Origin of the sequence: Hoeflea sp. CAU 1731, from assembly GCF_039888615.1 — a bacterium.
GTDB lineage: Bacteria > Pseudomonadota > Alphaproteobacteria > Rhizobiales > Rhizobiaceae > Flavimaribacter.
On the sequence record NZ_JBDQQS010000013.1, the window covers coordinates 56,078 to 113,748 of the forward strand.

47 protein-coding genes and 2 pseudogenes (2 of these 49 running past the window's edge) are annotated in these 57,671 nt (G+C 58.7%); 29 read left to right on the forward strand and 20 right to left on the reverse strand.

Annotated features, from left to right (window positions below; all coding sequences use genetic code 11):
• The 3 genes from rsmG to AAFN47_RS19870 form a co-directional block, all read left to right on the forward strand.
• Positions 1–399, forward strand: partial view of a 16S rRNA (guanine(527)-N(7))-methyltransferase RsmG gene (gene rsmG, locus AAFN47_RS19860; RefSeq protein WP_499810994.1) — the 3' portion only. Its footprint begins 231 nt before the window's first position; only the last 399 of its 630 coding nucleotides appear in the window; its start codon lies off the left edge, out of view; the stop codon is at positions 397–399.
• A 59-nt stretch (positions 400–458) separates the two neighbouring features.
• A complete protein-coding gene (locus AAFN47_RS19865; RefSeq protein WP_499811082.1) occupies positions 459–1,253 on the forward strand; it encodes a ParA family protein in 795 nt (264 codons plus the stop codon).
• A gap of 77 nt (positions 1,254–1,330) precedes the next feature.
• Positions 1,331–2,215, forward strand: coding sequence for a ParB/RepB/Spo0J family partition protein (locus AAFN47_RS19870; RefSeq protein WP_499810995.1), 885 nt, complete (start codon positions 1,331–1,333; stop codon positions 2,213–2,215).
• Positions 2,216–2,252: 37 nt separating this feature from the next.
• Here AAFN47_RS19870 and holA read toward each other — a convergent pair whose 3' ends face one another.
• From holA to leuS, 3 genes are read right to left on the reverse strand one after another with little or no spacing between them, the layout of a single operon-like run.
• Positions 2,253–3,296: a DNA polymerase III subunit delta gene (gene holA, locus AAFN47_RS19875; protein WP_499810996.1), complete on the reverse strand. Its 1,044-nt coding sequence runs from the start codon at positions 3,294–3,296 to the stop codon at positions 2,253–2,255.
• Positions 3,297–3,298: 2 nt separating this feature from the next.
• Positions 3,299–3,859, reverse strand: coding sequence for an LPS assembly lipoprotein LptE (locus tag AAFN47_RS19880; RefSeq protein WP_499810997.1), 561 nt, complete (start codon positions 3,857–3,859; stop codon positions 3,299–3,301).
• Entirely contained in the window at positions 3,846–6,464 is a 2,619-nt protein-coding gene (gene leuS / locus AAFN47_RS19885; RefSeq protein WP_499810998.1) for a leucine--tRNA ligase, read from the reverse strand. Before leuS ends, AAFN47_RS19880 begins: the two co-directional genes overlap by 14 nt.
• A 225-nt stretch (positions 6,465–6,689) precedes the next feature.
• On the opposite strand from leuS, the gene AAFN47_RS19890 reads away from it, so the two are divergent.
• From AAFN47_RS19890 to AAFN47_RS19905, 4 genes are all read left to right on the forward strand, one after another.
• Entirely contained in the window at positions 6,690–7,358 is a 669-nt protein-coding gene (locus AAFN47_RS19890; RefSeq protein WP_499810999.1) for a YggS family pyridoxal phosphate-dependent enzyme, read from the forward strand.
• A 75-nt stretch (positions 7,359–7,433) separates the two neighbouring features.
• Positions 7,434–9,353, forward strand: coding sequence for a propionyl-CoA synthetase (locus AAFN47_RS19895; protein WP_499811000.1), 1,920 nt, complete (start codon positions 7,434–7,436; stop codon positions 9,351–9,353).
• A gap of 156 nt (positions 9,354–9,509) precedes the next feature.
• Positions 9,510–9,884, forward strand: coding sequence for a VOC family protein (locus AAFN47_RS19900; RefSeq protein ID WP_499811001.1), 375 nt, complete (start codon positions 9,510–9,512; stop codon positions 9,882–9,884).
• A 67-nt stretch (positions 9,885–9,951) separates the two neighbouring features.
• Complete coding sequence (locus tag AAFN47_RS19905) at positions 9,952–10,662, forward strand: helix-turn-helix transcriptional regulator (RefSeq protein WP_499811002.1); 711 nt, start codon at positions 9,952–9,954, stop codon at positions 10,660–10,662.
• An 11-nt stretch (positions 10,663–10,673) separates the two neighbouring features.
• Here the strand turns inward: AAFN47_RS19905 and AAFN47_RS19910 are convergent, their stop codons facing one another.
• Both AAFN47_RS19910 and AAFN47_RS19915 read right to left on the reverse strand, forming a co-directional pair.
• The gene (locus AAFN47_RS19910) at positions 10,674–10,880 is read right to left on the reverse strand and encodes a DUF1737 domain-containing protein (RefSeq protein WP_499811003.1); all 207 of its coding nucleotides are present in this window, start codon (positions 10,878–10,880) and stop codon (positions 10,674–10,676) included.
• A 2-nt stretch (positions 10,881–10,882) separates the two neighbouring features.
• Positions 10,883–11,782 carry an HpcH/HpaI aldolase/citrate lyase family protein gene (locus AAFN47_RS19915; protein WP_499811004.1) on the reverse strand — a complete coding sequence of 300 codons (900 nt, stop codon included), beginning with the start codon at positions 11,780–11,782 and terminating at the stop codon, positions 10,883–10,885.
• Between the two features lie 159 nt (positions 11,783–11,941).
• Between AAFN47_RS19915 and AAFN47_RS19920 the strand changes: the two genes are divergently transcribed.
• The 7 genes from AAFN47_RS19920 (at position 11,942) to AAFN47_RS19950 (ending at position 17,803) form a co-directional block, all read left to right on the forward strand.
• The gene (locus AAFN47_RS19920; RefSeq protein ID WP_499811005.1) at positions 11,942–12,169 is read left to right on the forward strand and encodes a hypothetical protein; all 228 of its coding nucleotides are present in this window, start codon (positions 11,942–11,944) and stop codon (positions 12,167–12,169) included.
• A gap of 140 nt (positions 12,170–12,309) precedes the next feature.
• Positions 12,310–12,915 (forward strand): 3-isopropylmalate dehydratase small subunit, encoded by a 606-nt coding sequence (leuD, locus tag AAFN47_RS19925; RefSeq protein ID WP_499811006.1) that lies wholly within the window; start codon positions 12,310–12,312, stop codon positions 12,913–12,915.
• Between the two features lie 75 nt (positions 12,916–12,990).
• A complete protein-coding gene (locus tag AAFN47_RS19930; RefSeq protein ID WP_499811007.1) occupies positions 12,991–13,392 on the forward strand; it encodes a RidA family protein in 402 nt (133 codons plus the stop codon).
• Positions 13,393–13,431: 39 nt separating this feature from the next.
• Positions 13,432–14,544 carry a 3-isopropylmalate dehydrogenase gene (gene leuB, locus AAFN47_RS19935; RefSeq protein ID WP_499811008.1) on the forward strand — a complete coding sequence of 371 codons (1,113 nt, stop codon included), beginning with the start codon at positions 13,432–13,434 and terminating at the stop codon, positions 14,542–14,544.
• Between the two features lie 57 nt (positions 14,545–14,601).
• A complete protein-coding gene (locus AAFN47_RS19940) occupies positions 14,602–15,357 on the forward strand; it encodes a phosphatase PAP2 family protein (RefSeq protein ID WP_499811009.1) in 756 nt (251 codons plus the stop codon).
• 350 nt (positions 15,358–15,707) lie between these two features.
• Positions 15,708–16,742, forward strand: coding sequence for an aspartate-semialdehyde dehydrogenase (locus AAFN47_RS19945; RefSeq protein WP_499811010.1), 1,035 nt, complete (start codon positions 15,708–15,710; stop codon positions 16,740–16,742).
• Positions 16,743–16,975: 233 nt separating this feature from the next.
• The gene (locus tag AAFN47_RS19950; protein ID WP_499811011.1) at positions 16,976–17,803 is read left to right on the forward strand and encodes a lytic murein transglycosylase; all 828 of its coding nucleotides are present in this window, start codon (positions 16,976–16,978) and stop codon (positions 17,801–17,803) included.
• A gap of 18 nt (positions 17,804–17,821) precedes the next feature.
• On the opposite strand, the gene AAFN47_RS19955 is transcribed toward AAFN47_RS19950, so the two are convergent.
• The 4 genes from AAFN47_RS19955 to AAFN47_RS19970 are packed head-to-tail and all read right to left on the reverse strand — an operon-like array spanning position 17,822 to position 20,233.
• Positions 17,822–18,481 (reverse strand): carbonic anhydrase, encoded by a 660-nt coding sequence (locus tag AAFN47_RS19955; protein WP_499811012.1) that lies wholly within the window; start codon positions 18,479–18,481, stop codon positions 17,822–17,824.
• A gap of 26 nt (positions 18,482–18,507) precedes the next feature.
• Entirely contained in the window at positions 18,508–19,395 is an 888-nt protein-coding gene (gene pdxY, locus AAFN47_RS19960; protein WP_499811013.1) for a pyridoxal kinase PdxY, read from the reverse strand.
• Positions 19,392–19,643: a hypothetical protein gene (locus tag AAFN47_RS19965; RefSeq protein WP_499811014.1), complete on the reverse strand. Its 252-nt coding sequence runs from the start codon at positions 19,641–19,643 to the stop codon at positions 19,392–19,394. Before AAFN47_RS19965 ends, pdxY begins: the two co-directional genes overlap by 4 nt.
• 20 nt (positions 19,644–19,663) lie before the next feature.
• Positions 19,664–20,233, reverse strand: a complete 570-nt coding sequence (locus tag AAFN47_RS19970) for a peroxidase-related enzyme (RefSeq protein ID WP_499811015.1) — start codon at positions 20,231–20,233, stop codon at positions 19,664–19,666.
• A gap of 138 nt (positions 20,234–20,371) precedes the next feature.
• Between AAFN47_RS19970 and AAFN47_RS19975 the strand changes: the two genes are divergently transcribed.
• Both AAFN47_RS19975 and AAFN47_RS19980 read left to right on the forward strand, forming a co-directional pair.
• On the forward strand, positions 20,372–25,159 hold the full coding sequence (locus tag AAFN47_RS19975; RefSeq protein ID WP_499811016.1) for an NAD-glutamate dehydrogenase: 4,788 nt from the start codon (positions 20,372–20,374) through the stop codon (positions 25,157–25,159).
• Positions 25,160–25,219: 60 nt separating this feature from the next.
• Positions 25,220–26,578 (forward strand): MFS transporter, encoded by a 1,359-nt coding sequence (locus tag AAFN47_RS19980; RefSeq protein WP_499811017.1) that lies wholly within the window; start codon positions 25,220–25,222, stop codon positions 26,576–26,578.
• A gap of 6 nt (positions 26,579–26,584) precedes the next feature.
• Here the strand turns inward: AAFN47_RS19980 and purH are convergent, their stop codons facing one another.
• From purH to htpX, 4 genes are all read right to left on the reverse strand, one after another.
• Complete coding sequence (purH, locus tag AAFN47_RS19985; protein ID WP_499811018.1) at positions 26,585–28,201, reverse strand: bifunctional phosphoribosylaminoimidazolecarboxamide formyltransferase/IMP cyclohydrolase; 1,617 nt, start codon at positions 28,199–28,201, stop codon at positions 26,585–26,587.
• A 90-nt stretch (positions 28,202–28,291) separates the two neighbouring features.
• The gene (locus tag AAFN47_RS19990) at positions 28,292–29,995 is read right to left on the reverse strand and encodes a heparinase II/III family protein (protein ID WP_499811019.1); all 1,704 of its coding nucleotides are present in this window, start codon (positions 29,993–29,995) and stop codon (positions 28,292–28,294) included.
• Positions 29,996–30,093: 98 nt separating this feature from the next.
• A complete protein-coding gene (locus AAFN47_RS19995) occupies positions 30,094–31,464 on the reverse strand; it encodes an RsmB/NOP family class I SAM-dependent RNA methyltransferase (protein ID WP_499811020.1) in 1,371 nt (456 codons plus the stop codon).
• Positions 31,461–32,408: a zinc metalloprotease HtpX gene (gene htpX / locus AAFN47_RS20000; RefSeq protein ID WP_499811021.1), complete on the reverse strand. Its 948-nt coding sequence runs from the start codon at positions 32,406–32,408 to the stop codon at positions 31,461–31,463. Before htpX ends, AAFN47_RS19995 begins: the two co-directional genes overlap by 4 nt.
• 84 nt (positions 32,409–32,492) lie before the next feature.
• Here htpX and AAFN47_RS20005 point away from each other — a divergent pair, with 84 nt between their 5' ends.
• The 3 genes from AAFN47_RS20005 (at position 32,493) to AAFN47_RS20015 (ending at position 35,803) form a co-directional block, all read left to right on the forward strand.
• On the forward strand, positions 32,493–32,753 hold the full coding sequence (locus AAFN47_RS20005; RefSeq protein WP_499811022.1) for a DUF1674 domain-containing protein: 261 nt from the start codon (positions 32,493–32,495) through the stop codon (positions 32,751–32,753).
• A 174-nt stretch (positions 32,754–32,927) separates the two neighbouring features.
• Complete coding sequence (locus AAFN47_RS20010; protein WP_499811023.1) at positions 32,928–34,421, forward strand: pilus assembly protein TadG-related protein; 1,494 nt, start codon at positions 32,928–32,930, stop codon at positions 34,419–34,421.
• Between the two features lie 107 nt (positions 34,422–34,528).
• Positions 34,529–35,803 carry a class I SAM-dependent methyltransferase gene (locus tag AAFN47_RS20015; RefSeq protein ID WP_499811024.1) on the forward strand — a complete coding sequence of 425 codons (1,275 nt, stop codon included), beginning with the start codon at positions 34,529–34,531 and terminating at the stop codon, positions 35,801–35,803.
• A 10-nt stretch (positions 35,804–35,813) separates the two neighbouring features.
• On the opposite strand, the gene acs is transcribed toward AAFN47_RS20015, so the two are convergent.
• On the reverse strand, positions 35,814–37,766 hold the full coding sequence (gene acs / locus AAFN47_RS20020; RefSeq protein WP_499811025.1) for an acetate--CoA ligase: 1,953 nt from the start codon (positions 37,764–37,766) through the stop codon (positions 35,814–35,816).
• A gap of 236 nt (positions 37,767–38,002) precedes the next feature.
• Here acs and AAFN47_RS20025 point away from each other — a divergent pair, with 236 nt between their 5' ends.
• From AAFN47_RS20025 to AAFN47_RS20040, 4 genes are all read left to right on the forward strand, one after another.
• Positions 38,003–38,707, forward strand: a complete 705-nt coding sequence (locus tag AAFN47_RS20025) for a DUF1013 domain-containing protein (RefSeq protein WP_499811026.1) — start codon at positions 38,003–38,005, stop codon at positions 38,705–38,707.
• A 161-nt stretch (positions 38,708–38,868) separates the two neighbouring features.
• Complete coding sequence (locus AAFN47_RS20030; RefSeq protein ID WP_499811027.1) at positions 38,869–39,714, forward strand: ImuA family protein; 846 nt, start codon at positions 38,869–38,871, stop codon at positions 39,712–39,714.
• Positions 39,608–41,197: a Y-family DNA polymerase gene (locus AAFN47_RS20035; RefSeq protein WP_499811028.1), complete on the forward strand. Its 1,590-nt coding sequence runs from the start codon at positions 39,608–39,610 to the stop codon at positions 41,195–41,197. The genes AAFN47_RS20030 and AAFN47_RS20035 overlap by 107 nt, the downstream gene beginning before the upstream one ends.
• On the forward strand, positions 41,194–44,535 hold the full coding sequence (locus AAFN47_RS20040) for an error-prone DNA polymerase (protein WP_499811029.1): 3,342 nt from the start codon (positions 41,194–41,196) through the stop codon (positions 44,533–44,535). Before AAFN47_RS20035 ends, AAFN47_RS20040 begins: the two co-directional genes overlap by 4 nt.
• Here the strand turns inward: AAFN47_RS20040 and AAFN47_RS20045 are convergent.
• Positions 44,529–44,924, reverse strand: a complete 396-nt coding sequence (locus AAFN47_RS20045) for a YbaN family protein (RefSeq protein ID WP_499811030.1) — start codon at positions 44,922–44,924, stop codon at positions 44,529–44,531. The two genes, AAFN47_RS20040 and AAFN47_RS20045, sit on opposite strands and share 7 nt — an antisense overlap.
• Entirely contained in the window at positions 44,921–46,336 is a 1,416-nt protein-coding gene (locus tag AAFN47_RS20050) for a pyridoxal phosphate-dependent decarboxylase family protein (RefSeq protein WP_499811031.1), read from the reverse strand. Before AAFN47_RS20050 ends, AAFN47_RS20045 begins: the two co-directional genes overlap by 4 nt.
• A gap of 185 nt (positions 46,337–46,521) precedes the next feature.
• On the opposite strand from AAFN47_RS20050, the gene AAFN47_RS20055 reads away from it, so the two are divergent.
• From AAFN47_RS20055 to AAFN47_RS20075, 5 genes are all read left to right on the forward strand, one after another.
• A complete protein-coding gene (locus AAFN47_RS20055) occupies positions 46,522–48,327 on the forward strand; it encodes a sugar phosphorylase (RefSeq protein WP_499811032.1) in 1,806 nt (601 codons plus the stop codon).
• Positions 48,327–49,124 (forward strand): HAD-IIB family hydrolase, encoded by a 798-nt coding sequence (locus AAFN47_RS20060; protein ID WP_499811033.1) that lies wholly within the window; start codon positions 48,327–48,329, stop codon positions 49,122–49,124. The genes AAFN47_RS20055 and AAFN47_RS20060 overlap by 1 nt, the downstream gene beginning before the upstream one ends.
• Positions 49,125–49,127: 3 nt before the next feature.
• The gene (locus AAFN47_RS20065; protein WP_499811034.1) at positions 49,128–50,339 is read left to right on the forward strand and encodes a glycosyltransferase family protein; all 1,212 of its coding nucleotides are present in this window, start codon (positions 49,128–49,130) and stop codon (positions 50,337–50,339) included.
• A gap of 88 nt (positions 50,340–50,427) precedes the next feature.
• The gene (locus AAFN47_RS20070) at positions 50,428–51,432 is read left to right on the forward strand and encodes a cyclodeaminase (RefSeq protein WP_499811035.1); all 1,005 of its coding nucleotides are present in this window, start codon (positions 50,428–50,430) and stop codon (positions 51,430–51,432) included.
• Complete coding sequence (locus AAFN47_RS20075) at positions 51,426–51,908, forward strand: Lrp/AsnC family transcriptional regulator (RefSeq protein ID WP_499811036.1); 483 nt, start codon at positions 51,426–51,428, stop codon at positions 51,906–51,908. The genes AAFN47_RS20070 and AAFN47_RS20075 overlap by 7 nt, the downstream gene beginning before the upstream one ends.
• A 3-nt stretch (positions 51,909–51,911) precedes the next feature.
• Here AAFN47_RS20075 and AAFN47_RS20080 read toward each other — a convergent pair whose 3' ends face one another.
• The 3 genes and pseudogenes from AAFN47_RS20080 to AAFN47_RS20090 form a co-directional block, all read right to left on the reverse strand.
• Complete coding sequence (locus AAFN47_RS20080) at positions 51,912–53,291, reverse strand: aspartate aminotransferase family protein (RefSeq protein ID WP_499811037.1); 1,380 nt, start codon at positions 53,289–53,291, stop codon at positions 51,912–51,914.
• An 85-nt stretch (positions 53,292–53,376) separates the two neighbouring features.
• Positions 53,377–54,693, reverse strand: coding sequence for a cation:proton antiporter (locus AAFN47_RS20085; protein ID WP_499811038.1), 1,317 nt, complete (start codon positions 54,691–54,693; stop codon positions 53,377–53,379).
• A gap of 227 nt (positions 54,694–54,920) precedes the next feature.
• Positions 54,921–55,600 (reverse strand): annotated as a pseudogene (locus tag AAFN47_RS20090) (enoyl-CoA hydratase-related protein); the annotation flags it as partial.
• Between the two features lie 180 nt (positions 55,601–55,780).
• Between AAFN47_RS20090 and AAFN47_RS20095 the strand changes: the two are divergent.
• Positions 55,781–56,372: pseudogene (locus AAFN47_RS20095) on the forward strand (TetR/AcrR family transcriptional regulator).
• Positions 56,373–56,488: 116 nt separating this feature from the next.
• Here the strand turns inward: AAFN47_RS20095 and AAFN47_RS20100 are convergent.
• On the reverse strand, positions 56,489–57,671 hold the 3' portion of the coding sequence (locus tag AAFN47_RS20100; RefSeq protein WP_499811039.1) for a class I adenylate-forming enzyme family protein. It continues 305 nt past the right edge of the window; 1,183 of the gene's 1,488 nt are visible here — the last part of the coding sequence; its start codon lies off the right edge, out of view; it ends in the stop codon at positions 56,489–56,491.

Below are 57,671 nucleotides of genomic sequence, written 5' to 3' on the forward strand. Positions count from 1 at the left end.
GGGATTATTACTGCAATTCTCTTGAGAGAAGCAGGCGGCGGCTCGGTCGATCTGGTTGAAAGCAATCATAAGAAGGCGGCCTTTCTGCGTCAGGCGCTTGCCCGGACAGATTCTCCCGGCAAAGTGCATGCTTCAAGGATAGAGGCCTTTACCGGACAAATCTCTGAATATGACGCAATTTCCGCCCGCGCTCTGGCTAATCTGAACGATTTGTTGCGCCATACGGCGCCTTGGTTGACGAAAAAAACCGTCGGATGGTTTCATAAAGGCCGGGATTACCGTCGCGAGATTGACGAAGCCCGTAGAAGCTGGACCTTCGATCTGGTAGAACATCAAAGTCAGATCGATGCGGATTCTGTGATATTGCAGGTGAGCAACGTTCGCCCGATCAAGCTGTAGAACCAGTCATCAGGGTAACACAAATGAGTTCTATGACAGATTACCACGGGATCATGTCGATGTTGGGTGAACGCAATAGAATCATCACCGTAGCAAATCAGAAAGGCGGCGTCGGAAAGACGACTACCGCTATAAACCTGGCTACGGCTCTGGCGGCAATTGGCAAGAAGGTTCTCATTGTCGATCTTGATCCGCAGGGCAATGCCAGCACCGGCCTTGGTATCGGAAAACAGGACCGAAACGTGTCTTCTTACGATCTTTTGGTTGGATCTGCGCGGATCGAGAAGGCCTGTATGGAAACTGATGTTCCGAATCTTTATATGGTGCCTTCCACCATGGACCTTCTTGGCGTCGAAATGGAGATTGCTGGTGAACGCAATCGGGCTTTCCGGCTCAAGGAATCTCTGGCTGAATCTTTTGCTCTAAAATTCAACTATGTTCTGATTGACTGCCCTCCGTCACTCAATCTCCTCACGATCAACGCCATGGCGGCCGCCCATTCGGTGCTTGTGCCGCTGCAATGCGAATTCTTTGCGCTGGAAGGGCTTTCCCAATTGTTGGATACGGTTCGACAGGTTCGGGACTCTCTCAACCCGGATCTGGATATCCAGGGCGTTGTCATGACGATGTATGATTCGCGCAATAATCTCGCCAATCAGGTGGTGGATGATGTGCGATCTTACCTGGGCGACAAGGTCTATCGAACCCTGATCCCCCGCAATGTACGGGTCTCGGAGGCGCCCTCCTATGGAAAGCCGGCTATACTTTACGATCTCAACTGTTCGGGAAGTCAGGCCTATCTGAGGCTGGCGTCGGAAGTGATCCAGCGAGAAAGGGAACGGCAAGCCGCATAATTCAGGCCCTTGCCGCGTAACTTGCTGATTCTCAAGAGTTTAATCCATATATTCAGACTATCATGGCAGTCGACCGCATGACCGATGACACATCAAAAAGACGTTTGGGACGAGGCCTCGCTGCTCTGATCGGCGAAATGGATCAACCGGCAGGCAATGGCCATACGCCGAAAGCCAGCGCGGACGACTCGGTGCCGATAGAATTCGTGCAACGCAATCCGCGAAACCCGCGCAGGACATTCGACGAAGCGGAATTGGACGAACTTTCCCGCTCCATTAGTCAGCACGGTATCGTCCAACCAGTCGTTGTTCGGACCATGCCGGAGGGCCGATATGAAATCATTGCTGGCGAAAGGCGCTGGCGCGCCGCCCAACGCGCCGGTCTGGTGCAGATCCCGGTGCTCATCCGGGATGTGGACGATCGCACGGCTCTAGAGCTCGCGATCGTCGAGAATGTCCAGCGTTCCGATCTCAATCCGATCGACGAGGCCGAAGGGTACCGTCAGTTGATATCTGAGCATGGATACACGCAGAACGACCTCGGGGATATTATCGGCAAAAGCCGAAGCCACGTCGCCAATACACTGCGCCTGTTGAAACTGCCGCAAAAAGTTCGCGATATGCTGGGCAGAGGCGATCTGTCAGCCGGCCATGCGCGGGCCATCGCGTCAACCTCCAGTCCGGAAAGGCTGGCCGAGCAGATTGTTCGCAAGGGACTTTCGGTTCGTGAAGCCGAACGCATGGCTCAAAAGGACGGCGAGGCGTCAGTAGACCCGCGACCGAAACAACCGCCGAAGGACCCCGACACCGTAGCGCTGGAAAAAATGCTCGGTGATCATCTGGGATTAAACGTATCAATCAGTCACAAGGAAAATGGCGGTTTCCTGCGCGTCGACTACAAGACGCTCGATCAACTCGATGATCTTTGCCGCGTTCTTCAGAATGCGCATCGGCCGCAATAGGCGGACGAAACACCGAATTCCCGAAACAAAGCCAGATTTATCTCGGCTGTCTGCGCGAAGACCGTATGGCCAGCGCCAGCAAGGCCTGGCGGGATATGCTTTCCTCCAGGGCCGGCTGTCTTCTCATTTCGAGTATCGCGCGATTGATATGGTCGAGTGCTGCGCCCGTCGCCTTGGCGGACCAGGACAAGAGGGCTTTTTCAAAGGCCGGCTTGCGACGAAAATGCATTCTCGGCGCATATTTCTGTAATGCGCCGGATGCAGGCATACGCCCCTTCTCCATTGCAGAACGCACAAGATCGATCAGCTGAAACTGACGCAGACAGGCCTGAAGCACAGGAAAAATCTGGGTTTTTGAGGCTATGATACGCGACAGAGCGTTATCGAGCCCGGGAAGATCCCCTGAAAGCACGCAATCTACCGCGGTGTCGACTGAAAGTGACGAGGCGTCGCCGACAATCTCGATCACATCACTTTCTCCAACGGCGTCGCGACCGTGACAATAGAGCGACAGTTTTTTCAATTCGCCGCGCGAAGCCAGTCTGTCGCCGCCGAGGTGTTCGATCAGGATCTGTCTGGCGGCTGCGTCAATGCGCAATCCGGCAGATCCGAGTTCGTCATCAATCAGCGCGTGAATGCTGCGTCCATCGTCGCCATAGCAAGGCAAGGCCATGCAGGTAGCAGCGGATTCGGCCGCTTTTCTCAGAGATGCGGATTTCTTGAGATCTCCGGCTTCGACAAGAAACACCATGTCGTCGGGCGGATCGGAATCAATCGCGTTGATCGCCTCGACGATTGTCTTGTCGTTCCCGTCCGCCTTGACCCACACCAAACGTTTTCCGCCGAACAGACCTACGGAGTTGATTTCATCGAGGATTTTTAGCGAGTCCGACTGTACTTCGGTGCTGTCGAGCTTGGTGAGATTGAACGGATCCGAAATATCGACGCCGGATTTGCCGGCGAGCAGCGAAGCGCGTTCTGAAACAAGACCGCGATCGGGACCGTAAACAAGAAAACTCGTGAAAGCGGAAACCGAACCCTTCAGAAAGGAGTCGACCTCATGAGCCTTCTTCTGCGCCAAGATCAGCTCCTGGCTTGCCGTCTGTTCATGACGCTCGCCGTATCAGCGCGAATTATCTCGGCCAATTCCTGGGCCGCCCGATCTTCAGCGTCGCGCTTTGCGCGATTATTGGCGAATTCCTGGGTGTTCTGGTCATAGAATGTCGTGACCTTACGCGTGCCCTTGTAAATTTCCTCGCCGGTGGAGGTCAGTGTGATTGTGTAAACGGCGGTCGCAAGGATCCGACGGGAAACGATGCCGTTCAACAGGCCATCGCGCAGCGCCCGACTGGCTTGCGTCTTGACCTTCAGATCCATCGTATATGCCGGATTGGAAGGCTCGCCCGCCCCACCTGAAAACATGAAAATCAGTTCATTGCGCAATTCCAGCGCAACCCGGTCTCCGACCGGCTTGATAGCGATGGATGAGAGTAGGGCGCGGGTCGACGTTTCCGGCGCCAGTGTCGAGGTATTTTGATAGTACAGCGGTTGGACCTGACAGGCCTGCAGGGCGAACGCGGAGCCGGTCAGCGCTGTAGCCGCGAGAGCGATCCTGCTGAAGCGGCGAAGTTCAAATGACGACATTGACGATCCTCTGCGGTACCACAATGATCTTGCGCGGCGCTTTGCCTGACAGGGCAGACTGAACGGCTGGAAGCTCCAGCACGGCGTTTTCTACAGTCTGTTGATCCGCATCACGGGCAATTGCCAATTCAGCCCTCTTCTTGCCGTTGATCTGCACCGGCAAGGTTACGGTACTGTCAATGACCAATGCCGGATCGTATTCCGGCCAGTCCAATTTGGCAACAAGGGACTTGCCGCCAAGCAAGGCGTTGCATTCCTCGGCGAAATGCGGCGTCATCGGCGCCATGACTGCGATGAGGATTTCCACCGCCTCGCGCAAGGCGCCAGACAGAGCGGCGTCCGCTTGACCTTCCGCAACAGAGCGGAGCGGACCCGAGATTTCATTGACCAGCTCATAAATACGCGCGATCGCCTTGTTGAAGGCGAGCCGCTCGATATCCTGGCCGACAGCCTTGAGTGTGCGGTGGGCGGCCCTCGAAACGGAAGCAGCGTCGCCACCGGTCGCCGCGGCAGGCGCGACCTCTCGCAGGGTATCGGCCGCGTCGCCAATCAGCCTCCAACTGCGCTGGAGGAAGCGATAGGCGCCCTCGACGCCAGCTTCGGTCCAGATGACATCGCGGTCCGGCGGAGAATCGGATAGCATGAAGAACCGCGCGGTGTCCGCGCCGAAGGAAGCAATGATGTCATCAGGATCGACCACATTCCGGGTAGATTTCGACATCTTTTCAATTGCGCCAATGGTCAATTCTTCGCCGGAGTCCAGATGGATGGCGCGTCGTACGCCGTCCTGTTCCTCCAGCTTGACCTCCGCGGGCGTAACCCAGCCGTCTTCGCCGCGATAGGTCTCGTGCACCACCATACCCTGGGTGAACAGACCCTTGAACGGCTCTTTGACGTCCAGATGGCCGGCGATCTTCATGGCCCGCGAAAAGAAGCGGGAATAAAGGAGATGCAAGATGGCGTGTTCGATGCCGCCGATATACTGGTCGACGGGCAGCCAGGCGTCCGCCGCCGCAGGATCGGTCGGCTCACTGACGTCAGGCGCGGTGAAGCGTGCGAAATACCAGGACGAGTCGACGAACGTATCCATCGTGTCGGTTTCTCGCTTCGCCGGTGAACCGCATTTGGGACAAGAAACGTTGCGCCAGGTTGGATGTCGGTCGAGCGGGTTGCCCGGCTTGTCGAAATCGATGTCGTCTGGCAGCGATACGGGCAGATCCTCTCTGCGCAGTGGAACCACGCCACAGGCGTTGCAATGGACGACCGGAATAGGGCAGCCCCAGTAGCGCTGGCGTGAAATACCCCAGTCGCGAAGACGGTAGTTGACCTGCCGGAACGCTTGTTGTTTGCCGGCTACCGTATTAGCCGCCAGCTTCTCAGCGACAGCGTCGAAGGCTTCCTGCGGCGTTAAGCCGTCCAGGAACCTGGAATTGATCATGACACCGTCGCCGACATAGGCGTTTTCAGTGATCTGGAAGGCAGCCGGGTCTTCGTCCCTTGGCATGACGACGACGATCACAGGCAGTCCGTATTTGTTGGCGAAGTCCAGGTCGCGCTGGTCGCCGGAGGGGCAGCCGAAGATCGCGCCGGTTCCGTAGTCCATCAGCACGAAATTCGCGACATAGACGGGCAGCGACCAGTTCTCGTCGAAGGGGTGGCGTACACGGATTCCCGTGTCGAAACCGACCTTTTCAGCGGATTCGAGCGCAGCCAGCGATGTCCCGGCCCGGCGACACTCCTGACAGAATGCGGCCAGTTCCGGATTGGAGTTCGCGGCGCTCAGCGCTAGAGGATGATCGGCGGCGATCGCCATGAAGGACGCGCCGAATATGGTGTCCGGACGCGTTGTGTAGACCTCAAGCAGGTCTTCACCTGCAGGCGCCGTGTCGCTGACGATTTCCCAGCTTATATGCAGACCATCGGACCGTCCGATCCAGTTTTTCTGCATCAACCGTACTTTTTCCGGCCACTGATCGAGTTCTTCCAAAGATTCGAGCAGGTCTTCGCTGAAATCCGTTATCCTGAAAAACCACTGGGTCAATTCGCGCTGTTCCACGAGCGCGCCAGAGCGCCAGCCGCGGCCGTCTATGACCTGTTCATTTGCGAGAACCGTCTGGTCGACCGGATCCCAGTTGACCTTGGACTGTTTTCTGTAAACCAGGCCATGATCGAGAAAATCCAGAAACAATTGCTGCTGGTGATGGTAATATTCTACGTCGCAAGTGGCGAATTCGCGCGACCAGTCGAGCGACAGGCCCATCGATTTCAATTGGGCCCGCATTGTGTCGATATTGCCGTAGGTCCATTCCTTCGGATGAACCTTGTTTTGCATGGCGGCGTTTTCCGCCGGCATGCCGAAGGCGTCCCAGCCCATGGGATGCAGCACGTTATGGCCGCGGGCGCGCTTGTAGCGCGCGACAACATCGCCCATGGCGTAGTTGCGCACATGGCCCATGTGAATGCGTCCTGAAGGATAGGGAAACATCTCGAGGACATAGTATTTCGGGCGCGGGTCGTCATTGGCCGTTTCGAACAGCCGTTGTTCCTGCCAAATTTTTTGCCAACGCGGTTCGGCGTCGCGCGGATTGTAACGCTCAATGGCCATAAAAGGTGGGATCCGTAGTCTTCCACAAGTTTTCGTGGACCTTCACCACGAAACCCGGCAAGGGTCAACCGTGAAGTCGAAGCAACGTCCAGTAAAATCGGCGATATTCCATTGTCCCGTGATACCGTCTATGAACCAATGACCAGCGGAGGACGGGCTGACATCGGCAAGGACCTATGGCGTTTTGTCGTACCCAAGTAAGGAAAGGAAACCGAAATCCACGATATGAGCGAGCAACTCAAGGCGGTGAAATCGAATATAGCGGCGGCGGAGCGTTCGGCCGGGCGGAAAGAGGGCTCGGTCACACTGGTCGCCGTGTCGAAGACCTTCGACGCAGACGACATTCGACCCGTCATCGACGCCGGTCAGCGTATTTTCGGTGAAAATCGGGTCCAAGAGGCCCAATCCAAGTGGCCCGGCTTCAGGGAAGAGTATCCCGATATCGAATTGCATCTGATCGGGCCACTGCAGTCCAACAAGACAGCCGATGCCGTCGCCCTGTTTGATGTCATCGAGACCGTAGATCGCGAAAAGATCGCCAAAACGATCGCAGAAGAATCGCGCAGACAGGGTCGTGCGCCAAGGCTTTATATACAGGTCAACACAGGATCGGAACCGCAGAAGGCGGGCGTAGCGTCGGACCAGGCGTTGGATTTCGTCAATCTGTGTCGCAATACCTATGGCCTCGCCATAGATGGATTGATGTGCATCCCGCCTTTTGACGAAAATCCGGGGCCGCATTTCGCTTTGCTGGAAAAACTCGGTCAGGAGGCGGGTCTTGAAAAGCTGTCTATGGGCATGTCCGCGGATTACGAGACCGCAGTCGCATTCGGCGCCACCTCGGTTAGGGTCGGGTCGGCGATATTCGGCGTGCGCGACAAGAAGACCGGATAAGCCGATGGTTTGATTTACGTCATGGCGGCTTTCCGATAACCGAATTCTCATAAAGGTCATGAACGGGAGGAGATAATGACGAGCAGGTATCCGTCAGAGTACCGGCGCTGGAGCGAGGATCCGGAGGCGTTCTGGGCTGAAGCCGCCAAGGCGATCGACTGGTTTGAACCGTGGGACAGCGTTTTCGACGCACAGGCCGGCGTTTATGGACGCTGGTTTAATGGCGCCAAAACAAACACGTGCTACAATTGCGTTGATCGGCACATTCAGAACGGACGCGGCGACCGGACGGCGCTGATCTATGACAGCCCGATAACTGGGGCGAAGAAGGCATTCACCTTTCTAGACCTGCGAGACGAGGTCGCGACACTTGCCGCGGTTATCCGCGATCTGGGCGTTTCCAAAGGGGATCGGGTCATCATCTATATGCCGATGACGCCAGAAGCGGTGTTCGCAATGCTCGCCTGCGCGCGTATCGGGGCAATCCACTCCGTGGTGTTCGGCGGCTTCGCCGGTCCGGAACTGGCGACGCGACTGGACGACGCCAAGCCTGATCTCATCATTGCGGCCTCCTGTGGCATCGAACCGGGGCGGATCGTTCCCTATAAACCCATGCTTGACGAGGCGATCGACCTCGCCTCGCACAAGCCGCGCGCCTGTCTTGTCCATCAGCGCGAAGAGCACGAATGCGATCTCATAGACGGTCGCGACGTGGATTTCACCAGTGCGATGGAAAGCGCGCGCGCTACTGGCCAGAGCGCCGATTGTGAGCCGGTCGAGGCAACCGATCCGCTTTATATTCTCTACACGTCCGGAACCACCGGTCAGCCGAAGGGCGTGGTGCGCGACAATGGCGGCCACATGGTTGCGCTCGCTTGGTCCATGAACGCCATTTATGGAATGCAGCCTGGCGAAGTCTTCTGGGCGGCGTCTGATGTCGGCTGGGTGGTCGGCCATTCCTACATCGTTTACGCGCCGCTGCTGAACGGCAACGCTACGGTGCTGTTCGAGGGCAAGCCGGTTGGAACGCCGGATGCCGGAACTTTCTGGAGAGTCATCGCAGAACACAAGGTTGCGGCGCTGTTTACGGCGCCGACGGCCTTCCGGGCGATCAAGAAGGAGGATCCGGAAGGAAAATTCATCGCCGGGCACGACCTCGATCATTTCCGAACGCTGTTTTTAGCCGGCGAACGCGCCGATCCGGACACGATTGAATGGGCGCGCACCAATTTGGGCGTTCCGGTCATCGATCACTGGTGGCAGACCGAAACGGGATGGACCATTGCGGGCAACCCCGTGGGACTTGGCGCATTGACCGTCAAACCCGGTTCCTCGACGGTTGCAATGCCGGGCTACGATATCAGGATCCTCGATGACGCCGGTCATCCGGTCGAGGACGGAAAACTCGGTAATATCGTCGTGAAACTTCCGTTGCCGCCCGGATGCCTGCCAACCTTGTGGAACGCGGATTCCCGGTTTCAGGACACCTATCTCGCGGAATTTCCAGGTTACTACAAGACCGCCGACGCGGGCTATGTCGACGCCGACGGATACCTGTTCATCATGGCCCGCACGGACGACATCATCAATGTGGCGGGTCACCGGCTGTCGACCGGCGCCATGGAAGAGGTTATCGCCGGCCATCCAGATGTCGCCGAATGCGCGGTGATCGGCATTGAGGATCAATTGAAGGGACAGATTCCTGTCGGCTTCGTGATACTCAACACCGGCGTCACTCGGTCGCCGGAGGAAATCGAGCAGGAGCTGGTCCGCGAAGTCCGCACCCATATCGGCCCGGTCGCGGCCTTCAAGGTCGCCATTGTTGTCAATCGGTTGCCGAAGACCCGATCTGGAAAGATATTGCGTGGAACCATGCAGAAGATCGCCGACGGCCAGGAGTGGAAGACGCCAGCGACGATCGACGATCCTGCTATCCTGACAGAAATAGACGATGCACTCAGTGCGCGCGGCTTTGCCAAGAAGGTTGCGCCTTAGGCGCAATCCGCCCGAAACAGCGGTTTTGCGGCATTGGACTATGGCTCCGCCAAGCGACGGCTTGTCAAAACTATACGATATGGCACGATCCTCCTGACAGGATGCTGTCAGGAGGGGTGTGCGATAGTTCTCCCGTCAAACAGCAAGGAGACAATCATGCCCGATACACTTCCCCAGAACGCCATCGTCTGGTTTGAAATTCCGGTCAGCGATTTCGCAGCCGCCCAGTCTTTCTACAACACCGTTTTCAAAACCAAACTGGTCGTCAACGAAACCGACGCCAATCCTATTGCCGTATTTCCCTGCGAGAACCCGCAGAACGGGATCGGAGGTCACATTTACGTGGGCAAGGCGGCGGACGCCGGCAAGGGGGTCACCGTGCATCTCGCCGCGCCGGATTCCGTAGAGGAAACGATGGATCGGCTAGTCGCCCAGCGTGGCAAGATCGTGTCGGACATTATCTCAATTCCGGCTGGCCGCTTCGTCTATTGTCTCGACCCGGACGGCAACAGCATCAGCGTCTTCAAATGATCTCACAGGGTCCTGTGAGACAGGGCAACCGGACCGGCTCCGGTTGCCTTTGCGGATGAGGTAGGGCATGCGCCGCGCTGACCGTCTTTTTCAAATCGTCCAGCATTTACGCGGCGGACGCCTCGTAACAGCAGCCGATCTGGCGCAACGGCTCGAGGTGTCCGAACGCACCATCTACCGCGATATGGCGGATCTGCAGTCGACGGGCGTGCCCATCGAAGGAGAAGCCGGCGTCGGCTACATCATGCGGGAGGGATTCGACCTCCCGCCGCTCATGTTCACGCGCGACGAAATCGTCGCCCTGGTGACCGGCGCAAGGTTGGCGCGCGCCTGGGGCGGGATTGCGATCGCCAACGCTGCGCAGGAAGCGCTGGTCAAAATCGAGGCCGTGCTGCCGGATAAAGAGCGTCGCCGGATCGCGCACACGCAGATTCATGCGCCGCACTTCATGATGCCAAATACGGTGCGCGAACTGTTTGACCTGCTGGAGCGGGCGGCCGACGAGCGCAAGACGCTCGCGATCGACTATGCGGACGCGGAAGGAAGCCCGACAACGCGGCGTATCCGTCCGCTGGCGCTGCTATTTTGGGGAAAGGTCTGGACGCTCGCGGCCTGGTGCGAAATGCGCAATGATTTCAGGACCTTTCGTATCGATCGCATGGTGCGTGTCGCGCCGACTGGCGAGACATTCCGGCTGGAACGCGGGCAGTTGCTGTCCGACTATTACCGGCGCGTCGAAGATCGCCGAGGCGGCTCCCTGAAAGACTATATCGAATAGCGGTCCGGTGGTTATTGCTCGGACAGTTTCATGTCCGGTTCGTAGACTTTTCCGGCCACTGTTTTTATGACGGCCTGCGCACATCGCATCTGCCCGCCCTTGTCATCAAAGGCATATACTGGAGAGCCGTGCAGTTCCCATCCGTGGTTAAGGGCTTTAGTGACCTTGTGGCAGAAGCTGGAATCATCCGGTCCTGTAAGCAGGCGATAGAGTTGCACAATCAGTTCTCCTGTAAACTGGCCTTGGCGAGCAGCGTCTCGGCTTGCTGCAGATGGAGCCGCTCCACCATTTTGCCATCCAGGCTGATAACGCCCTTGCCGGCATGCTCGGGAGTCGAAAAAGCGTCGACGATGCGACGAGCGGCGGCGATATCCTTCTCGGATACCCCGAATTCCGAATTTGCAGGCCCGATCTGGTTGGGGTGGATCAAGGTCTTCCCGTCAAATCCCATCTGTCGGCCCTGTCGACATTCCTCAGTGATGCGCTCCGCGTCCCTGAATTCATTCGATACGCCATCCAGCGCGTCCAGCCCCGCCAACCGCGCGCACAATACAATTTCCAACAGCCATGGCGTAAGAAAGGCGCGGTCGGGAGTCAGCGCGGTTCCAGTGTCTTTTGCAAGGTCGTTGGTTCCGGCGACGAGACAATCAAGGCGGGTGGGCCTTTTCAGAGCTGCCTCCGATATGTGGCGACAGCGTGCGATTCCTGCCGGCGTTTCGATCATGGCCCAAATGCGGAGGCTGTCCGGGGCGTCAAGGGACGCAAGATTTGCCTCCACATCGAGAATGTCCTCCGGTGAAGAGACTTTAGGCATCAGCACAGCGTCCGGCCGGCATGCGACAGCCACCGCAAGATCCACTTCTCCCCAGGGCGTATCGAGAGCGTTTACGCGAATGACGCGCTCGCCACGGGCCTCCGGGGCGCCAGAAAAATAGTGCGTCAGCGTTTGGCGGGCCGTCTCCTTGTCGTCCGGAGAAACGGAATCTTCCAGATCGATGATGTAGCTGTCAGCGGCGAGGTCGCCGATCTTTGCGAGCGCGCGGACATTGCTGGCCGGAACATAGAGCGCCGAACGTCGTGAACGCGCGGGGCGGTGTGGCATGGCGGTTTTGCTGGTCATGATGATACTGGTTTCATGAGCGAAGCCACAGTGCAACAGCAATCTGACGGAAATGTCATGTGTCGCCGGTTGAAACGGCTCCTCAAAATAGCCAATTGGATGACAGCCCTTCAAACAGATTGTCGGCTTCGCCGGCAACAGCAATTCAGGGGAAGTGTTATGGATCAGGTTCGCTCTATCATCATTGGCGTTGCCGGTTTAGCCGTAGCGGTGGTCGCCGTTTTGGTGTTCGCTACGGTTGGCGTTGCAATGATCGGCCTTGCGTTCACGCTTGCAGGGGTCGGGCTGGTCGCGGCGCGTCTCCGGAACAGATCCGCCATGCGGGACAGTCGGCGTGGTGATCCGCATATTTGGAACGACGGCCGGGGCACCATCATCGACATGTAGGCCTCCGACGGCAAGAATAGCTTCTTGAGCCCTTCTTTTTTCGCGAGAGCTTTGATACATGCTTCGCATGCCTGCTGGCGGCCACTGTCTTTTCAGGCCGCCGCCGCCGCGGGGAAATGGATATTCAAGGATGTCTCGCCATGAAGAAGTTCAGCCGCCTGACCGGCGTCGCCGCTCCGTTGCCGATCATCAATATCGACACGGATATGATCATCCCCAAGGATTATCTGAAGACCATCAAGAGGACTGGTCTTGGCGAAGGCCTTTTCGCAGAAATGCGCTACAATGAAGATCGCTCGCTGAACGAGGACTTCGTCCTCAACAAACAGGCCTACAAGAATGCGAGCATTCTGATCGCTGGCGACAATTTCGGTTGCGGATCGTCGCGTGAGCACGCTCCGTGGGCTCTGATGGACTACGGTGTTCGTTGCATCATCTCAACCAGCTTTGCCGATATCTTCTACAACAACAGTTTCAAGAACGGGTTGCTGCCGATCGTCGTCACGCCGGAAGAGCTGGACGCGCTGATGGATGATGCGTCGCGCGGCGCAAATGCGACGATCACCGTTGATCTGGTTACCCAGGAAATTCACCGGCCCGACGGCGGCGCCATCAAGTTTTCGATTGATCCGTTCAAAAAGCATTGCCTGCTGAACGGCCTCGACGATATCGGGCTTACCATGCAGAAAAGCCAGCATATCGACCGGCACGAGGATCATCTGGCCAATCACAGGCCCTGGCACTAGTCACGACGAACGGTCCGGCCTGTCCGGGAGAGGCGGTTTGCCCGCCGATTCCGCCCCTTCTACTGCGGAGACGAGATGCGCAAGTTGATTTCAACGGGCTCGCCACTGGAGAAGGCCGCCGGCTATTCGCGCGCTGTGGTCCAGGACAACTGGTGTTTTGTCGCCGGCACGACGGGCTATAATTACGACACGATGGTCATGCCCTCGACAGTCGAGGAGCAAACGCGCAATGCGCTCTCAACCATCGAAAAGACGCTCGTTGAAGCCGGATTCGATCTCGCTAGCGTCGTACGGGCGCAATACATTATAACGGATGCGGCAGACGCCGGCCGGGTTTTTCCCATTCTCGGCGAATTTTTCGGAGAAATCCGTCCCGCTGCGACAATGCTGGTCGCGGGCCTTGTCAGACCGGAAATGCGCGTCGAAATCCAGGTTACAGCTTATCGGGGCGAAGGCGACGCCAACTTGCTGCTCTGATAGCGCGCTAAAGACAATTGCAATTGAAAGGGAATATCCATGACCAGCCGTAAACTTCTTCTACTTCCCGGAGACGGCATCGGCCCTGAAGCGGTGACCGAAGTTCGCAAACTCATCGACTTCATGAACGAAGAACTCTACGCCGGCTTCGAGATCGAGGAAGGCATAGTCGGTGGAGCGGCCTACGATGCGCACGGAAAGGCGATTTCCGAAGAGGACATGGCCAAGGCGATGGCTGCAGACGCGGTCCTTTTTGGCGCCGTTGGCGGTCCGAAATGGGATTCCGTTCCCTATGAGGTAAGGCCTGAAGCCGGTCTTTTGCGGCTGCGCAAGGATATGGAGCTCTTCGCCAATCTGCGCCCCGCCATTTGCTATCCGGCGCTGGCCGAGGCCTCCTCGCTCAAGCCTGATGTCGTGGAAGGTCTCGATATTCTGATCGTTCGCGAACTGACCGGCGGGGTTTATTTCGGCGAGCCCAAGGAGATCATTGATCTCGGAAACGGACAGAAGCGGGGTATAGACACCCAGATCTACGACACCTACGAGATTGAACGGATTGCCGGAGTCGCCTTTGAGCTTGCACGCAACCGTCGCAACAAGGTCACGTCGATGGAAAAGCGAAACGTCATGAAATCCGGCGTTTTGTGGAACGAAGTCGTAACCAACACGCACAAGGAACGCTATTCTGACGTCGAGCTCGACCACATGCTCGCCGACGCCGGCGGCATGCAACTGGTGCGCTGGCCCAAACAGTTCGATGTGATCGTAACGGACAATCTGTTCGGAGACATGCTGTCCGATGTGGCGGCGATGTTGACCGGGTCGCTCGGCATGTTGCCCTCGGCGTCGCTCGGCGCGCCAGACGAAAAGACCGGCAAGCGCAAGGCGCTGTATGAGCCGGTACACGGCTCGGCTCCGGATATCGCCGGCAAGGGCATGGCGAATCCGATCGCAATGATTGCGTCATTTGCCATGTGTTTGAAATATTCCTTCGATATGGTCACGGAAGCGGATCGACTTGAAGCCGCAATTGCGAATGTGCTCGACAGGGGAATTCGTACGAGCGACATCGCATCAGGCGACGTGACGACCGTTTCAACCGGACAGATGGGTGATGAAATCGTCAAGGAATTTCGAACCCTGTCTACCTGAAACAGCAAACGAGCCGGCTCAGTATTGCGAGCCGGCTTCAGAATTGGATAATTTTTTATGAGCGTTCTATCGCTCAGACGTATTGCGCAAAACGGCGTTTATTCAGATACCGGATTTCTTTCCCGGATCAGAAGCAACATCATCGCCAACCGTGACTTCCTGAAACGGCGCTTCGACAACAACGCCAAACTCGATGTGAACATCCTCGGATGGCGGTACATGTTCGTCGTCGCCATGGTTGTGGTTTTGACGATGGTCGTGCTTGACGACCCGATTGGCAGCTACCGGGCCGACTGGCCTCAGTCGTTGAAAGACCTTGCCCGCGCCTTCACCGACATCGGCAAGTCCGGATGGATTCTCGTGCCGTCCGGAGTCTTCATGCTCGGTTGCTATTGCCTCGACTGGGGTTGGCTGCAGTCCCGAACGCGTCTGCTGTTTGCAAAAATGATGGCGGTTTCAAGCTACATCTTTCTGTCCGTCGGTGTTTCCGGCCTTCTGGCCTCGTCCCTGAAATATGCAATCGGACGCGGTCGCCCCATTCTTTGTGATCGGGTCGACGCCTTTGAGTTCCGGCCATTCTCATTGGACGCGGCCTTTGCGAGTTTTCCTTCCGGACACTCGACGACCGCTGGCGCGCTGTTTACTGGCATTGCGATTTTCTTTCCGGCGTTGAGACTGCCGGCTCTTGTCCTCGGGGTATGGCTCGCCTTCAGTCGTGTGCTTGTCGGCGTCCATTATCCGAGCGACGTCATCGCCGGCGTGGCCCTCGGCGCGTGGTATGCATACTTCCAGGCGCTCGTATTCGCCCGTTAAGGCGGTATTTTTGCGACCGATGACAAGGGATGGCCGGTCTTGCGCAAGGATTATTATCTTTTCAGGCCGCAGCGCGAGATCGGTTGACTCCTTGCAAAACCACTGTACAAGCGCAACCGAACGGAGTCGCAACATGCACATTTCTGACCGCAGCTTGAGAAACGGTCTGTTCCGCGCCGAAAGGGCGTCGGCACTTTGCATCCGCGCGCGCCTTTCCACCAAAACGGCAACCAAGAAAACGACCGTCAAGATCTGACGTCTCTGGCTTGTCCGTTCTCTTCCCGGTCCAGCCGGGGAGGCGAAGGCCTGCATTCCGGGCCGGAACGGGAAGAGAGACAGGAGAAACCAAAATGGGATTCAAGATAGCAGTCGCTGGCGCCACCGGAAATGTGGGCCGGGAAATGCTCGATATTCTGGCGGAACGCAATTTTCCGGCTGATGAAGTTGTACCGCTGGCCTCCAGCCGCTCCGTAGGCAAGGACGTGTCCTTTGGAGATCGCACGTTGAAGGTCAGGAACCTCGAAACCTACGATTTTTCCGGGACTGACTTCTGCCTGATGTCGGCGGGCGGCAAGGTTTCGGAAAAGTGGTCCCCGAAAATCGGCGCCCAGGGTTGCGTGGTGATCGACAATTCCTCGGCCTGGCGCTACCACGCCGATGTGCCGCTGGTTGTTCCGGAAGTCAATCCGGACGCTGTCGAAGGTTTTACCAAGCGTAACATCATCGCCAATCCGAATTGTTCCACGGCGCAGTTGGTCGTTGCTCTGAAGCCGCTTCACGACGCTGCGAAGATACGGCGTGTGGTCGTCGCCACCTACCAGTCCGTTTCCGGCGGCGGCAAGGACGCCATGGATGAACTGTTCAATCAGACCCGGGCTGTTTTTGTCGCGGATCCGATAGAAAACAAGAAGTTCACAAAGCGCATCGCCTTCAATGTTATTCCGCATATCGATGTCTTCATGGAGGACGGCTACACCAAGGAGGAGTGGAAGGTGCTGGCTGAGACCAAGAAGATGCTTGATCCCAAGATCAAGATTACTTGCACCGCAGTGCGTGTTCCCGTCTTCATCGGACACGCCGAAGCGGTCAATATCGAGTTCGAGAACGAAATTTCGGCGGACGAAGCCCGTGATATTCTTCGTGACGCGCCGGGTTGCCTGGTTGTCGACAAGCGAGAGGATGGCGGTTACGTGACTCCGTATGAATGCGCAGGCGAAGACGCGACGTTCATCTCCCGCATCCGCGAAGACGCTACAGTCGAAAACGGTCTCAACATGTGGGTCGTTTCGGACAATTTGCGCAAGGGAGCGGCGCTGAACACCATTCAGATTGCGGAATTGCTCGTGGCGCGGGGACTTGTCACCGCAAAGAACCAGGCCGCCTGATGACGCCGGATTGGACGGATCGGGTTTATAAACCGGTCCGTCTTGCCAAAAATCTATTTGTTGCCGATCTGGAACAGTCCAAATATTGTTTGGGCAACAATATCCTATCCGTTTGACTTGATTCTCCGTAGTATCATACGGATTGAATTGGAACTCAGTTGCTACAGATACCTGTTGTTTACACAGTTTCGGTAGAGATCCATTCGACAAGACAAATGGAAAGGGGCTTGGTCATGAATCGCCGTATCGAAAAGGCCGCAATGGCAATTGGCCTTGCCGCAATGATCGGAACCGGAGGCGCTCAACAGTCCCTCGCCGCCAAATGCGGCAACAACGCCGCCGGATTTAGCACCTGGGTCGAGCAGACCAAACGGGAAGCCGCAGCCAAAGGCTTCAGCCAGAGAACGATCAACGAGACGCTCGGCAAGGTCAGCTACCGCACAAAGACAATACGCCTGGATCGCAGTCAATCGAGTTTCAAACTCTCGCTGGATCAGTTCATGGCGAAGCGCGGCGCCAATGCAATCGTTGCAAAGGGGCGGCGTCTGAAGCAGCAGAACCAGAGCTTGTTCAACAGCCTCGAGCGAAAATACGGAGTCCCCCCGGGGGTCCTGCTTGCCATTTGGGGCATGGAGACCGGCTTTGGTGGATATATGGGCAACGAAGACACGGTTTCCGCCGTTGCGACGCTTGCATATGATTGCCGCCGATCGCAATTCTTCACCAATGAGCTCTATGCGTTGATGTCGCTTGTAGAGCGGCGCGAACTCAGCAGGTCGCAAATGCGCGGCGCCGCGCATGGCGAACTTGGGCACACGCAGTTTTTACCGTCGAACTATCTTCGATATGCGGTGGACGGAGACAGGAATGGTCGGCGTGATCTGGTTCGCTCAAGAACGGATGCGCTTGCCTCAACCGCCAACTATCTAAAGGCTCATGGCTGGCGTCGAGGCGGCGGGTATCAGCCGGGCCAGACCAATTTCCGGGCGATCCAGGCCTGGAATGCGGCAAGCGTGTATCAACAGGCGATCGCCATTATCGCCCAGCGGATAGACAGCTGATTCAAGCGGTCTTTGGCGTCAGTGATCCGGGCGAATGAAATCGCCCGTTTTCCAGTCCATGACCCAGAGTTCACCGGTCGAAATATCGAACCAGGCACCGTGGATGCGGAGCTTCTTCTGCTCTTCCAGTATGCTGATGCAGGGAAAACTGCGCAGATTTTCTATGGAGTGCCGAATGGAAATGCGCTCCAGGGCTGTCTGACGCTCCGCCGAAGTCAACAACGAGCTGTTCTGCAACTCGGCGGCTACCGGCTTGAGCAACCCCATCCAGCGACCGATGAAGTCGCCGGGCGACAGAGGTTTCGGGCCCGGATCGAGAGCTGCCGAAATGCCGCCGCAACGGCCGTGTCCCATGACGACGATATCGCGAATACGAAGCGACTGTACGGCAAACTCCAGCGCAGCAGATGTTGAATGATACTCGCCATCCGGCGCATAGGGAGGAACAAGGTTGGCGACGTTGCGCACCACGAACAGTTCGCCCGGACCAGCATTGAAAACGGTTTCTGGAGCCGCACGTGAATCGCAACAGGCGACAATCAGCGTATGCGGCTTCTGACCGGCTTCAGCGAGTTCGCGATAGCAATCACGTTCGTCAGCATAGCGCCCCTGCATGAAACGCTGGTATCCGTCCAGAAGCTTGTCTGGAAAAGTCTGCGCGGCGTCCGTTTGTGTCATTATTTGCGTGATCACTTTCCTGGATGTCAGCTTGCCGCCTGGGGGGTCATGACGCGGCGCATATGCACCATTGCGAAAGGCCTCACAAGGCTGGAAACGTCTTTTTCAAGGGTAAGTTCATCGGCGCCGCGCTTGACGGTGCGCGCCAGTATCTCGAAAACCGTCGCCGTCGCGTTTTGTAATGCTTTTTCATCAGCTTCGCCATCAAGGATACGCGACAGAAAAGCCGCCGAAAGAAGATCGCCAAGCCCATTCGGAGGGTTGGGAATCTCGCGGTGTTCCGCAAGCCACGCGCGGTCGTCGCGAAGCAGAAGATTGCCGATGCTGCCGGCCATCATGGGAATTGCCGACGTGGTCAGAACCCGTTCGGGTCCGAGCGTCGCGGCGGCGGTGACGATGTCATTGTTGCTGGTGATTTCAAAATCCGTGAGCCAGCCGAGTTCGAACCGGTTTGGCGTCGCGATCGAGGCAATCGGCAGCAACGTGTCGCGAATGGCGCAGGCGATGTCATTGGAAACGTACAGACCGCCCCGGTCGCCGATGACCGGATCGCAGAGATAGAGCGCGTCAGGATTGAGTTTGCGTATCTCCAAAACCAGGCGGGCGACGCCGGCCGCCTGGTCGTGATGTCCGAGATAGCCGGACAGGACGGCGCCGATTTCACCCAGCCAGGGCGCGCGGCACAGATCATCGACGATTGCTGAAAAATCCGAAACAGGCAGCATAGAACGTGTAGACGGAGAATGGCCAGGATGCCAGGGAAGCACGACAGTCGGCAGCGCCCAAACTGCGTGGCCGAGTGACTCGAGGGCGAAAACCGCCGCCCGATTACCGACGGAACCACGCACCACATGGCTGGAAATGACCAGCACTGCTGGCCGGTCGGCGTGCAGCCTGTCTGCGTTAATTGTCATCCGTTCTGCCCGAAGAAATTGAAAAGCCAGATCGCGAGAGCGATAAATACCACGACTGCAAGCCAGCGGCCAATCCGCGTGCCCCAGACTTCGATCGGATCCGTCTGATCCGCGTCCGACGCAGTGAAATGGCCTCGGACTGATTTTGTCTTCGATTCGAGCTTCGGCGCATTGAGCAGACCGCCTTCGTCTCGAAGCTTGTCGAGGTCGCGCCGCGCCTTCTTCGAAAAATCGCCCTTGTCAGCCATTGAGGCTTCCCTTGTCAGTTCTAGCGAGCCATCGCGTGATACTCGTCATTCGGCCGCATGTCCGTCGCTGCGGCCATGCGGTTCGACATATTGAAGAATGACGCAGTCGCTGCAATATCCCAGATATCCCTTTCCGAAAAGCCGGCGCTGCGAAGATCGGCGCGATCTTGTTCCTCAATGCGATCGGGTGATTGCGTCAGCTTGACTGCGAAATCGAGCATTGCCTTCTGTCGTGGATCGAGATCGGCCGCCCGATAGTTCATCACCATCTGTTCGCCCAGGACCGGATCGCCTGACAGGCTCCGGACTGCTGCTCCGTGGGCCGTAAGACAATAATAGCAGTGGTTGGTCGATGAAACGGCGACCGCGATCATTTCGCGCTCAAGCTTGGTGAGACCGGATTTCCCGAGCATGAGATCGTTGTAAAAGTCAGTGAACGCTCGCAATTTGGCTTCGTCAAACGCATAGGCAAGCAGGACATTGGGTATGAGGCCGAGCTTTTCGGTGCATTTATCGAAATAGGCTTTTGTTTCGTCGCTAAGCTCTTCAGCCGGTGGCAGGTCGAGTGCTGTTGCATGTTCTTTTCTCATGTTGATTATCCTCTCGGCTGCTCATTTCGTTGCGTTCGGGCTTGGTTCCAAAAAGGAGTCGCCAGCCGTCACAGTTCTGATACCATCATGACAAATATTGAAAAATGGCGAAGAAATCGCAAGAGTGGGGAGACGGAAATGGGCGTACGCAGCCATCCCAGGCGCGATAGGCAGATCGAAAAAATCGCGGGCATTCTGAGGAAGCAGGACGAAGCCTACCTCGATCCGTCAATCCTCTTCGGCATGGTCAGCGCCGATGACGTTATCGCCTTCCGCCCCGAGGCTCTGGCTGCGGCTGCGATCGACGCCTGGCGAAATCTCCAGGCCTGGGATGGCGTCAAGGCCCGGGTGGTTGTCGAGCACATCAGCGACGTCGAGATTGGCGGCGCGCCGCTGACAGTGGTGACGATTATCGACCGCAACATGCCGTTTCTCTATGATTCGGTGATGGGCGAAATATCTGCGTCGCATCGCGATCTGCGACTTGCCGCCCATCCGATCGTACTCATCGGTCGGACGAAAGACGGCGCGATCGAACAGACTCGACTGTTCAGCGCGATCGACCAGGGCGCGTTGGAAAAGGTCAGCGTCATCCAGATTCACCTGCATCCGCTGTCTGATGCGGCGAGGGAAGAGCTCGGCGATGCGCTGAAATCGGTGCTGGATCAGGTGCACCGCGCGAACACCGACTGGCGCGCCATGCTCACCAGGATCGATTCCGTGATAACGTCGCTGGAGACCAGTAAAACCAGCCACGACCCGGACCTGAAGAAAGAAAATCTCGCCTTTCTGGAGTGGTTGCGGGACGACAATTTCACCTTCCTTGGCATGCGCGAATATGTCTACAGCGGCTACGGCAGTGAGGCGACGATCGAGCGTGCCGCCGAAGAAGGGATCGGTATACTTTCAGACCCGGATGTCAGGGTTTTGCGGAGGGGCACCGACCACGTCAGCACAACGCCGGAATTACTTGCATTTATGCAAGGCTCCGACATGCTGATCGTCACCAAGGCCAATGTCCGTTCGCTCGTGCATCGGCGCGCTTACATGGATTACGTTGGGGTCAAGCGCTACGACGAGAAAGGCCAGGTCGTCGGCGAATTGCGGATTGTCGGCCTGTTCACCTCGAGCGCCTATACGCGATCCGTAACGCGCATTCCGCTGCTTCGATCCAAGGTCAATGAAGTCATCTCCAGTTTCGGCTTTGATCCAGAGGGTCATTCCGGAAAGGCCCTGCTGAACGTGCTTGAAAGCTATCCGCGAGACGAGCTGTTCCAGATAGACGTGCCGATGCTGGCGGGGTTCTGCGAGCAGGTGCTGGAGCTGAACGACCGGCCTCGCGTTCGCGTGCTACCGCGCATCGACCGCTTCGATCGCTTTGTTTCGGTTATTCTCTATGTGCCGCGTGATCAATACGATTCCGATGCGCGTGTTCACATCGCAGCCTATCTGAAGGACGCCTTCGACGCGCACCTGTCGGCGTTCTATCCAGCCTTCCCCGAAGGGTCGGTCGTTCGCGTGCATTTCATATTCGGCCGCGCCGGTGGCAAGACTCCTCGCGTTCCGCAGGAGGTACTGGAAGAGAATGTGCGCATGATCGTGACGCGCTGGGAAGACCGTTTTCTGGCGTTGGCCGGTCCCGACGGTCTCGCATTGCACACATCGGACGCCTATCGCGAGTATTTCACTCCCGAAGAGGCGGTGGAGGACCTGCAGAGCTTTCTCGACTGTTTGCCGGATAACGAAATAGGCCTCGATTTCTACCAGCGCGCCAGCGAAACAAGCGATCATCTCGGTCTGAAGATTTTCCATCTCGATGAGCCGGTGGAGCTGTCCCGACGTGTTCCTATGCTTGAAAATCTCGGTTTCAACGTCATCAGCGAACAGACCTTCGAACTTTCGGTCGGCGAGGATGTAGGAGCGGTGCGCACCGTCGTGCTGCACAACATGGAGCTGGTCCACAAGGATGGGCAGGCCATCGACCTGCCGCGAATCGCGAGGAAACTGGAAGACGCATTTTTGGCGGTTTGGTCAGGCGAGGTGGACAATGACGGCTTCAATCGCCTGGTTGTCAATTGCGGCATGTCCGTCCGGGAAGTGAAGGTAATGCGGACCTATGCCCGCTACCTCCGGCAAATCGGAGTTACCTATTCTCAAGGTTACATCTCGGAAGCCCTCAATCGGTACCACGACATCGCCTGTGACATCCTCGAACTGTTTGAACGTCGATTTGCTCTGACATCGCCTGAAGACAAGATGCACAAGATTACCGAAGAGATCCGGCTTCGGATCGATGAAGCGCTGGTCAGGGTGCCAAGCCAGGATGACGACCGGATATTGCGGCAATACGTCAATCTGATATCGGCGACCCTTCGCACCAATTACTATCAGGGCGGCGATAACACTTCGCCGGCTATTTTATCTTTGAAGCTGGATCCGCGAGCGATCGACGGAATGCCGGCGCCAGCCCCCTATCGCGAAATCTTCGTTTACGGCGCAGAAGTGGAAGGCGTCCATTTGCGCTTCGGGCCAATCGCGCGCGGCGGTCTGCGCTGGTCGGATCGGGCGCAGGACTACCGGACCGAGGTTCTGGGTCTCGTCAAGGCGCAACAAGTTAAGAACGCAGTCATCGTGCCCGTCGGTTCCAAGGGAGGATTCTATCCCAAGGAATTGCCCACTGGCGGATCGCGGGACGATGTCTTCAAGGCGGGGCGCGAAGCCTACAAGACCTTCATTTCCTCGCTGCTCGACATTACCGACAATATTATTGACGGCAAGGTGACGCATCCTGAGGAAACGCGTTGCATCGATGGCGACGACCCCTATTTCGTGGTCGCGGCCGACAAGGGCACAGCGACATTCTCGGACACGGCCAACGCTATCAGCCAGGCCCATGATTTCTGGCTGGACGACGCCTTCGCCTCTGGCGGATCGGCGGGTTACGATCACAAGAAGATGGGCATTACCGCCCGTGGCGCCTGGGAGGCGGTCAAGCGACATTTCCGGGAAATGAACATCGATGTCCAGACGACGGAATTTACGGTCGCTGGCGTCGGAGACATGTCGGGCGACGTCTTTGGCAATGGCATGCTGCTGTCGCCGAAGATCAGGCTGGTGGCCGCCTTCGACCACCGTGACATCTTCATCGACCCGGATCCGGTTTGTTCGTCATCGTTCAAGGAACGCAAACGCGTGTTCGATCTTGGTCGATCGAGCTGGCAGGACTACGACCAGTCGAAGCTGTCAAAGGGCGGCATGATCGTGTCCCGTTTGCAGAAGTCGATAAAGCTGACGGACGAGGCCGCAGCCGCGATCGGTCTGACAAAGACGACGGCCGCGCCGCAGGAAGTGCTGCGAGCGATCCTGAAAATGGAAATCGACCTGATGTGGTTCGGCGGTATCGGAACGTATATCAAGGAAGACGGGGAATCCGACGCCGAGGTCGGCGATCGTGGCAATGACGGCATCCGCGTCAATGCCAGTCAGGTCGGAGCCAGGGTGATTGGCGAAGGCGCCAATCTCGGTGTAACGCAGCGTGGTCGCATCGCCTATAGCCTGAAGGGCGGACGGTGCAATTCCGACGCGATCGACAATTCGGCAGGCGTCAATTCGTCCGACGTCGAGGTCAACATAAAGATCGCGTTGGCCAAGGCAATGCGCGAGGGGCGGCTGGATCGCGCCAAGCGCGACAAACTGTTGACCGCAATGACAGAACAGGTCGCCGAGCTTGTGTTGCGCAACAATTATCTGCAGACGCTCGCAATCTCCATCGTCGAGCAGGACAGCGCCGAACTGACCGGAGACATGTCGCAGCTCATGAATGACCTTGAGAGCGCCGGACATCTGGACAGACAGGTCGAAACCCTTCCCGACGATCTTGATCTTGCCGAACGCGTAACCGCAGGAAAACCGCTGACGAGACCGGAAATTGGCGTGCTTCTGTCCTATGCTAAAATCGTTCTGTTCGACGAACTGACGGAAAGTCATCTGCCAGACAATCCCTATTTTGAATCAACGTTGGTCGACTACTTCCCGAAACGGATGCACAAGATCCACCGGGACGATATTCTTGAACACCGGCTGCGGCGCGAGATTATCTCCACAGTGCTTGCCAACGACGTGATCAATCGCGGCGGTCCTTCCTTTATCAGCCGCATGGCGGACGCCACCGGCATGCTGCCTTCGCAAATTGTCGGCGCTTTCGTCGTGGTCCGCGACGGTCTAGGCCTCTCAGAGCTCCATGACATCATCGATTCGCTCGATAACAAAACGCCCGGCTCCTACCAGAACGAGCTCTACGGCGATCTCCGTCATATCTTCCGCATTGTGGTGCGCTGGAGCGCCAAGGCCGGTGTCGCCCAGGGGCCGCTCGCCGACATAGTTGAAGCATTGGCGAAGGCGGTAAAGACACTCCAGCCTGTCATGCCCGATATCCTGCCGAACTTCATGCTCCGTGAAAGGCAGGCGATCTACCAAAGAGCAATCGATCACGGCGTTCCGGAAAAACAGGCGGCGCGGCTGTCGGAAACCGTCGGGCTGGTCAACATTCCGGACATCATGCTGGCGGCGAACCTGTCGAACGCCGGCCTTGAGGAGGCGGCGAAAGTTTATTTCGACGTTACCCGCGCCTATCGCATATCAAGGCTGGAAGCAGCGGCATACTCTGCAAAGGCAGGAGACTTCTACGAGGAGCTTGCAATTGGTCGCAGCCTGGACGAAATTTCCGCCGCCCGCCGCAACGTGATGAAAGCCGTGATCACCCAATTCGGCAAGGAAGAAAATCCCGTCGCCGCCTGGCAGGCGGCGGATCGGCTGCGGCGCGAACGGATACAGGCGCGCATCAACGAACTCATCGACAGTGGTGATTTCAGCATCTCGCGGCTGACGGTCGCCGCTGGAATGATGAGCGATTTGGCGGTGGAATAGGCGGAATGCGCCAGCCATGGCGGGCAGTGTTGGAAAGTGGGGCGTATAAGGGGACGCAAATTGAGTGACGCACTACCGGCGCAGCGGGTTGACCGCAAGGGCGTCATTGGCTGGATGCTGTTTGACTGGGCGACGCAGCCATTTCACACGCTGATTATCACATTCGTGTTCGCGCCCTATGTCGTCGATGCGCTGTTTACCTCAGACGTCGAAGGACAGGCCCAGTGGGGGACCGCGATCACCATTGGCGGCCTGATAGTCGCCTTTATGGCGCCTGTTCTTGGAGCTGTCGCCGACAGTACGGGGCGGCGCAAACCGTGGATCCTTGCGTTTTCGATACCGGCGGTGATCGGGAGCTGGATGCTCTGGTATTCGGCGCCCGGTTCCAGCAATGTTGTGTTGATCCTCACCGGTATCGTTCTCGCCTTCATCGGCTTCGAATTTGCAGCGGTTTTCAACAATGCGATGATGTCCCAATTGGTGCCTCGCGCCCGTCTGGGCAGATTATCCGGTTCTGCCTGGGCGCTCGGTTACGTGGGAGGCATCGTATCGCTCATCATTGTGCTGGGTTTCATGGCCGGCCGGCCCGATACAGGCAAGACGTTGTTGGGATTAGACCCGATTTTCGGTCTGGATCCGACAACGTACGCAGGTGATCGCGCGTCTGGACCGCTGACCGCGATATGGTACGTGCTGTTTGTCATCCCAATGTTTCTCTTCACGCCAGACGGGAACAAGCGCATGGCCACACAAGGCGTGGTGCGGGAAGGACTGCGCGAGCTCTGGAAAACACTGAAAGCACTGCCCCGCCAGAAAAGCTATTTCAGTTTCCTGCTGTCCAGCCTGTTTTACCGTGACGGCCTCAATGCGCTCTATACGTTTGGCGGGATCTATGCCGTCGGCGTTCTCGGGCTGACGACAATTGAACGCGGCATTTTTGGAATTCTTGCAGCCTTCACGGGGGCATTCGGAGGCTGGATCGGGGGCAAGCTGGATGACAGATACGGGCCGAAAATCGTTGTCGCCAGCGGAATATTGATGCTGTTCGTGAGTTGCCTTATGGTCATCTCCACTGCGAAGGATCAGGCGTTTTTCATCACTGTCTCCAACGATGAATTGCCGACCATCCTGTTCTATGTCGCCGGCTGTCTGATCGGCGCAGGAGGCGCAGCCGCCCAGGCTGCATCCAGGACTTTGCTGGTTGATCAGGTTCCCGCCGAAAAGGTGACGGAAGCTTTTGGACTGTACGCCCTGTCCGGGAAGGCGACCGCCTTTATCGGTCCCGCGCTTGTTGTTTTTGCGACAGTCGCAAGCCAGAGCCAGCGCATAGGCGTAACGCCAATACTGCTGTTGTTCGCGATTGGTCTGCTGCTCCTGCCGCGTGTCGTGAGCGCACACACAAAACCGGACGGCGCGTAGCAGGCGTCAGTGCCGGAAATGGCGCATCCCTGTAAAGACCATGGCGACGCCGGCGTCGTTGGCCGCCTTGATCACATCGTCGTCGCGCATCGATCCGCCAGGCTGGACAACCGCGGTTGCGCCTGCCTCGATGGCTGAAATCAGGCCATCGGCGAAGGGGAAAAAGGCGTCCGAGGCGACCACGGATCCAACAGTTAGCGGTTCTGCAAGTCCCATCGCTTCTGCGGCGTCGCGCGCCTTTTGCGCGGCAATGCGCGACGAATCCACCCGACTCATCTGACCGGCGCCGATGCCCACCGTCGCGCCGTCTTTGGCATAGACGATAGCGTTCGACTTGACGTGCTTGGCGACGCGGAAGGCAAAGATCAGATCGGCCAGTTCTCGATCGGTCGGCTGACGATCGGTAACGACCTTGAGATCCGCCAAGGCGACGCGTCCTGCGTCGCGCGACTGGACCAACAGACCGCCCGCGACCGTCTTCGCCATGACGCCGGGCGCGGCGGGGTCAGGCAGGCCGCCAGTCGTCAATAGGCGCAGGTTTTTCTTTGCGGCGATAATGGACATGGCGTCATCGTCGACCTGGGGCGCAATGATGACTTCGGTGAAGGTTCTGACCACTTCTTCGGCGGTTGCCGCCTCGAGCCTGCCATTGAACGCGACGATGCCGCCGAATGCCGAGACCGGATCGCAGGCGAGCGCGCTGCGATAGGCATCGAGTTGGCTTGTCGCCGTGCCGACGCCACAGGGATTGGCGTGTTTGATGATGGCGCAGGCGGCCCCGTCAACCGGATCGAACTCGCCGGCCAGTTCGAATGCCGCGTCGGTATCGTTAATATTGTTGTAGGAGAGTTGCTTTCCCTGATGCAGCGTCGCGGTGGCGACGCCCGGACGGTTCTCACCGGTTACGTAAAAACCGGCTGTCTGGTGCGGGTTTTCGCCATAGCGCATCACATCGTGCAATCTCCCCGCAATCGCCCGGTAAGGCGGATTGTCCTCGGCGAGCGCTTCCGCAAACCAGCCGGAAATCGCCGCATCATAGGTTGCGGTCCGCCCATAGGCCTTTGCCGCCATTTTCTGCCGGAACGCGTAGCGAATTTCACCTCCGGTTGCCAAAAGCTCCGCCGCCAGCGCATCGTAGTCGGACGGATCCGTCAGCACCGTCACATAGGCGTGATTCTTCGCAGCGGCGCGGATCATCGCCGGGCCGCCTATGTCGATATTTTCGACAGTCGTCGGATAGTCGCCGCCCTTTGCCCGCACCTCCTCGAAGGGATAAAGGTTGATGACGACGATATCGATCGGGACAATATCATGCGCCTCCATCGCCGTCTGGTGTTCGGCGTCGTCGCGGATAGCGAGGAGCCCGCCGTGAACGCAAGGGTGCAGGGTCTTGACCCGACCATCCATGATTTCCGGAAATCCGGTCAGGTCCGACACGTCCCGAACAGACAATCCAGCGCCGGACAAAGCCCTGGCCGTCCCGCCGGTTGACACGAGTTCGACGCCGTAACCAGCAAGCGCCTTGCCGAGATCGTGAAGACCATCCTTGTCAGAGACCGAAAGCAGCGCCCTTGCAGGCCTTATACGGTCGGTTATCGGAGTTTTTCTCGATATGATCGCCATGTGCTTCCCCGGCCAAGAGACAATGATGCCAGCCGCGTAGCATACAGTCGGAACGGATCAAACCGACGATTGGCCGCATGCACGGCTTTATTAGCTGTCAGGCTCTTCACGCCGGACCGGCGTGCGCACCAGCGTCCAGCCGACCGCGACATCGGCGCGGGCCGGAATGGTCAGGGCAATCTGTTCGGAGCGTCGCGGACCGACGAGATCGGCGAAAAACACGTCGTCCTCGACGACTGGAGCAGGGTTCGGACAGAAAAACGTCCAGTATTCTCCGTCCGGCGCCTGAAGCACGACGTTGTTTTTGGGGTCGCGCGTCACCTCAATGTTCGGATGGATGTGAAAACGCACCGTGGCGCTTGTATCGGTGTCGCCGGGAGCCTGTTTGCCTGCCGACAGAAGCCTGTCGCGCCCGCTGATGATATTGCCGTCGGCGCTAAGCTGGATCGATCGTTCGTGAATGAGGCCGAAGGTCTTTGCATAACCGTCATGCCGGGCGACGAAACCCTGCCTGCCGGACGAATCATCCGTCCGGTCGTATTCGACCGCCTTGGGACCGTTGATCATCATCGGTCCCAGAAAGGTTGAGGTCGACATGGCGGCCGAGGAGCTGTCGCCGATGGTCAATGTTGAGTGTGCGGCCGTCGTTCGCGAAAGTCTGGAATATTCGGCATGAAAAAAGGTCGGCGCTCCTGCATTGACGATGTAGCGGTTGCGACCGGACGACATCTCAAACGAAAGGCAGCCGGCGCCGGCCTCGGTCGACAATTCGAGGGGCGGCAGCGAACCCGTATCGGCGATAACGATCGTATCGCTGTTGGAGAGGCGCTGGTATTTGAGTTGTGGCGCATGCCGGAGCGGCTGACCGGCGGTTTCGTCATAGCGTAGCACGGAAAGAAGCCTGTCGGCGGGCAGGGCTCTTGCGCCATTGAACAGCGCCAGCGTTCCCTCTGTATGGCGGAAGAAACGCAGCGCCTGGAACATCCGGTCGATGCTGGTCACAAGCTTTGACGGAGGCGTATGGCCAAGATTGAGATAGGTTTGCCTGAGAGGCAGAAGGTCCGCCAAAAGCGCCAGCGAGGCATGGGGGTTGCGCGAGATATGGCCGCCATCCGGGAGGATTTGTCGGGCGATTTCATTGTCAAGCGCGCGGGCGGCCGATTTGATTCGCGTCGCACTCGCAGGCGTGGCGAGACTGGCCATGGCGAGAGCGATCCGGACACGGAATCGAATCTCGCCATCGGGCGCCGCGCCGGCGATGCGCCGCAGGTACCGGATCTGTAGCGCTATGCTTTTGATAAATCGCTTGTAGAAAGCGCGGTCCATATTCTTGAGAATGATCGGCGAATGAGACAACCAGGCGATCAGCCGCTGCGCGGTGACGTCAGGATCCCAGGCGACGCCGGATTGCCGGCGTCCGAACAGGCTGATCCAGTCCTCCGCCAAAAGCCGGGCGTCCTGATAGGCGGCGTCGCTGTCTGCCGCACGCAGGTGCCGGAGCCAGCGGAATCCGTGCAGGGCGGCGTCGAATCCCGGCGTCGGTCCGTCCAGTTCGAAAGGAGAAACGCCTTCGCACACGAGAATGCGCCCGGCGAGAGGAAACCTGCCAAGATGAAACTCTTCGGCGATGTAAGGGTCGGCGATCCGTAGATCGGTAGGCGCGACGATCAGTCGGTCTGGCGCGGAGGCGAAATGGAAAGGGACGACACGACTGGGCGATGCTCGCCGTGACAGTCGTCGCAAGCTTTCACGCAGATACAAAGGGTAGTATTGCCAGTACAACGCAGCCGCCAAAAGACCATTTCCAAACGCCCGACACGAAGTCCATTCGCGCGACTATAACACAACAGTCAAGCACAGGCAGGGTATAATTTGACTGTTAACACGTAGCTTTATCGCATCAAAATACTGGCAAAAAAGCCATCCAGTCCGGCGTAGGCCGGGTCCGGATCGGGAAGCATGTCGGGCGTCGTTCTCAGATCGCCTTCGGACGTGATTGCTTGGTCAAGACCTGGGATGAGAGTCGGTTCCACAGCTTTTCGGTCTACCTCCGGGTGGGATTCCAGAATAGCCGACACGACATCTTCGCCTTCTTCCTTTGCGAGCGAACAATTGGAAAAAACGACCATTCCGCCCGGTCGAACCAGCGTCAGCGCCCGCGCAAGCATGCGTTCCTGTAGATACGCAAGTTTGGCGACATCGGATGGAGATTTCGTCCATGGGATATCCGGATGACGACGGATCGTGCCGGTCGACGAGCAGGGCGCATCGAGCAACACGGCGTCGAAAGCCTCACCGGGTTGCCATTCGAAGAGATCTGCATGGACGCACTCGGCGTTGAGCTTCAGCCTTTTCAGATTCTCATCGAGCCTTTTCAGGCGATTTGCCGAAAAATCGAGCGCTGTTACCGAAGCCCCGGCGAGCGCCAGTTGCGCGGTCTTGCCGCCTGGCGCCGCGCACAGATCAGCGACGCGCCATCCGGATATGTCGCCGAAGAGCCGCGCCGGTATGGAGGCCGCTGCATCCTGGACCCACCATTCGCCATCTGCGAAACCCTCAAGGTCGGTGATTGGTCCGTCCACATGTCCGAGACGCACTGATCCGGTCGACGTCACGCGGCCGCCCAGCCTCGCCGCCCAGCCTTCAGCGTCGTTCTTGACTGTAAGGTCTATTGCAGGAGGATGACGATGCGCCACGAAGATCGCGGACGCGCGTTCCGGATAGGCAGACTCTACGAGTTCGCCAAGCCATGCGGGCGCATTGGTTACCCGGCTTTGCAATTGCGGAAGCTCTTCGTCTTTTTGCCGTATCATCTGACGGAGGAGCGCATTCACGAAGGCGACGAAACGACGGTTGCGCGGATCGCCGCGCGCCATCTCAACAGCGATGTTGACTGCGGCGTGCGCGGGAATGTCGAGAAACAGGATCTGGGCCGCGGCAACGCGCAGCGTGTGTCTAAGTGCTACCGCCCCTCCTGGCAGGGGTCGGGTGACAAGGCAATCGATGAATGCGTCGATTATCGGAAGATTGCGCAAGGCGGCCTGAAGGATCGCCCGCACCAGGGATCGGTCCTGCTCGGAAAGCGCCCGCCAGGCGGGATTGCCATTGCCCGGATCGAGCAGCCCGTCCATGGAGGCGCATCTGTCGACGATAGCTGAAAGCAGTTTGGCTGCAACCAGCCGTGAGCCAAGGCCCGGAACCGGTTTGCGGTTTCCTTCGGAGCTTTTACGGGAGCGATGTTTTTGCTTAGACGCTGGCGTCAAGACCAAGGCCCCTTGGGACGCGGGTTACCCGGATTTCGTCCCCATGGACCTGAAGAGGCGCCGACGTCTGCGGGACTGCGTTCATCGGGAAAGTCTGCCCGGCTGGAAAATTCGCCCGCCATCTGACGCAACGCGGCTATGCGGCTTTCCGTGGGCGGATGGGTAGTGAAGAGACTATCCATGCGCAAACCGGCGAGCGGATTGATGATGAACATGTGGGCTGTCGCGGGATTACGCTCGGCGTCGTCGTTGACGATGTTCTTCGCTGCGCCGGCGATTTTCCCGAGCGCGGAAGCAAGCCACATCGGATTGCCGCAGATTTCGGCGCCGCCGCGATCGGCGGAATATTCGCGCGTCCGGCTTATGGCCATTTGCACCATCGCGGCGGCGACCGGCGCGAGAAACATGGCGAGCAAAGCGCCAATTATGCCGAGCGGATTGTCGCGTCCGCCGCGAAAGAACAGAGCGAAATTACCGAGCATCGCGATTGCGCCCGCGAGCGTTGCGGTAATCGTCATGGTCAGCGTGTCGCGGTGCTTCACATGGGCGAGTTCATGCGCCATCACGCCGGCGACTTCCTCGTGAGTCAGCCGGGCAAGCAGCCCCGTCGTTGCTGCGACCGCGGCGTTGGACGGATTGCGGCCCGTTGCAAAGGCGTTCGGCTGATCGTTCTTGATCAAATAGACCTTCGGCATTGGAAGGTCGGCCCTTTCCGCGAGTTGGCGTACGATGCCGTAATATTCCGGCGCCGAGCGGTCGTCCACTTCCACAGCATGGTGCATGCGCAGCACCATCTTGTCCGCGTTCCAGTAGGAAAACAGATTCATCGCGGCGGCGATCACCAATGCGATCATCATGCCGCCGGAACCGCCGATCAGGTAGCCGACGGCCATGAACAACGCGGTCATGAACGCAAGCAGCATCGCGGTGCGAACAAGATTCATATGGGTTCAACTCCTTCCGCAGTAGTGGTTTTTATCCTATATGATGGGAAGTCTGCCCCGGCAATTCAATGTTGAAAGCAACCGATGACCGTTCCGGAAGAATTCGATAATGCCAGCGAGGCAAGCTCAAAAACAGCCTGCTCGCAAACCGAGGAGCGCGCTCCTGAGGCAAAGCGATCGGAGAAGGATCTTCCACAAGCCGCAAGGCGGGCTTTGCTTGAAGCGGAAGAACGCAGACGCAACAGCGACACACCGCGTTCGCAACGGGAATTGGGCGGACGCGGCGGCAAGGATCCGGCGCGTTTTGGAGACTGGGAAATCAAGGGACGCGCTATAGACTTCTGAGTTGAGATAGCCGTCTTTCCAATTTTACTAAAATTCGAGTTCTCGACTTAAATCGACGTCAATTCATCACCTGTATACCACTGAGGCCGCTTGCTGTGTATTTGGGACAGTGCGGTTCTGGCATTTCGGTCGCGCAGATGCGATTGCCGGTTCTTGAAGGTCGGACACAGGTCAATGAAAACAGCAAAAGCGCTCCTGCTCTGGCGGTCATTCGCCAAGGACGAACGCGGCAATTTCGCGATGATATTCGCCTTCGCCATTCTGGCTATCTTCCTCTCTGCGGGACTGGCCGTGGATCTGGCGCGAAACCTTTCCGAAAAGACGCAAATCAACAATGCTCTGGACGCGGCCACGCTGGCGACTGCGCGGGCTTTGGCGGTTGGCGATATCGAGAAAGAGGATGCGGAGTCGTATCTCAAGTCCATATTCGCCGCCAATCTCGGTCTTGATGACCTGACGGCCGGCCAGTACGAGGTCGTTGACGTGGATATCGACGATGTCAACCAGGAAGTAACGGCGATCGCCAAAACCGATCAGAACCTGACCTTCATGGGAACCGCGAACCGCAAGAACACTCAGGTCGTCTCTGCGGATTCGGCCGCTTCCTATGGCATGTCCGATATTGAGGTTGCGATGGTGCTGGACATCACCGGCTCGATGGGCGGAAGCAAGATTTCCGCGCTCCGTAACGCGGCGAAGCTTGGCGTCAAGGAATTGTTGGCGATGAACACCGATACGGACGAAAATGTACGCATCAGCCTGATCCCCTACAGCGACGCAGTCAACGCGGGTTATCTGGCGAAGTATGTTTTTCCCGACTTCTGGCTGCCCAAGACCAAGGCGCCTGTTTTCAATGCGGCTCTGTATGCGGAAACGGGCCTCGGATTCGATCCCTATTCTTTCAAAGAAACGATGAGCAACGGCATCGACGAGGACGACGTCGAGGAATTTTATGAGGCGAAAAGAAACGGATCGGCGCCGGACGATTGCGCAACCGACCGAAAGGCTCCCAAGGGCGGTGGAACGTCCTATCAGTATTCCGACGCCAATCCGTCATACGGTATGATCAGCCGGGACTCGCGGCTACAATTCTGTCCTGCGTCCCCCTTGATGTTGCTCACGAGCAACAAATCGAACCTCGACGCGCGGATTGACGGCCTGATCGCATCGGGTCACACGGCCGGACATATCGGATTGCAATGGGCCTGGTACACCATTTCTCACGACTGGGCCAATTATGTCCCTGAAGAGTCAAGGCCGGCGGTCATTGACGAGGAAACTGCGAAATACATTATTCTCATGACTGATGGCGAATTCAACACGGCCTTTGCCGATATCACGAGTGATATCGAGGATGTTTGCGAAAAATACAAGAAGGGCAAGTGCAGGGAATGGGGCCGGGAAATCGATTTCAATCATGGCAATCAGGGATCGACCTCGCGCGCCCATACGGGCAATCTATGCGACGCAATCAAGGATAAGAAGATCAAGATCTTCACAATTGGCTTCAGCATGAACAACAATACGGCCCTGAATATGCTGAAGGATTGCGCGTCGCCGGACGAAGGCAGCTTCACCTATTATTATGAACCCGACACGGCCAACGAACTGACTGAAACCTACGAAACCATCGCGCGATCGATCCAGTCCCTGCGGCTTGTGAAATAAGTCGGTGCGCGTAGGCTCTCCCTGCAAGGCCCTCCGGAAGCTCCGGATGGCATTTTCATTTTCTTTCGGCTAATGCTCGGTCGGGATTCAAATCCGGCGGGAAGCATATGAGCGCAGACAAGAAAGCGGCGGCGATGATCAGGACGGTTGCGGACACCTTGCAGCCGCATTTCGGAATTCGCCTTTGGAACGGAGAGATAATCGGTCCGACGGATGGCCCATTGCTGGCGGTCAACGATCCGATGGCCATTCGCAAGGTCGCACTGAAGCCGAAGCTTGATTCGATTGTCGAACTCTGGATTTCGGGGCAGGTCGATATCGAGAACGGCACTATCTTCGATCTGGCGGAGAAAGGGCTGAACACCCGCCTGAAAAGGGGCATCAAGGATCTGCCCAAATGGCAGTTGCTGAAGAACGTTCCGTCTATCCTCGTCGGCCGCAATGAAGCCGATTCGGGATTGGCGGGAGAGCGGCCTTTCGAATTTGGTTCGGACAAACAGGCGATTGGCCATCATTACGACGTTTCGAACGACTTCTACCGTCTCTTTCTTGATGAGAACATGGTCTATACCTGCGCCTATTTCAAAGACTTGTCGAACAGTCTCGACACGGCTCAGGTCGACAAGCTGGATCATGTCTGTCGCAAGCTGCGCCTGCAGCCGGGCGAGAAACTTCTCGATATCGGATGCGGTTGGGGATCGCTGCTGATTCATGCGGCGGAAAACTACGGCGTGACGGGACACGGAATCACTTTGTCGGAAGCCCAGATTGACCTCGCTCGCAAACGCGTCGCCGATCGGGGCCTGTCGGACCGGATCACAATCGAACTGACGTCTTACGAAGACGTTCAGGACACATTCGACAAGGTGTCGTCGATCGGCATGTTCGAACATGTCGGAAGCGCCAACTACGACAAATACTTTCATTCGGTCTGGCGCTTGCTCAAGCCTGGCGGGCTTTACATGCATCACGCGATTTCACGCCGCGCCAAGCGCAGCAAGAAAGCGTTCAGACGCAAGAGCGCCGAGCATCTGGCGCTGGTGAAATATATTTTTCCCGGCGGCGAACTCGACCATCTTGGCATGAGCATCGAAAATCTCGAAGGACATGGTTTCGAGGTCCACGATGTGGAAAATTTACGCGAACACTATGGACGCACTTGCCGCCTGTGGGCCGACCGTTTGCATGCGCGTTTCGATGAAGCGATTGCCGAAGTGGGCGCGCCGAAAGCGCGGCTGTGGCTGCTTTATCTGACGGGTTGCGCGCTCGCATTCGAACGCGGCACCGTCCAGATCAATCAGACCCTGGCGCGAAAACGCGCCCGCGGCTCGGCCCCTTCGGGGTTGCCGCCGACGCGCGAGGATCTCTACCGGCTTACGTGACCGGCTGGCTTCATTTCTTGTTCTGGCGATTCTCGATCAGATCGTCGACCACGGCGGGATCCGCCAGCGTTGAGGTGTCGCCGAGCGAGGTAAATTCGTTCTCGGCAATCTTGCGGAGAATGCGCCGCATGATCTTGCCAGAGCGCGTTTTTGGCAGTCCCGGGGCGAACTGGATCTTGTCTGGACTGGCGATCGGACCAATCTCCTCGCGCACATGTTTAACCAGCTCCTTGCGCAGGTCGTCGCTTGCCTCGACGCCGCTCATCGGCGTGACGTAGCAGTAGATGCCCTGCCCCTTGATGTCGTGCGGATAGCCGACCACAGCTGCTTCCGACACGGAATCATGGGAGACCAACGCCGATTCGACCTCAGCGGTGCCCATCCGGTGGCCGGACACGTTGATGACATCGTCGACGCGGCCGGTGATCCAATAGTATCCGTCCTCGTCGCGACGGCAGCCGTCTCCGGTAAAATACTTGCCCTTGTAGGTCGAAAAGTACGTCAGGATGAAGCGCTCGTGGTCGCCATAGACCGTGCGCATCTGGCCAGGCCAGGAATCCACGACGCAAAGATTTCCGTCCACGGCGCCCTCGAGCACTTCGCCTTCGCCGTCGACAATCTGCGGCCGGATGCCGAAGAAGGGTCGGGTGGCGGATCCCGGCTTGAGATCGGTTGCCCCGGGAAGCGGGGTAATCATGATGCCGCCGGTCTCAGTCTGCCACCAGGTGTCGACGATGGGACATTTTCCCTCGCCCACGATGTTGTAATACCACTCCCAGGCTTCCGGATTGATTGGCTCGCCAACAGATCCGAGCGTGCGCAGGGATTTTCGCGAGGTCGACGAGACATGGGAATCGCCTGCGCCCATCAGCGCGCGGATGGCCGTCGGCGCGGTATAGAAGATGTTGACCTGATGCTTGTCGCAGACTTCCCAGAACCGCGCAGGCGTCGGATAGTTTGGAACGCCTTCGAACATCAGGGTCGTGGCGCCGTTGGCGAGAGGTCCGTAGACGATGTAGGAGTGACCCGTCACCCAGCCGATATCGGCTGAACACCAGTAAATGTCGCCTGGATGGTAGTCGAAGACATATTCGTGGGTCATCGAGGCGTAGACGAGATAACCTCCCGTCGTGTGAAGAACGCCCTTCGGCTTGCCGGTCGATCCTGAGGTGTAAAGAATGAAGAGCGGGTCTTCAGCCTTCATCTTCGCCGGCGCGCATTTCGGTTTCGCCTGCCTCATCGCCTCGTCGTAGTCGATATCGCGATCTTCGTACCAGTCGACTTTGCCGTAGGTGCGGCGCACCACCAGCACATTGCGTACCTCGACGCCGTCGCGCGCGGCGTGTTCGACAGCCTTGTCGGTGTTCGCTTTCAGCGGTACGACACGGCCGCCGCGCAGACCTTCGTCGGCGGTGATGATGAAGGTCGAGTTGCAGTCGACGACGCGTCCGGCGAGGGCGTCCGGGGAGAATCCGCCGAAGACGATCGAGTGGATCGCTCCGATCCGGGCGCAGGCCAGCATCGCATAGGCGGCCTCGAGGATCATCGGCATGTAGATGGTGACGCGGTCGCCCTTCTTCACGCCATTGGATTTCATCACATTGGCGAGCCGGCAGACCTGTTCGTAAAGTTCGTTGTAGGTGACCTTTTTGTCTTCATAGGGATTATCGCCTTCCCAGATGATGGCGACCTGGTCTCCACGCTTCTTCAGATGCCGGTCGATGCAATTGTAGGAAACGTTGGTGACGCCGTCCTCGTACCATTTGATCAGCACGTCGCCGGTGAAGCTCGTGTTCTTGACTTTGGTGTACGGCTTGAACCAGTCGATGCGCTTGCCGTGCTTTTTCCAGAACTTCTCCGGATTTTTGATGCTCTGTTGATACCAGTCGAGATAGGTTTCGTTGTCGATCAGAGCGCGTTTCTTGACGGACTTCGGTACTTTATGTGTCTTGGGTTCGAACATACGATCCTCCTTCGCTGTCAGTCTCCGACGGTCGCTCCTGCAGGCGTCCGCCCCCGGTCTTTGTCTCCCCTTAATAGCAGGTGAAACACCGAGGGCAATTAGACAAATGGCCGTGATGGTTCTTCTCTTCGTTGCATTCGGCGCGAAACGTCGTTATATAGCGCGTCAATTCCCGGAAATTGTGGTGATCTACCACGACCCGCTTACCGGAGCGGGCGGACAGGAGAAGTATATTCATGTCACAACAACTGCTTATGCCCAAAGCTACAGCGGTCTGGCTGGTCGACAACACGGCTTTGACCTTCGACCAGATCGCCCAGTTCTGCAAGCTGCATCCGCTGGAAGTCAAGGCGATCGCCGACGGCGAATCGGCGCAGGGCATCAAGGGGCTCGACCCGATCCAGACCGGTCAGCTTTCGCGCGACGAAATCGCTGCGGGCGAAACCGATTCCGGACACAAGCTGAAGCTTTCAAATCCGAAGGTGCATGTTCCCGAACTCAAGCGCAAAGGTCCGCGCTACACACCGGTCTCCAAGCGCCAGGATCGGCCCAACGCCATTTTGTGGCTGGTGCGCAATCATCCGGAGCTGCGCGACGCGCAGATATCGCGTCTGGTTGGCACGACCAAGTCGACAATCGAGCAGATTCGCAATCGCACGCACTGGAATTCGGCCAATTTGACGCCGCTCGACCCGGTGACGCTCGGCCTTTGCACCCAGATCGATCTCGATCTCGAGGTGGAGAAGGCCGCCAGGGAAAGGCCGTCCGAAGTGGTCGCCAAGCCCGACGATACCTTGTTGCCGGCGCAGGAAACCGAGAAGATGGTTTTCGATGCCTCGCCTCCCGCCCCCAGGGAGGAAGAGAAGGAGATCGACGCCGCCGCGGTCTTCGCCAAACTCAGTTCGCTGAAGAGCGACAAGAGCGACGATCAGCCGGAATAATCATAATCATCGGCTCGCATCGAGTCTGTTTGGAACAGCGTCAGCGGCGCGATTCTGCGCAGCGCTGGCGCCTGTCCGGGTTTTCAGACTCGTGGTTGCTTGACTCCCACTCGTGATTTTGGAATCTATTGTAGAACAAAACATGAACAAGTGGACTGACAATGCGACGCGATCAGGCGAAGCAGACGATCGGGATATTACGTGACGCCGTCGCCGGAATTGATCGCCGGCATGCCGGCGTCGGCGGCGCGGCGTGGACGGATGGTTCTGCCGATGGCGGGGTGGGGTTCGGTTTCCCGCCCCTCGACGATGTCTTCGAAGGCGGCTTTCCCGCCCATGCCCTGCACGAGATTCGCTGCCCGCTGACCCGGGATATCAGCGCCGCTACAGGCTTTCTGGCGGCAGTGCTTGTCGCCTGTCTGAAGGACAGACAGGGCCCGGTCGTCTGGATCGCCGATCCGGCGGCGCGCCTGGAAAGCGGCGAGATCTTTCCGGCGGGACTTTCCATGTTCGGCGTCGATCCGTCGCGTTTGCTTGTCATCCATCCTGCGGAATTGAAGTCGGCGCTCTGGGCAAGCGACGAGGCCGCCGGATGCCATGATCTGGCGGCGGTGATCTTCCACCTGCGCGGCAATCCCGGCCTTTGCGACATGACGGCGACGCGTCGCCTGATGATGAAGGCGCGTGACAGCAGGGTCTTCGCCTGCATTCTCAGGCAGGCTGGGGAAGAAGAAGCGAGCGCGGTCGCCACGCGCTGGCGCGTGCAGGCGCGACCGTCGCTTGCCGACGCCATATTCGAAGGGGGCATCGGTCCATTGCGGCTGGACCTTGCCCTCGAACGCAACCGACATGGCCGGACGGGGCAATGGGCCATTGTATGGAATCACCGGAGTCGCCGCTTTGAACAGGTCCCAACGCATTTTGTCGATCGCCCTGCCCTGCCTTTCGATCGATCGCATGGCGCGCCGCAAAAGGGGCAGGTCGTGGCGCTTGACCGGGCGTCCTGACGTCCCGCCGCTCGCCGCCATTTCCAGGATCAGGAACGCCCAGCGCATCGTCGCCGTCGAGGAAGAGGGTGAGCGGGCGGGGCTGCGTGGCGGCCAGAGCCTGAGCGACGCCCGGGCGCTGGCGCCTGATCTCGACAGTTTCGACCATGATGCGGAGGCCGACATGGCCCTGCTCACATCGGTCGCCATATGGTGTGACCGCTACACGCCGCTGGTCGCGATCGATCAGCCGTCGGATGCGATTGCCGGCGGTTGCGGCGGCCTTTTCCTGGACATTTCCGGCTGCGTTCATCTCTTCGGCGGCGAGCAGGCCATGCTCGACGACGTGACCGCCCGTCTGCGTGGCGCAGGATTTGCCGCCCAGGCGGCGATCGCCGACACGGCCGGGGCGGCCTGGGCGGCCGCGCGCTATGGAGACAGGCGGATCGTAGAGCCGGGCGACCAGCTGACCGCCCTCGGCGGCCTGCCGCTCGCCGCGCTCCGGCTCGATCCCGACTGCATCGACATGCTGGGCAAGCTCGGCCTGCGCACGATCGGCTGTATCGCGGATTTGCCCCGGGCGCCGCTTGCCGCCCGCTTCGGCGCTCAGCTCTTGCGACGGCTCGACCAGGCGCTCGGCCGCGAGGAGGAGGTCATTCAGCCACGGCTGCCGACGGCGGAATTGTCGTCGGAGAAGATCTTCGCCGAGCCGATCGCCCTGCAGGAGGACATCGAACGGACGATCGGTCTGCTCGCCGCCAATTTGCAGCCTTTGATGGATGCGAGACAGGTCGGCGCCCGCCGGCTCGAATTGCGGCTCTTCCGGGTGGACGGCAAGGTCGCCGCGATCGAGGTCCGGTCCGCTGGCCCGGTTCGCACGCCCGATCGCATCCAGATGTTGTTTCGCGAGCGAATCGCCGGTTTCCACGAGGATCTCGACGCTGGGTTCGGCTTCGACCTGATCCGGCTGAATGTTCTGGAAAGCCAGGAACGGCTGGCTCGGCAGGACGATCTCGTCGCGGGCGGGGATGCGCATGAGGCCTTCGACAGCCTGGTCGACCGGCTGGGCGCCCGCCTCGGCGTCGATCGCGTGCTGCGCTTCGCCTCAGCCGACACGCATATTCCCGAACGCAGTTTCGGTCTTGTTTCGGCCGCAGGAGATCGTCCGGACAGCTCCGGTTTTGCGGTCGCCGCCGAGGCGCCCTGCGTTCTCACACGGCCGCTTCTGCTGTTCGATCGCCCGGAGCCTGTCGAGGCAATCGCCGAAGCTCCGGACGGACCGCCGGTCCGTTTCCGCTGGCGCAGGGCGGTCTACCGCATCGTGCGTTCGGAAGGGCCGGAACGGATTGGCGCGCAATGGTGGCTGGAAGGCCGCGGCGGCCGGAGCCGCGACTATTATCGCGTGGAGGATGACGAAGGCCATCGCTTCTGGATATTTCGGCACGGCCTTTTCGGGAGCGAGACCACCCATCCGAAATGGTACATGCATGGCTTGTTTGCATGACTGCTCCCCGATACGCCGAACTCGCCGTGACGACGAATTTCTCCTTCCTGCGCGGCGCCTCGCATCCGGAGGAGATGGTGGCCGAAGCCGCGAGACTTGGTCTTGCGGGGGTAAGCGTGACGGACCGCAATTCGCTGGCCGGCGTCGTGCGCGGTCACATGGCGGCGAAGGAGGCGGGCATTGCCTATGCGCCCGGTTGCAGGTTGGTGTTTTCCGACGGAACGCCGGATATCCTCGTCTGGCCTGAGGATCGATCGGCCCATGGCCGTTTGTGCGAACTTCTGACGGCCGGCAAGCGGCGCGCGCCGAAAGGCGAATGCCATCTCGGTCTTGATGATCTCGCCGCCCATGGAAAAGGCCTCGTCATGGCGGTTATGGCGCCGCAGACCCTGCCGCAGCGCGAGCCGGTGGCGCTCGAATATCTGAGAGACTGCTTCGGGGATTATGTTCATCTCGCGGCCTCGCGGCGTTTTGCGGAATACGACCAGCGTTGTCTTGCGGGGCTTGGCGCGATGGCGAAACGCACGGGCGCGCCGCTGCTCGCCATCGGGGATGTGCTCTATCACCGGCCCGAACGCCGCTTTCTGCAGGACGTGGTGAGCTGCATTCGCGAACATGTTTCGCTGCGTGAAGCCGGCCGGATGCTGGAGCCCAATGCCGAGCGGCATTTGCGCGACGCCGCGGAAATGACGCGTCTTTTCAAGGGGTACGAAGAAGCGGTCGCCCGCACGGTGGAAGTATTCAGCCGGCTATATTTCTCTGTGGATGATTTGAAATACCAGTATCCGGACGAACCGACCGGTAGCCCGTTGCCGCCGCAGAAGACGTTGGAAAAGCTCACGGCGGAAGGCCTCGCGCAGCGTTATCCGCACGGCGCGCCTCGGAAAGTTTTGAAGGCGATCGACCATGAGCTGGATCTGATAGGGCGGCTGGAATACGCCCCCTACTTTCTCACGGTCTACGACATCGTTCGCTTCGCCAGAAGTCAGAACATCCTGTGTCAAGGGCGTGGTTCGGCCGCCAATTCCGCCGTCTGCTATTGTCTCGGCATTACCGAGGTGGATCCGGAGAAGACGGATCTTCTGTTCGAGCGTTTCATTTCGGAAGAACGCAACGAGCCGCCGGATATCGACGTCGATTTCGAGCATGAACGGCGCGAGGAGGTAATCCAGTATATCTACGACAAATACGGACGGGAGCATGCGGGACTGGCCGCTACGGTTGTCAGCTATCGCGGGCGATCGGCGGTCCGCGAGGTCGGCAAGGTCTTTGGTCTGTCGGACGACACGATCACGGCGATCAGCGGCACCCGATGGGGCTCGTCATCCTCGAAGCTGGGCGAGGAGGACGCCCGCCGGGCCGGCCTTGATCCGGGCGACCGGCATCTCATGCAGGCGCTCGACCTCGCCTCCCAGCTCATTGGATTTCCGCGGCACCTGTCGCAGCATGTCGGCGGCTTCGTAATTACGCGCGACCGGTTGAGTTCGGTCATTCCCATCGAGAATGCCGCGATGGAGGGGCGCACTGTCGTCGAGTGGGACAAGGACGACCTGGAATGCGCCGGCATCCTCAAGATCGACGTGCTGGCGCTCGGTATGCTGAGCTGCGTGCGCAAGGCTTTCGAATTGCTCAGGGACCATTACGGGAGGCAAGAGACCCTGGCGTCGCTCCCGGATGGCGACAGGCGCGTCTACGACATGATCTGCGAGGCCGATACGGTGGGCGTTTTCCAGATCGAGAGCCGCGCCCAGATGTCGATGCTGCCGCGGCTGCGTCCGCGCTGCTATTATGACCTCGTCATCGAAGTGGCCATTGTCCGGCCGGGGCCGATCCAGGGCGATATGGTGCATCCTTATCTGCGCCGTCGCCAGGGCAAGGAAAAGGTCACCTATCCCAAGAAGGAGCTGGAAGGCGTTCTCGCCAAGACGCTGGGCGTACCGCTTTTTCAGGAGCAGGCCATGAACATCGCCATCGTGGCCGCCGGTTTCACGCCCGGCGAAGCCGACAAGCTCAGGCGCGCCATGGCGACCTTCCGGCGGGTGGGCACCATTCACTCCTTCCGCGCCAAGATGGTGGAGGGGATGGTCGCCAACGGCTACGAACAGGACTTCGCCGAGCATTGCTTCAGCCAGATCGAAGGCTTCGGTGAATACGGGTTTCCGGAAAGCCATGCGGCGAGCTTCGCCCTGCTCGTCTATGTCTCATGCTGGCTGAAATGCTATTATCCGGATGTCTTTTGCGCTGCGATCCTCAACGCCCAGCCGATGGGCTTCTACGCGCCGGCCCAGCTCATTCGCGACGCCCGCGAGCACGGGGTCGCAATGCGCGGCGTCGACGTCAATCATTCCGACTGGCTGTCGACGCTTGAAGCCTGTACGCCGGCGGAACTGGAAGCGGCGCCGGGCGCCGTGGCGCGCCGTTTCGCAGTAATGAAGGGGGTGATGAAACACACCCATGCGGTGCGCCTCGGACTTCACCAGATCAAGGGATTCGGCGAGGAAAACGCGACCATGCTAATCGATAACAGGGGCCGGGGCTATGACAGCGTGCGGGATTTGTGGATGCGTTCCGGCTTGCCCCGGCGCGCCATCCAGCTGCTTGCCGAAGCGGACGCCTTTTCTTCGCTCGGGCTCAGCCGTCGCGATGCGCTGTGGGCGGTGCGGGCGCTGGATCCGCTGGGCGCAGCCGAACGGTTGCCACTTTTTGCAATGAGCGGACAAAATAAATTGCAAAAAGAAAGTGAAATAATATTGCCGCCCATGCCGCTCGGTGAACAGGTTCTCAATGACTATCGCAGCCTTACCTATTCGCTGCGCGCCCATCCGGTTTCCTTCGTGCGCCCGGTTCTGGAGCGAAAGGGCTATCGCCGCAACGGGGATTTGCAGGACGTCGCCCCCGGGCGTTTCGTTACGGTCGCCGGGCTGGTGCTGGTGCGGCAGCGGCCCGGTTCGGCCAATGGCGTCGTCTTCGAGACCATCGAGGATGAAACCGGCGTCGCCAACGCCATCGTCTGGCCGAAAGTGTTCGAACGCTATCGCACGATCGTGCTCGGCAGCCGCTTCGTCGGCATTTGCGGGCCGTTGCAATCACAGGACGGGGTCATCCATGTCGTCGCCCGGCAGTTGCTGGATCTTACGCCGCTTCTCGCGCCGCTCGCTGATCTGAACCAGCCTGTCGACGGACTTGCCCGGGCTGACGAGGTTCGCAGGCAGCAACCGCCCCGCAAGACCCCGCGTGGTATAATGATACGGGAGCGCGTCGCCGGCGCAGGCTCATCGACAGACCTGCAACAGGCGCCAAATCGGTCGATCCTGCCGAAGGGGCGGAATTTTCACTGACCGCCGGCGTCGGGCGGCGGCGAGGGTCGCGTCAGGATGAAAAGACCCATCACAATCAGCACGCCGACCTGAATCGCGATGATCCAGCTTGTGACGCCGACGGCGAAGCTGATTGCCAGAACGGCGGCCATCGCGACGATGGACAGCCGCTTGCCGCGGAGAGAAATGGCGCGATGATCGCGCCAATCGCGGATCGGGGGTCCGAAGCGCGGATGGTTGACCAGCCAGTCATGTAGCCGGTCCGAACTGCGGGCAAAGCAGTACGCCGACAGGATCAGAAACGGCGTGGTCGGGACAAGCGGCAGCACGACGCCGGCTATGCCGGCGCCAAAACTCAGAAAGCCGGCCGCAAGCCAGAAATAACGCAGCACCGGGCCGGAAGCCGTCATCCCGTAAGAGACCGCGCGACTTCACATATGGAATTCAAGGCGATGTCGATGTCCTGCTCCTCCATTTCGAACTGGCCGGCGACGAAACGAATGGCCAGCTTTTCATCAAACATGGTCTGGGTGAGGTAGATGCGGCCGTCATCGTTGATGGCCTCGACAAGCTGTCGGTTCAGAGTGTTGAGATCGCCTTCATAGTCGGGCGGCGCATATCGGAACGAAAACAATGAAAGCATGGGTTCCGTCACAATCTCGAAATCCGGTTCGGCGGTGAGGCGCCCGGCCAGCCATTCGGACCAGCGCACATGATCACGGATACGCCGGCGCAGGCCTTCCAAACCGTAGGCGCGCAAGAGAAACCAGACCTTCAGGGCCCGGAACCGCCGGCCCAACGGCACCGACCATTCGCTGAAATTGACGAAGCCATCCTTGCCATAGGTCTTCAGAAATTCCGGATGGATCGCGAGGGTCTTCACCAGCATTTCCGGGTCGCGCAGGAAATGGGCGGAACATTCCATGGAGGCGCCAAGCCATTTGTGCGGATTGAAGACGATGCTGTCGGCGGCCTCGACGCCAGCCCAGTAATGACGAAATTCCGGGCAAATCATCGCCGATCCCGCCCAGGCGGCGTCGACATGGGTATAGAGGTCCTCCCTTTCTGCGATGGCGCAAAGCGCTCCAACGTCGTCGATCGCGCCGATCGACGTGCCGCCGACACATATCACTAGGCCGGCGGGAACGTATCCCGCCGCTCGATCCTCAGCGATCGCGCGTTCGAGAGCGGCGACATCCATGGACAGATCGTCCCGCAACGGAATATGCACGAGATTGTCTTGCCCCATGCCGGAGACCCACATGGCCTTATCGACCGATGTGTGCGTTCCCTCGGAAGCGTAGACGCGCAGCCGCTCACGACCAAATAGTCCCGTTTGGTTGCCGTTCCAGCCGAGCGCCCTTTCCCGCATGGTCAGAACGGCGCAGAGCGTCGCCGTAGAAGCCGTGTCCTGAAAAGTTCCCTGAAAGACCTCGGGCAGGCCTATGGCCTGGCGAAGCCAGTCGATCATCGCGATTTCAAGCTCCGTGGCTGCAGGCGATGTCTGCCAAAGCATGCATTGCGCAGCCATCGCGCCGGCCAGCTGTTCTGCGATGATGGCTGCAGGCGCGGCGTTGCTCTGAAAATAGGCGAAAAAACGCGGATGCTGCCAGTGCGTCATCCCGTCCGGAATGATGCGCTCGAAATCGGCGAAGATATCCTCCATGGCGTGCGCCTCCTCCGGAGGACCGGCTTCGATCAGCTTGCCGATTGCGCCCGGCTGAAGGCGTGGGCGCACGGGCCGCTTGTCGATCCCGTCATGATAATCGGCGGACCAGTCGCTTGCCCGGTGCGACCATTTTCGAAACTCGCTCTTGTCCATCTCATCGTTTCCTCTTTGTCGCGGACGTTAGTCAGTGTCGTCGGGAATTGAAACCGAAGAAATCGCCGCGCCTGAAAGCGGACCATCGAACGGGCTGTTTTACCAACAGGATGCAAAGAGTTTTGCGGCAGCGCACAAAGGGTGCTACCAATAGAAAATCAGCAAGTTGGAAGGTCTGGAATTCGTTGACGGTCGCAGCAGGCAAGGAAGGGCGGGCGAACCCAAAAATCGAAGGGAACGGCAGCGGCAGCGTTTCGGCCCGTCTCAACGAAAGCCTGCGCCAGATGCTGAGCTCTATCTATCCGGATTATGATGTTGGAGAACTGACGAACGCGGTCATTTCAGCCTATTGGAGCGGTGAATCGCGTCCAAGACGGCGCGGTCGAGTGGCCGGCAACACAATCTGGAGCGAGAAGGACACGTACGTCATCACCTATGGCAACAGCCTTGTCGATGGCGAACACAAGCCTCTGGATCTGCTCTACGATTTTTTGAATCGCTATCTGAAGGGAACGATCAAGGGCGTACATATCCTTCCCTATTTTCCCTTCACCTCCGATGACGGTTTTGCGGTTACCGACTACTACACGGTCAACAGCGCTCTCGGCGCCTGGGAGGATATCCAGCGCATTGCCGGCAAATTTCGACTGATGTCGGACCTCGTCCTCAATCACTGTTCCAGCCAAAGCGTCTGGTTCAGCGAATATCTACAGGCTCACGAGCCATACGACCGCTATTTCTTCGAGGCAGATCCAACGGATGACCTCGCCAACGTTGTGCGCCCGCGTGCCCATCCGCTGCTTCGCGAAGTCGAAACCGCGAATGGTTCGAAGCATGTGTGGTGCACTTTCAGCCACGACCAGATCGATTTCGACTTCTCGAATCCGGAAGTTCTTCTCGAGTTCCTGCGTATCATGCGTTTTCACGTCGACAGGGGCGTGCGCACGATTCGGCTCGACGCCGTCGCTTTCATCTGGAAGGAAATCGGCACGTCTTGCATTCACCTGCGCCAGACGCATGAAATCGTCCGGTTGATGCGCTTGCTTGCCGATTACAGCGATGAAGCGGTGGTGCTGATCACCGAGACGAACGTGCCGAATATCGAGAATCTCAGCTATTTCGGCAATCGCAACGAAGCCCACGCGATTTACAATTTTTCGCTGCCGCCCCTGATCCTGCAAGCGCTTCTGACCGGCAAATCATCGCATCTCAATGCATGGCAGATGGCGATGCCGCCGGCGCAACGCGGCTGTTGCTATTTCAACTTCACAGCCTCACATGACGGAATCGGATTACGGCCGGCCGAAGGCCTCCTGAGCGATGAAGAAATCGCGGAAATGATCGATGCGGTGACGGGCTTCGGAGGCAAGGTCAGCATGCGGCGAATGCCGAACGGAAAAGACCGGCCCTACGAGATGAATGTCTCGCTCTATGACGCCATGAAGGGAACCTGCGAGGGCGAGGACGACTACAATCTGGAGCGCTTCCTGTGCAGCCAGGCGATTGCAATGGCTCTGGAAGGCATTCCCGCGTTCTACATCCATTCTCTTCTCGCCACGCCGAATGATATTTCAGGCGTCGAAAAAACGGGAATCAATCGCGCCATCAACCGACATCGCTGGAACTATCCGGAATTGCAGCAGAAACTCGCTGACGGAACCTCCCGTCAGGCAATCGCCTTCAACCATATCAAACGCATGATTGGCATCCGGATCCGCCAGCCGGCGTTTCATCCAAACGCCACACAGTTCACTCTACAGCTGGGCGAGCAACTTTTTGGCTTTTGGCGTCAAAGCACGGACCGGGAGCAGAGCATTTTTGCAATTCATAATGTTTCCGACAAGACCGTAACTATTCCCTCCATGTCGCTGAACCTGATTGGCGGAGCCGACTGGAATGACCTGCTTTCGGGTGAGCCGGTGCGCGCTTTCACCGGTGAAATCGAGTTCGCGCCTTATCAATGCCGCTGGATCACGAACGGTTCCGCCTGATGCGTCCAGTCATTGTTTTCAGTGATCTGGACGGCACGTTGCTGGATCATGAAACATACAGTTTTGAAGCCGCACTGCCGGCCCTGTCGCGGTTGAAAAATCTATATATTCCGCTCGTTCTTGCCTCCAGCAAGACAGCTGCGGAGATTGCACCGCTGCGGGCTGCAATGGGTTTTGCGCATTGTCCAGCCATTGTGGAAAACGGCGCGGGCGTGCTGCCGCCGGATTGCGGGGCGGATGACGCCGGGACAACCCATGAAAGGCTTGTCGCTGCGCTCGACGCCTTGCCCGCAGAGCTTCGATCCTGCTTCACGGGGTTTTCTGACTGGGACGTCTCCGAGATTGCCGCCACAACCGGCCTCGACCGGAGTTCGGCAGAACGCGCGCGCAAGCGATCCTTCTCCGAGCCGGGACTATGGACTGGAACCGAAGCGCAATTGGAGGCGTTTCGGAGCAGGCTTTTGCAATCGGGAATCATCATTCAGAAAGGTGGCCGTTTCCATACGCTTTCCTTTGGCGGTAACAAGGCGGATCGGCTTGGCGAAATAAGCTTGCAATTTGAAAGTGAGAAAGGATCCCGTCCGTTCTGTTTGGCTCTGGGCGATGCGCCAAATGACATTGCGATGTTGGAGACGGCGGATTGCGGCGTCATAATTCCTAATCCGGGGCACAGCGGAATCCCTGAATTAGCCGGCGAAATGAATGGTCGGGTCAAACGCGCCAGATTTCCGGGACCGAAAGGCTGGAACGACAGTGTTCTGTCGTGTATCGATGAAATTGAGAAGAACGGGACGTGAAGCATGGGTGACTTCCACCAGAACGGAAGCGTGGCGACGCTGCATAATCTTACGCGGACGCCAGTCGAGGAACTGGAGCGACAACTCAAGCTCTTTACGGGAACACGCAAGATAACGCTTATCCTGCCTTCGCTGTTTTCTGAACTCGAAGGCCCTGCGCTGTCCAACATTGTCGATGAGTTGTCGGGCGCGCAATATATCAACCACGTCGTCATCGGACTGGACCGGGCCGACAAGGACCAGTTCGCCTACGCCCGGGAGTACTTTTCCCGGCTACCCCAGCGCCACGATATCCTGTGGCATGACGGGCCGCGTTTGCAGGCGATCGACAAGGAACTTTCGGACGCCGATCTGGCGCCGCTTGAACCTGGCAAGGGCCGCAATGTCTGGTATTGCATCGGCTATACGCTCGCCAGCCGCAACTCGGACGTCGTTGCGCTGCACGACTGTGATATCGTCACCTACAGCCGCGAGATGCTGGCGCGACTTGTTTATCCGGTCGCCAATCCCGCCTTTCCCTATCAATTCTGCAAGGGTTTTTACCCGCGCATAGCTGACGGCAAGCTGAACGGGCGCGTATCCCGCCTGCTTGTCACGCCGCTTCTGTTGGCGCTGCAGCGGGTAAGCGGGCATCACGAATATGTCGATTACCTTCAGGGTTTTCGCTATCCGCTCGCAGGGGAGTTCGCCATGCGCACGGCGATCCTGCCGGATATCCGGATCCCCTCAGACTGGGGGCTGGAAATCGGCGTTCTGTCGGAGGTCTGGCGCAATCTGAGCAAGCGACTCGTGTGCCAGGTCGATATTTCCGACGCCTATGATCACAAGCATCAGCCGCTATCGCAGGATGATCCGCATCGCGGGTTGTCGCGCATGTCGACCGATATCTGCAAGGCGCTGTTTCGCAAGCTGGCGACCGACGGTATGATCTTCAGCCAGGAGACGTTCCGCACCCTCAAGGCGACCTATTACCGAACCGCGCTCGACCTGATCGAGATGTATTACAACGATGCGGTGATCAATGGACTTTATGTCGACCGGCATATCGAGGAGGCAGCCGTGGAACTGTTCGCGGGCAACATTGTCGAGGCCGGCCACACATTCCTTGAAAACCCGATGGAAACTCCTTTCATTCCAAACTGGAGCCGCGTCCAGGCGGCCAACCCGGATCTTGTGCGCAAGCTCGAAGAAGCGGTCAGGGCGGACAACAGTTAAGCCGCCTGTCATCCCGGGTGGCAAGCCAATACCTGGCGTCGGGCTCTCGTGCTTGGGGGCGCCAGCTTGTCGTAACGGAGGCGTAACGATGTGCGAGATCCTTGTTCTGACCGAACGGGAACTGAAAAAGTGCATGGTTCTGGACCGCGATGCGAGTGATATCGTCGAGCACGCATTTGCGAAGCTGGCCTCCGGGACTGTCGTCATGCCGCCGGTCCTGTCGATGGACCTTCCCCAGGCGCACGGCGAGGTGGATATAAAGACAGCTTATATTCCGGGCTTAGAGGATTTCGCCGTCAAGATAAGTCCCGGATTCTTCGACAATCCGTCGCTCGGATTGCCGAGCCTCAACGGCATGATGGTGCTGCTCAACGCCAAGACCGGTCTCGTCGACGCGGTGCTTCTCGACAATGGTTATCTGACCGATCTCCGCACGGCTGCGGCTGGCGCCGTGGCGTCGCGTCATCTCGCTCCGGAAACCGTCACGACAGCCGCGGTCTTCGGCACAGGAGTCCAGGCCCGTTTGCAAATCGAGGCGGCTCATCTGGAGCGCGCCTTTGAACGCGTGCTTGTCTGGGGGCGTGACCGGGAAAAGGCGGAACGTTGCGCCGAAGATATCCGGAAAGCGCTTGGAATTGAGGCGATCGCGGAGGACAATCCGGCGGAAGCCGTCGCCGAAAGCCAGCTGGTCATCACGACAACTCCGGCGCGCGAGCCGATTCTTGCCGCGGAATGGCTGCACCCCGGCCTGCATGTCACCGCTATGGGATCCGATCAGGCCGGCAAGAACGAAGTTCAGCCGGAAGCGCTGGCCGCAGCCGACCTTTATGTCTGCGACAGGCTCAGCCAATGCGCAAAGCTCGGCGAATTGCGCGCCGCTCGCGCCGCCGGCCTGATGATGGATGTTACGCCGCCGGAACTCGGGCAGATCATAGATGGTTCGCGGCCGGGCCGGGTTTCGGCCGACGCCATCACCATTTGCGATCTTACCGGCACGGGCGCTCAGGATACGGCGATTGCGACGATCGCGCTAGCACGCGCGCGCGCCACCGATCTCGGCTCCGTGATCAGGCAGGACCAGACGCGATGCTGAGACTCGATTCCATAGACCTCAAAATACTCGCCGTGTTGCAAAAGGAAGGTCGAATCACCAAGGCCGCGCTCGCTGATCGGGTCAATCTCACTACCACGCCGTGCTGGGAACGTCTCAAGCGTCTTGAGAAAGCCGGCGTGATTTCGGGATACGGCGCGCGGCTGTCATTGAAGGCGCTTGGTCCGGCATCGGTCATTTTCATGGCGGCTGAGATAGAGAACCACCGCAGCGAGGATTTCCGGCGCTTCGAGCAGGCGATTCTCGACAATGATTTCGTGACCGGTTGTTGGGCTGTCGGCGGCGGCATCGACTATCTTCTCAGAATCGTCGCCAAGGATGTCGAAGCCTACCAGCGGATGGTCGATGAGATGCTGTCTTCGGACATCGGCCTCAAGCGCTACTACAGCTACATCATGACGAAGGCGATCAAGGAGGGACCGGACTTTCCGCTCTCCCTGATCGCTGATCCCCGTTAGCGCTCAGAGCCCTGCAGCGACCGTTTGAACCGCGTCGCGCGTGGCTTCCACGATGGCGTCGGCTTCTTGTGTTGTCAGGCACATTGGTGGCGCAAAACCGAGTATATCTCCCTGAGGCATCGCGCGGCCGATAACCTTCGACCGGTCCAACAGGGCGGTTGCGATCGCAGGACCGACCTTGCGAGACGCCTCGAAACGGGCGCCGGTTTCACGATCCTGCACGAATTCCACGGCGGCCATCAACCCTTCGCCCCGAATGTCGCCAACGATCTCGATATCGTCGAGCGCGTCCTTCAGCGCCTGTTTGAAATAGGCGCCCGTGTCACGAGCGTTCGTCACCAGGTCCAGGTCGTCTATCAGTTTCAGGTTGGCGACGCCCGCCGCCGCGCCGATCGGATGGGCCGAATAGGTCCAGCCATGGCCGATGGGCCCAAGCTTGTCGGTCCCGTCCTCGAGAACCTTCCAGACCTTTTCCGAGACGATACTGCCCGAAAGCGGCGCATAGGCGGAGGTCAGGCCCTTGGCGATGGTTATGATGTCCGGGCGTATGCCGTAATGGTCCGATCCAAACATGCTGCCAAGCCGCCCGAAGCCGGTTACAACCTCGTCTGCGATCAGGAGAATGTCATGTTTGCGCAACACCGCCTGGATCGCGTCCCAGTAGCCCGCTGGCGGCGGCACGATTCCGCCGGTCCCGAGAACGGGTTCGCCGATAAACGCGGCGATGGTGTCAGCGCCTTCCTTTTCGATCAGCGCTTCGAGGCTTGCGGCGCATTGCGCGACGAAGTCCGCCTCCGACTGGCTGCGATCATTGCGGTGAAAGTAGTAAGGCGCATCGGTGTGGATGACCTGTGACAAAGGCAGGTCGAACTGGTTGTGGAAGAGTTCGAGGCCGGTCAGCGAACCGGTCATCAGGCCCGAGCCATGGTAACCCCGCCAGCGCGAAATGATTTTCTTTTTCTCCGAACGGCCGAGCACGTTGTTGTAATACCAGACAAGCTTGACATTGGTTTCGTTGGCGTCCGAACCGGAAAGGCCGAAATAGACTTTCGACATTCCTTCCGGCGCGCGATCGATAACCATCTTCGCCAGGGTGATCGAGGCTTCCGTCCCGTGGCCCACATAGGCGTGATAATAGGCAAGCTCTCTCGCCTGTTCCGCAATTGCGTCAGCGATTTCCGATCGACCATAGCCGACATTCACGCAATAGAGCCCGGCGAATGCATCCAGCAGCCGGTTGCCTTCACGGTCGGTGATGTAGACGCCGTCGCCGGTTTTGACGATACGGTCGGGCAGTTCGCCGCGGGCGAATTGCGCCAGATGCGTGGAGGGATGAAAAAAGGTTTCGCGGTCCCATTCGGCGAGCTGGTCGTTTCGCAACATGTGTCAGTCCTGTCTTTCCGGATTCCATTTTGCGCCGATTGTGCATTGAATCCATCCGGCGATGTCGCCAAATCTTCCTGCTTTTTCAGAATTTCCTTCTGGCAGCGACAGTTTCGCTGTTCTTACGGTTCCGTCGGTGGGCGCCCGATTTGCGGAGCGGTTTGGCCGAATGAATGACCGGTTCGGATTCCGCAGCAAGGTTTCGGGCCTTTATCCTCCGGGCGTAGAGCCGGCCGAGCGGCGCCGCCGTCAAACCGTGCAGAAGCGCGCTGATCCACACGGCGTTGATTGCGATGTAGAGAACAGGTTCGGCGTATCCAGCGTCGATTTGCGGCACCACGAGCAGCGCAAACAGCGCTGTAGCGAGGCCGCGCGGACCAAACCAGCCGAAAAACAGGCGTGTTTCGGGAGACGCATCTGTTCCAATCAGCGATATCCATATCGAAACCGGCCGCACGACGAACAAACTGACCAGCACAATCGCTACCGTCGCGAGGTCAAGATGGGCAAGCGCGGCTGGCAAGAGCGCGAGTCCGAGGAGGAAAAACGCCGCCCAGCTCAGCAATTGACCCTCGCTTTCGGTGAATTCGTAGATGAAGGCGCTTGCGCTCTTGACTATATTGCCAAAGCAGAGGCCGGCGATAAACGCAGCGATGAAACCATTTCCACCAATGAGTGATGCGGCGAAATAGGATGTCATGGCCAGTGACAGCGTGCCAATGCCTTCATAGGGATCGGTGGCGAGACGCTGTCTTTTCGCCCACAGGAGGAGGAAACCGCCGGCGCAACCTATGACAATGCCGGTGAGTGGTCCGAGCGTCAGCTGACGTGTTATGAAGGCGATCCAGTTGACGTCGGCGCGTTCGGTCGCTTCCGCGGCGAGGCTAGCGAAAAGCAGCACTGCGGGCAGGGCTATGCCGTCATTCAGACCGCTTTCGACTGTCAGGGCCCTTCGGGGGCGCTCCGGAATGTCCGGATTGGTCACGACGGATAGTCCCAGGGCGGCGTCCGTCGGGGTGAGGATCGCGGCGACCAGCGCCACGGCGAATACCGGCCAACCGGGGAGGAACAGCAGGGCCGCCAGTGCGCCGAAAAGAATGCAAAGCGGAAGCCCGACGACCAGCATTCGGACCGGCCAGACATGTCGCTGGCGCAAAGCGGACAGGTTGGTCTGAGCCGCGTCCAGGAAAAGCAGCACGATCAGGGCGATTTCGGCCACCAGATGCAGAGCTTCGCGCGCGCCTTCTCCCGACATGACGCCGGTCGAAGCCATGGCCAGGCCGAAGCCGATACACAACATCGGCGCCGTTAAAACGGTCTTCGTCAACCCGTTGGCAACGACCGAAAGCCCGAGAGCGAACAGGCTGACAATTAAAAATCCGACGATCTCGCTTTCAGGCATGGCGCAACGGAACCCGGCTTATCAAGGGCCTGCATACGATATCTTCAAGCGTCGGCAAATCAATAGGCCTCCTTTTGGTGACAGCATGGTTCTCGGATGATCTTATCCGTCTGGACGCCATTTGTCGGGCTGAGGCACGAACGGTATCGAAAATTTTGCCGCTGGCTCATACGAACGGAAACAGTCCTTGGAACTCGAGGAATTGCGCAAACGAACCGTCGTCGCTCTTATCCGCTACGGCGTTCCAGCCAGGCATCGAGTTTCTCCGCCGTGTTCTCGCTGCGGGCAAGCACTGCGAACTGGTCCATCTCTATCGCAAGCCCATCGGCGGTTGTTGTTTCCAGGCCGCCCGACACTGCTCTCAGGATCGATGAGATGGTCAGCGGCTCATGTGCGACAATCGCAAAAGCCAGTTCCATGGCAGCGTCGATCAGGTTGTGGTCGGGAACGATCCGGTTGATCAAGCCGATCATGAGTGCCTGCTCCGGGGAGAATGGCTCTCCCGTCAACAGCAATTCCAGCGCTTGCTTGCGTCCGGCGAGGCGCGGCAGACGCTGCGTTCCGCCGAATGTCGGCGCAATTCCGATCCTGACTTCCGGCTTGGCGAACAGCGCGTTTTCGGCCGCGATCGCCAGATGCGCTGCTTCGGTTATCTCGCAGCCGCCGCCAAAGGCGATGCCGTTGACGGCAGCAATCACCGGCTTCGAAAATCCCTCGATTCGCGCCGTCATGGCCTGTCCGCGCCGGACGAAGTCCCGGGTGGCGATTTCGGCGCCTTGGCGGAGGCTTTCGCGGAACTCCGCGATGTCCGCCCAGCCGAAAAGGCCCGATCGCCGGCGCCAGTTAAAATCACCGCGCGCAAGTCGCTGGCGCCTTCGATATCATCGAGCCGACTGCACAGGCAGTCGTTGAGCGTATAGCTCAGGGCATTCAGTTTCTCAGGCCTGTTTAACCGCAAAAGGGCGATTGGCCCGATTCGCTCCATCGTTACAGGGTGTTCCATGGTCGGTGTCCGATCCTCTCAATTTCCCGAGAGGCTACGGGCGCGACGCTTGTAAGTAAACTCACTGGTGAGTATACAAACATGATGCCGAGAGACAGCGCGAGAACCCGGGAAACGATTGTGAAGGCGGCCAGCGCGCTCTTCTATACGCATGGCGTTCGAGCCAGCAATCTCGACAGGATCGCCGAGAAGGCAGGTGTGACCAAGCGTACCGTGTATTATCACTTCTCCAGCAAGGACGAGCTGATCGAGGCCTATCTGACGGCGCGCGACGGACCGAATCTGGCTGCCATGAGGAGTTGGTTCCAAAAGAGGGACACCGATCTTGCAAGCGGCGTAAGAGCTGTTTTCTCAGGCATGAAGGACGCCTCGCAACACCGAAAATGGCGCGGCTGCGGCTATCTGCGGACGGCCGGGGAATTCGCGAACACGCCGGGTCTCCGGCGGTCAAGGCTGCGGCGCTTCACAAAAAAACGTCGAAGCATGGCTGGCGGAGGAGTTTCGCGCGGCCGGAATCGACAACGCCGAATCCCTTGCGCGGCAGGTGACGCTACTCATGGACGGGGCCTTTTCCGTCATGCTTATTCATCATGATCCCGACTACATCGAACAGGCGGGAGAGGCGGCTGCGGCGCTGATCGAAAAATCCATGCACGCGGTTCCGGCCGGTGGGTGATAGCCGGCAAAAGAGACCTTGAAGGCGTGAAATGTTTCGCCGATCGCCATCAAGATTGCCGTTGGCGCGCTTGCGACGCCCATCGATCCGGTGGTCGCCGGGAAGCGCGTGGTCGGTCAGACCGGTTCGCCGGTGAACATCGCGACCAGTTTTTTCTTCTCGACCTTGCCGTTGTTGTTGCGCGGCAGTTCGTCGATCAGCCTGAATTCCCGCGGGCACTTGTCGGCGCTGATATTTGCGCGCGCAAATACGCCGAGTTTTTCCACCGTCAGCACGTCGTTTGAGGCCACTACAAAGGCGGCGACCTCTTCGCCAGAGGCTTCGGAGGGATAGCCGATGACGGCGGCTTCCTTCACCTCCGGATGCCGAAGTAGCGTGTGTTCGATCTCGCGCGGGAAAACATTGACGCCGTTGCGGATAATCAAATCCGACGCGCGTCCCGTCAGAACCAGGAAACCGTCCTCATCTATGTAGCCGAGATCACCGGGTATGGCCCATCCGTCAGCGATGCGGTCGGAGTTTTCGCGCTCCTCTCCGATGATCTCGTCGGCGATGCAGGGGGAGCGGATCATGATCAACCCGTTTTCGCCCGCCGGCAGGGATTCGCCATCAGCGCCGGCGATCCGGATATGCGTCAGCACATGCGGCTTGCCGACGGAGTTCGGATTCTTCAACACGTCCTCTCCGGACAGTTCCGAAATCATGGGGCAGCAGATGCTCGAACCATAATCGACGCGGTAGCCCGGCGTCAGTTCCTTGTGGGCGCGAACACTGTGTTCCGGCGGCACGGCTGCGCCCGCAACCGTCAAAGCTCGCAAGTCCGGGAACATGGGAGTGTCCCTGCCGGCCGATATTTCAAGCATGCCCGCTAGCTGCGGCGGCACGATGAACGCGGCGCGCGCCTTCAGTTCGACAAAGGCTTCCGCGACTTCTCCAGCGGAAGACAGGATCGGCAGGAAATGCACGGTTCCGCCGTCCATCAGATGAAAGAGCGTATGGATCTGCGGAGCAGTGTAGCCAAGCGGCAGGGAGCAAACGAAAACGCCGCCGCTGTAGCCAAGCGAACTCGTGCGGTGCGCAAGGTACCGGTTCAGAAACGTGTTGTGGCCAACGGCGATTCCCTGCGGTGAACCGGTCGTGCCCGAAGTCAGCGCAATGATCGCCGGATGATGAGCGGTCACCGCCTCGTACTCGGCGCTGTCCATGGCGGCGATCTCGTTGCGCCAGCCCTGTTTTGCCAACACGGACTCATATTCTGGTTCGGCGGGCGTTCCACGCAATTCGATTATGGCGCGGATA

Bases quoted from the DNA above. Each gene is read 5' to 3' on its own strand.
- leuD (WP_499811006.1), top strand. From the start codon at position 12,310: ATGAAGAAGTTCAGCCGCCTGACCGGCGTCGCCGCTCCGTTGCCGATC.
- AAFN47_RS20045 (WP_499811030.1), bottom strand. From the start codon at position 44,924: ATGACGGCTTCCGGCCCGGTGCTGCGTTATTTCTGGCTTGCGGCCGGC.
- AAFN47_RS19870 (WP_499810995.1), top strand. From the start codon at position 1,331: ATGACCGATGACACATCAAAAAGACGTTTGGGACGAGGCCTCGCTGCT.
- AAFN47_RS19905 (WP_499811002.1), top strand. From the start codon at position 9,952: ATGCGCCGCGCTGACCGTCTTTTTCAAATCGTCCAGCATTTACGCGGC.
- AAFN47_RS20040 (WP_499811029.1), top strand. From the start codon at position 41,194: ATGACTGCTCCCCGATACGCCGAACTCGCCGTGACGACGAATTTCTCC.
- AAFN47_RS19970 (WP_499811015.1), bottom strand. From the start codon at position 20,233: ATGAGAAAAGAACATGCAACAGCACTCGACCTGCCACCGGCTGAAGAG.
- AAFN47_RS20025 (WP_499811026.1), top strand. From the start codon at position 38,003: ATGTCACAACAACTGCTTATGCCCAAAGCTACAGCGGTCTGGCTGGTC.
- AAFN47_RS19955 (WP_499811012.1), bottom strand. From the start codon at position 18,481: ATGACACAAACGGACGCCGCGCAGACTTTTCCAGACAAGCTTCTGGAC.
- AAFN47_RS20050 (WP_499811031.1), bottom strand. From the start codon at position 46,336: ATGGACAAGAGCGAGTTTCGAAAATGGTCGCACCGGGCAAGCGACTGG.
- acs (WP_499811025.1), bottom strand. From the start codon at position 37,766: ATGTTCGAACCCAAGACACATAAAGTACCGAAGTCCGTCAAGAAACGC.
- AAFN47_RS19940 (WP_499811009.1), top strand. From the start codon at position 14,602: ATGAGCGTTCTATCGCTCAGACGTATTGCGCAAAACGGCGTTTATTCA.
- AAFN47_RS20010 (WP_499811023.1), top strand. From the start codon at position 32,928: ATGAAAACAGCAAAAGCGCTCCTGCTCTGGCGGTCATTCGCCAAGGAC.
- AAFN47_RS19915 (WP_499811004.1), bottom strand. From the start codon at position 11,782: ATGACCAGCAAAACCGCCATGCCACACCGCCCCGCGCGTTCACGACGT.
- AAFN47_RS19920 (WP_499811005.1), top strand. From the start codon at position 11,942: ATGGATCAGGTTCGCTCTATCATCATTGGCGTTGCCGGTTTAGCCGTA.
- AAFN47_RS19895 (WP_499811000.1), top strand. From the start codon at position 7,434: ATGACGAGCAGGTATCCGTCAGAGTACCGGCGCTGGAGCGAGGATCCG.
- AAFN47_RS20005 (WP_499811022.1), top strand. From the start codon at position 32,493: ATGACCGTTCCGGAAGAATTCGATAATGCCAGCGAGGCAAGCTCAAAA.
- AAFN47_RS19945 (WP_499811010.1), top strand. From the start codon at position 15,708: ATGGGATTCAAGATAGCAGTCGCTGGCGCCACCGGAAATGTGGGCCGG.
- leuB (WP_499811008.1), top strand. From the start codon at position 13,432: ATGACCAGCCGTAAACTTCTTCTACTTCCCGGAGACGGCATCGGCCCT.
- AAFN47_RS19900 (WP_499811001.1), top strand. From the start codon at position 9,510: ATGCCCGATACACTTCCCCAGAACGCCATCGTCTGGTTTGAAATTCCG.
- AAFN47_RS19950 (WP_499811011.1), top strand. From the start codon at position 16,976: ATGAATCGCCGTATCGAAAAGGCCGCAATGGCAATTGGCCTTGCCGCA.
- leuS (WP_499810998.1), bottom strand. From the start codon at position 6,464: ATGGCCATTGAGCGTTACAATCCGCGCGACGCCGAACCGCGTTGGCAA.
- AAFN47_RS20085 (WP_499811038.1), bottom strand. From the start codon at position 54,693: ATGCCTGAAAGCGAGATCGTCGGATTTTTAATTGTCAGCCTGTTCGCT.
- AAFN47_RS20080 (WP_499811037.1), bottom strand. From the start codon at position 53,291: ATGTTGCGAAACGACCAGCTCGCCGAATGGGACCGCGAAACCTTTTTT.
- AAFN47_RS20065 (WP_499811034.1), top strand. From the start codon at position 49,128: ATGGGTGACTTCCACCAGAACGGAAGCGTGGCGACGCTGCATAATCTT.
- AAFN47_RS19880 (WP_499810997.1), bottom strand. From the start codon at position 3,859: ATGTCGTCATTTGAACTTCGCCGCTTCAGCAGGATCGCTCTCGCGGCT.
- pdxY (WP_499811013.1), bottom strand. From the start codon at position 19,395: ATGACAATTAACGCAGACAGGCTGCACGCCGACCGGCCAGCAGTGCTG.
- AAFN47_RS19865 (WP_499811082.1), top strand. From the start codon at position 459: ATGTTGGGTGAACGCAATAGAATCATCACCGTAGCAAATCAGAAAGGC.
- purH (WP_499811018.1), bottom strand. From the start codon at position 28,201: ATGGCGATCATATCGAGAAAAACTCCGATAACCGACCGTATAAGGCCT.
- AAFN47_RS20075 (WP_499811036.1), top strand. From the start codon at position 51,426: ATGCTGAGACTCGATTCCATAGACCTCAAAATACTCGCCGTGTTGCAA.
- AAFN47_RS19890 (WP_499810999.1), top strand. From the start codon at position 6,690: ATGAGCGAGCAACTCAAGGCGGTGAAATCGAATATAGCGGCGGCGGAG.
- htpX (WP_499811021.1), bottom strand. From the start codon at position 32,408: ATGAATCTTGTTCGCACCGCGATGCTGCTTGCGTTCATGACCGCGTTG.
- AAFN47_RS20030 (WP_499811027.1), top strand. From the start codon at position 38,869: ATGCGACGCGATCAGGCGAAGCAGACGATCGGGATATTACGTGACGCC.
- AAFN47_RS20060 (WP_499811033.1), top strand. From the start codon at position 48,327: ATGCGTCCAGTCATTGTTTTCAGTGATCTGGACGGCACGTTGCTGGAT.
- AAFN47_RS19975 (WP_499811016.1), top strand. From the start codon at position 20,372: ATGGGCGTACGCAGCCATCCCAGGCGCGATAGGCAGATCGAAAAAATC.
- AAFN47_RS19965 (WP_499811014.1), bottom strand. From the start codon at position 19,643: ATGGCTGACAAGGGCGATTTTTCGAAGAAGGCGCGGCGCGACCTCGAC.
- AAFN47_RS20070 (WP_499811035.1), top strand. From the start codon at position 50,428: ATGTGCGAGATCCTTGTTCTGACCGAACGGGAACTGAAAAAGTGCATG.
- AAFN47_RS20015 (WP_499811024.1), top strand. From the start codon at position 34,529: ATGAGCGCAGACAAGAAAGCGGCGGCGATGATCAGGACGGTTGCGGAC.
- AAFN47_RS19930 (WP_499811007.1), top strand. From the start codon at position 12,991: ATGCGCAAGTTGATTTCAACGGGCTCGCCACTGGAGAAGGCCGCCGGC.